The 56116-nt window shown below is 67.6% G+C and carries 53 protein-coding genes, 1 tRNA gene and 1 other RNA gene (2 of these 55 cut by a window edge); 28 read left to right on the top strand and 27 right to left on the bottom strand.

The window, feature by feature from the left end:
- Positions 1–419, top strand: the 3' end of a protein-coding gene (locus ABD197_RS13490) for an SDR family oxidoreductase (RefSeq protein ID WP_344055373.1). Its footprint begins 1162 nt before the window's first position; the window shows 419 of its 1581 coding nt (coding positions 1163–1581); the start codon falls outside the window, past its left edge; the stop codon is at positions 417–419.
- Positions 420–422: 3 nt separating this feature from the next.
- Here the strand turns inward: ABD197_RS13490 and cydC are convergent, their stop codons facing one another.
- The 6 genes from cydC to ABD197_RS13460 all read right to left on the bottom strand — a co-directional run bounded on the left by cydC (position 423) and on the right by ABD197_RS13460 (position 7713).
- Complete coding sequence (gene cydC, locus ABD197_RS13485) at positions 423–2132, bottom strand: thiol reductant ABC exporter subunit CydC (protein ID WP_344055371.1); 1710 nt, start codon at positions 2130–2132, stop codon at positions 423–425.
- On the bottom strand, positions 2129–3829 hold the full coding sequence (gene cydD, locus ABD197_RS13480; protein WP_344055369.1) for a thiol reductant ABC exporter subunit CydD: 1701 nt from the start codon (positions 3827–3829) through the stop codon (positions 2129–2131). Before cydD ends, cydC begins: the two co-directional genes overlap by 4 nt.
- Positions 3830–3870: 41 nt before the next feature.
- Entirely contained in the window at positions 3871–4902 is a 1032-nt protein-coding gene (cydB, locus tag ABD197_RS13475; protein WP_344055367.1) for a cytochrome d ubiquinol oxidase subunit II, read from the bottom strand.
- A 9-nt stretch (positions 4903–4911) separates the two neighbouring features.
- Positions 4912–6357 (bottom strand): cytochrome ubiquinol oxidase subunit I, encoded by a 1446-nt coding sequence (locus ABD197_RS13470; protein WP_344055365.1) that lies wholly within the window; start codon positions 6355–6357, stop codon positions 4912–4914.
- Positions 6358–6507: 150 nt separating this feature from the next.
- Complete coding sequence (locus ABD197_RS13465) at positions 6508–7128, bottom strand: winged helix-turn-helix transcriptional regulator (RefSeq protein ID WP_344055363.1); 621 nt, start codon at positions 7126–7128, stop codon at positions 6508–6510.
- 48 nt (positions 7129–7176) lie between these two features.
- Positions 7177–7713 (bottom strand): GNAT family N-acetyltransferase, encoded by a 537-nt coding sequence (locus ABD197_RS13460; RefSeq protein WP_344055361.1) that lies wholly within the window; start codon positions 7711–7713, stop codon positions 7177–7179.
- A 59-nt stretch (positions 7714–7772) separates the two neighbouring features.
- Here ABD197_RS13460 and ABD197_RS13455 point away from each other — a divergent pair, with 59 nt between their 5' ends.
- Entirely contained in the window at positions 7773–9338 is a 1566-nt protein-coding gene (locus tag ABD197_RS13455; RefSeq protein WP_344055359.1) for a molybdopterin-dependent oxidoreductase, read from the top strand.
- 80 nt (positions 9339–9418) lie between these two features.
- Positions 9419–10792 carry a serine/threonine-protein kinase gene (locus tag ABD197_RS13450; RefSeq protein WP_344055357.1) on the top strand — a complete coding sequence of 458 codons (1374 nt, stop codon included), beginning with the start codon at positions 9419–9421 and terminating at the stop codon, positions 10790–10792.
- 7 nt (positions 10793–10799) lie between these two features.
- On the opposite strand, the gene ABD197_RS13445 is transcribed toward ABD197_RS13450, so the two are convergent.
- Together ABD197_RS13445 and ABD197_RS13440 are read right to left on the bottom strand one after the other, a co-directional pair.
- Positions 10800–12083 (bottom strand): ion channel protein, encoded by a 1284-nt coding sequence (locus ABD197_RS13445; protein WP_344055355.1) that lies wholly within the window; start codon positions 12081–12083, stop codon positions 10800–10802.
- Between the two features lie 54 nt (positions 12084–12137).
- Positions 12138–12527, bottom strand: a complete 390-nt coding sequence (locus ABD197_RS13440) for a pyridoxamine 5'-phosphate oxidase family protein (RefSeq protein WP_344055353.1) — start codon at positions 12525–12527, stop codon at positions 12138–12140.
- Between the two features lie 52 nt (positions 12528–12579).
- On the opposite strand from ABD197_RS13440, the gene ABD197_RS13435 reads away from it, so the two are divergent.
- Positions 12580–12984 carry a glucose-6-phosphate dehydrogenase gene (locus tag ABD197_RS13435; RefSeq protein ID WP_344055351.1) on the top strand — a complete coding sequence of 135 codons (405 nt, stop codon included), beginning with the start codon at positions 12580–12582 and terminating at the stop codon, positions 12982–12984.
- Between the two features lie 3 nt (positions 12985–12987).
- Here ABD197_RS13435 and ABD197_RS13430 read toward each other — a convergent pair whose 3' ends face one another.
- From ABD197_RS13430 to ABD197_RS13415, 4 genes are all read right to left on the bottom strand, one after another.
- Complete coding sequence (locus ABD197_RS13430; protein WP_344055349.1) at positions 12988–13440, bottom strand: hypothetical protein; 453 nt, start codon at positions 13438–13440, stop codon at positions 12988–12990.
- A 234-nt stretch (positions 13441–13674) separates the two neighbouring features.
- Entirely contained in the window at positions 13675–14454 is a 780-nt protein-coding gene (locus ABD197_RS13425; protein ID WP_344055347.1) for an HNH endonuclease signature motif containing protein, read from the bottom strand.
- A 23-nt stretch (positions 14455–14477) separates the two neighbouring features.
- Positions 14478–15014, bottom strand: a complete 537-nt coding sequence (locus ABD197_RS13420; RefSeq protein WP_344055345.1) for a DUF222 domain-containing protein — start codon at positions 15012–15014, stop codon at positions 14478–14480.
- Between the two features lie 251 nt (positions 15015–15265).
- Complete coding sequence (locus ABD197_RS13415) at positions 15266–15616, bottom strand: metalloregulator ArsR/SmtB family transcription factor (RefSeq protein WP_344055343.1); 351 nt, start codon at positions 15614–15616, stop codon at positions 15266–15268.
- 95 nt (positions 15617–15711) lie between these two features.
- On the opposite strand from ABD197_RS13415, the gene ABD197_RS13410 reads away from it, so the two are divergent.
- The 6 genes from ABD197_RS13410 to ABD197_RS13385 all read left to right on the top strand — a co-directional run bounded on the left by ABD197_RS13410 (position 15712) and on the right by ABD197_RS13385 (position 20400).
- Positions 15712–17034 (top strand): NAD(P)-binding domain-containing protein, encoded by a 1323-nt coding sequence (locus ABD197_RS13410; RefSeq protein ID WP_344055341.1) that lies wholly within the window; start codon positions 15712–15714, stop codon positions 17032–17034.
- On the top strand, positions 17031–17540 hold the full coding sequence (locus tag ABD197_RS13405) for a GNAT family N-acetyltransferase (RefSeq protein ID WP_344055339.1): 510 nt from the start codon (positions 17031–17033) through the stop codon (positions 17538–17540). Before ABD197_RS13410 ends, ABD197_RS13405 begins: the two co-directional genes overlap by 4 nt.
- A gap of 111 nt (positions 17541–17651) precedes the next feature.
- Positions 17652–18563, top strand: coding sequence for a metalloregulator ArsR/SmtB family transcription factor (locus tag ABD197_RS13400; protein WP_344055337.1), 912 nt, complete (start codon positions 17652–17654; stop codon positions 18561–18563).
- Positions 18564–18605: 42 nt separating this feature from the next.
- Complete coding sequence (locus ABD197_RS13395) at positions 18606–19019, top strand: arsenate reductase ArsC (RefSeq protein ID WP_344055335.1); 414 nt, start codon at positions 18606–18608, stop codon at positions 19017–19019.
- The gene (locus ABD197_RS13390) at positions 19016–19678 is read left to right on the top strand and encodes an arsenate reductase ArsC (RefSeq protein WP_344055333.1); all 663 of its coding nucleotides are present in this window, start codon (positions 19016–19018) and stop codon (positions 19676–19678) included. Before ABD197_RS13395 ends, ABD197_RS13390 begins: the two co-directional genes overlap by 4 nt.
- The gene (locus ABD197_RS13385; RefSeq protein WP_344055331.1) at positions 19675–20400 is read left to right on the top strand and encodes an aquaporin; all 726 of its coding nucleotides are present in this window, start codon (positions 19675–19677) and stop codon (positions 20398–20400) included. The genes ABD197_RS13390 and ABD197_RS13385 overlap by 4 nt, the downstream gene beginning before the upstream one ends.
- 515 nt (positions 20401–20915) lie before the next feature.
- Here the strand turns inward: ABD197_RS13385 and ABD197_RS13380 are convergent.
- Positions 20916–21452, bottom strand: a complete 537-nt coding sequence (locus ABD197_RS13380) for a hypothetical protein (protein ID WP_344055329.1) — start codon at positions 21450–21452, stop codon at positions 20916–20918.
- 237 nt (positions 21453–21689) lie between these two features.
- Complete coding sequence (locus ABD197_RS13375; RefSeq protein ID WP_344055327.1) at positions 21690–22145, bottom strand: VOC family protein; 456 nt, start codon at positions 22143–22145, stop codon at positions 21690–21692.
- Positions 22146–22244: 99 nt separating this feature from the next.
- Between ABD197_RS13375 and ABD197_RS13370 the strand changes: the two genes are divergently transcribed.
- Positions 22245–23246, top strand: coding sequence for a helix-turn-helix transcriptional regulator (locus ABD197_RS13370; RefSeq protein WP_344055325.1), 1002 nt, complete (start codon positions 22245–22247; stop codon positions 23244–23246).
- 148 nt (positions 23247–23394) lie between these two features.
- Here ABD197_RS13370 and ABD197_RS13365 read toward each other — a convergent pair whose 3' ends face one another.
- Positions 23395–24120, bottom strand: coding sequence for an HIRAN domain-containing protein (locus ABD197_RS13365; RefSeq protein WP_344055323.1), 726 nt, complete (start codon positions 24118–24120; stop codon positions 23395–23397).
- Complete coding sequence (locus ABD197_RS13360) at positions 24101–25012, bottom strand: HipA domain-containing protein (RefSeq protein ID WP_344055321.1); 912 nt, start codon at positions 25010–25012, stop codon at positions 24101–24103. Before ABD197_RS13360 ends, ABD197_RS13365 begins: the two co-directional genes overlap by 20 nt.
- A 333-nt stretch (positions 25013–25345) precedes the next feature.
- Between ABD197_RS13360 and ABD197_RS13355 the strand changes: the two genes are divergently transcribed.
- The 3 genes from ABD197_RS13355 (at position 25346) to ABD197_RS13345 (ending at position 27296) form a co-directional block, all read left to right on the top strand.
- Entirely contained in the window at positions 25346–26170 is an 825-nt protein-coding gene (locus ABD197_RS13355) for a hypothetical protein (protein WP_344055319.1), read from the top strand.
- A 122-nt stretch (positions 26171–26292) separates the two neighbouring features.
- Entirely contained in the window at positions 26293–26991 is a 699-nt protein-coding gene (locus tag ABD197_RS13350) for a hypothetical protein (RefSeq protein WP_344055317.1), read from the top strand.
- A 119-nt stretch (positions 26992–27110) separates the two neighbouring features.
- Positions 27111–27296 carry a hypothetical protein gene (locus tag ABD197_RS13345; RefSeq protein WP_344055315.1) on the top strand — a complete coding sequence of 62 codons (186 nt, stop codon included), beginning with the start codon at positions 27111–27113 and terminating at the stop codon, positions 27294–27296.
- Positions 27297–27526: 230 nt separating this feature from the next.
- Here the strand turns inward: ABD197_RS13345 and ABD197_RS13340 are convergent, their stop codons facing one another.
- Positions 27527–32383: a hypothetical protein gene (locus ABD197_RS13340; RefSeq protein ID WP_344055313.1), complete on the bottom strand. Its 4857-nt coding sequence runs from the start codon at positions 32381–32383 to the stop codon at positions 27527–27529.
- 1233 nt (positions 32384–33616) lie between these two features.
- Between ABD197_RS13340 and ABD197_RS13335 the strand changes: the two genes are divergently transcribed.
- From ABD197_RS13335 to ABD197_RS13320, 4 genes are all read left to right on the top strand, one after another.
- A complete protein-coding gene (locus ABD197_RS13335) occupies positions 33617–33946 on the top strand; it encodes a rhodanese-like domain-containing protein (RefSeq protein WP_344055311.1) in 330 nt (109 codons plus the stop codon).
- A gap of 70 nt (positions 33947–34016) precedes the next feature.
- Positions 34017–34397 carry a thioredoxin family protein gene (locus ABD197_RS13330; RefSeq protein WP_344055309.1) on the top strand — a complete coding sequence of 127 codons (381 nt, stop codon included), beginning with the start codon at positions 34017–34019 and terminating at the stop codon, positions 34395–34397.
- Complete coding sequence (locus ABD197_RS13325; RefSeq protein ID WP_344055307.1) at positions 34394–36085, top strand: FAD-dependent oxidoreductase; 1692 nt, start codon at positions 34394–34396, stop codon at positions 36083–36085. The genes ABD197_RS13330 and ABD197_RS13325 overlap by 4 nt, the downstream gene beginning before the upstream one ends.
- Complete coding sequence (locus ABD197_RS13320; protein WP_344055305.1) at positions 36078–36341, top strand: metal-sensitive transcriptional regulator; 264 nt, start codon at positions 36078–36080, stop codon at positions 36339–36341. Before ABD197_RS13325 ends, ABD197_RS13320 begins: the two co-directional genes overlap by 8 nt.
- A gap of 206 nt (positions 36342–36547) precedes the next feature.
- Here ABD197_RS13320 and ABD197_RS13315 read toward each other — a convergent pair whose 3' ends face one another.
- On the bottom strand, positions 36548–36847 hold the full coding sequence (locus tag ABD197_RS13315; protein ID WP_344055303.1) for a metal-sensitive transcriptional regulator: 300 nt from the start codon (positions 36845–36847) through the stop codon (positions 36548–36550).
- Between the two features lie 81 nt (positions 36848–36928).
- Positions 36929–37321 (bottom strand): DUF302 domain-containing protein, encoded by a 393-nt coding sequence (locus ABD197_RS13310; protein WP_344055302.1) that lies wholly within the window; start codon positions 37319–37321, stop codon positions 36929–36931.
- Positions 37322–37475: 154 nt separating this feature from the next.
- On the opposite strand from ABD197_RS13310, the gene lgt reads away from it, so the two are divergent.
- From lgt to ABD197_RS13295, 3 genes are read left to right on the top strand one after another with little or no spacing between them, the layout of a single operon-like run.
- A complete protein-coding gene (gene lgt, locus ABD197_RS13305) occupies positions 37476–38417 on the top strand; it encodes a prolipoprotein diacylglyceryl transferase (protein ID WP_344055301.1) in 942 nt (313 codons plus the stop codon).
- An 8-nt stretch (positions 38418–38425) separates the two neighbouring features.
- Positions 38426–38782, top strand: a complete 357-nt coding sequence (locus ABD197_RS13300; RefSeq protein WP_344055299.1) for a YidH family protein — start codon at positions 38426–38428, stop codon at positions 38780–38782.
- Positions 38779–39141 carry a DUF202 domain-containing protein gene (locus ABD197_RS13295; RefSeq protein WP_344055297.1) on the top strand — a complete coding sequence of 121 codons (363 nt, stop codon included), beginning with the start codon at positions 38779–38781 and terminating at the stop codon, positions 39139–39141. Before ABD197_RS13300 ends, ABD197_RS13295 begins: the two co-directional genes overlap by 4 nt.
- 37 nt (positions 39142–39178) lie before the next feature.
- On the opposite strand, the gene ABD197_RS13290 is transcribed toward ABD197_RS13295, so the two are convergent.
- Positions 39179–40678, bottom strand: a complete 1500-nt coding sequence (locus ABD197_RS13290; RefSeq protein ID WP_344055296.1) for a multicopper oxidase family protein — start codon at positions 40676–40678, stop codon at positions 39179–39181.
- Positions 40679–40897: 219 nt separating this feature from the next.
- On the opposite strand from ABD197_RS13290, the gene ABD197_RS13285 reads away from it, so the two are divergent.
- A complete protein-coding gene (locus ABD197_RS13285) occupies positions 40898–43378 on the top strand; it encodes an FAD-dependent oxidoreductase (RefSeq protein ID WP_344055294.1) in 2481 nt (826 codons plus the stop codon).
- A 68-nt stretch (positions 43379–43446) separates the two neighbouring features.
- Here the strand turns inward: ABD197_RS13285 and ABD197_RS13280 are convergent, their stop codons facing one another.
- A complete protein-coding gene (locus ABD197_RS13280) occupies positions 43447–44151 on the bottom strand; it encodes a hypothetical protein (RefSeq protein WP_344055292.1) in 705 nt (234 codons plus the stop codon).
- Positions 44152–44170: 19 nt separating this feature from the next.
- The gene (locus tag ABD197_RS13275; protein WP_344055290.1) at positions 44171–44350 is read right to left on the bottom strand and encodes a helix-turn-helix domain-containing protein; all 180 of its coding nucleotides are present in this window, start codon (positions 44348–44350) and stop codon (positions 44171–44173) included.
- 128 nt (positions 44351–44478) lie between these two features.
- Between ABD197_RS13275 and ABD197_RS13270 the strand changes: the two genes are divergently transcribed.
- Both ABD197_RS13270 and ABD197_RS13265 read left to right on the top strand, forming a co-directional pair.
- Positions 44479–45063, top strand: coding sequence for a hypothetical protein (locus ABD197_RS13270; RefSeq protein WP_344055288.1), 585 nt, complete (start codon positions 44479–44481; stop codon positions 45061–45063).
- 8 nt (positions 45064–45071) lie between these two features.
- Positions 45072–46307: a tyrosine-type recombinase/integrase gene (locus ABD197_RS13265; RefSeq protein WP_344055286.1), complete on the top strand. Its 1236-nt coding sequence runs from the start codon at positions 45072–45074 to the stop codon at positions 46305–46307.
- Between the two features lie 393 nt (positions 46308–46700).
- On the opposite strand, the gene ABD197_RS13260 is transcribed toward ABD197_RS13265, so the two are convergent.
- The 4 genes from ABD197_RS13260 to ABD197_RS13245 all read right to left on the bottom strand — a co-directional run bounded on the left by ABD197_RS13260 (position 46701) and on the right by ABD197_RS13245 (position 51516).
- Positions 46701–46785 (bottom strand) — tRNA-Ser (locus ABD197_RS13260).
- 247 nt (positions 46786–47032) lie between these two features.
- Entirely contained in the window at positions 47033–49306 is a 2274-nt protein-coding gene (locus ABD197_RS13255) for a transglutaminase TgpA family protein (protein WP_344055284.1), read from the bottom strand.
- Positions 49293–50540: a DUF58 domain-containing protein gene (locus ABD197_RS13250; RefSeq protein WP_344055282.1), complete on the bottom strand. Its 1248-nt coding sequence runs from the start codon at positions 50538–50540 to the stop codon at positions 49293–49295. Before ABD197_RS13250 ends, ABD197_RS13255 begins: the two co-directional genes overlap by 14 nt.
- A gap of 7 nt (positions 50541–50547) precedes the next feature.
- A complete protein-coding gene (locus tag ABD197_RS13245) occupies positions 50548–51516 on the bottom strand; it encodes an AAA family ATPase (protein WP_344055866.1) in 969 nt (322 codons plus the stop codon).
- A gap of 183 nt (positions 51517–51699) precedes the next feature.
- On the opposite strand from ABD197_RS13245, the gene ABD197_RS13240 reads away from it, so the two are divergent.
- The 3 genes from ABD197_RS13240 to ffs all read left to right on the top strand — a co-directional run bounded on the left by ABD197_RS13240 (position 51700) and on the right by ffs (position 53913).
- Positions 51700–52173 carry an LpqB family beta-propeller domain-containing protein gene (locus tag ABD197_RS13240; protein ID WP_344055280.1) on the top strand — a complete coding sequence of 158 codons (474 nt, stop codon included), beginning with the start codon at positions 51700–51702 and terminating at the stop codon, positions 52171–52173.
- Positions 52173–53810: a DUF5671 domain-containing protein gene (locus ABD197_RS13235; protein ID WP_344055278.1), complete on the top strand. Its 1638-nt coding sequence runs from the start codon at positions 52173–52175 to the stop codon at positions 53808–53810. The genes ABD197_RS13240 and ABD197_RS13235 overlap by 1 nt, the downstream gene beginning before the upstream one ends.
- A gap of 6 nt (positions 53811–53816) precedes the next feature.
- Positions 53817–53913: signal recognition particle sRNA small type (gene ffs, locus ABD197_RS13230), an RNA gene on the top strand.
- A 17-nt stretch (positions 53914–53930) separates the two neighbouring features.
- Here the strand turns inward: ffs and ABD197_RS13225 are convergent.
- Positions 53931–54611 (bottom strand): NUDIX domain-containing protein, encoded by a 681-nt coding sequence (locus ABD197_RS13225; protein WP_344055277.1) that lies wholly within the window; start codon positions 54609–54611, stop codon positions 53931–53933.
- Positions 54612–54679: 68 nt separating this feature from the next.
- On the opposite strand from ABD197_RS13225, the gene pta reads away from it, so the two are divergent.
- Positions 54680–56116 carry the 5' portion of a phosphate acetyltransferase gene (gene pta / locus ABD197_RS13220; protein WP_344055276.1) on the top strand. It continues 732 nt past the right edge of the window, so the window shows 1437 of its 2169 coding nt (coding positions 1–1437); its start codon is at positions 54680–54682; its stop codon lies off the right edge, out of view.

Here is a 56116-nt window from a genome sequence, read left to right as displayed (position 1 = left end):
ACTCGAACCCCTTCCTGTGGGCGATCCGCGGGTGGATGGACAAGCTCGTCGGCGGTGTGGGGCTGCGTCGGGGGCGTCGTCACCGCGACCGACTGGTCGTCGGCGATGCGGTCGACTTCTGGCGGGTCGAGGCGATCGAGCCCGGCGCGCTGCTGCGGCTTCGCGCCGAGATGAAGGTTCCCGGACTCGCCTGGCTCGAGATGCGCGTCGCGCCCGAAGGCGAGGGCTCGCGCTACGACCAGCGCGCGGTCTTCTTCCCGAAAGGACTCGCCGGGCGCCTGTACTGGTTCGCCGTGCTGCCGTTCCACGGCTTCATCTTCGCCGGCATGGCGGCGCGGATCACCGCCGCGGCCGTCGCCGCCGACGAAGAGGCGAAGGCGGATGCCGGAGCCGCGGAGCGCGAGAAGCAGCCGGCCTGACCGTCAGGCCGGGACGACCCGCCCTCGCACGAGGCGCACCTCGCGGTCGATCATTCCGGCCGGCACCTCCACGTGCGAGATGAGCACGACGGCCTGATCCTCACCGACGGCCGAAAGGAGGTCGGTCAGCAGGGCATCGGAGGCGGCAGGGTCGACGCCCGCGGTCGGCTCGTCTAGCACGAGCACGGGGAAACCCCGCAGCAGTGCGCGGGCGAGCGCGAGACGCTGCGCCTGACCGCCGGAAACGAGCGCACCGCGTTCGCCGACCCGTGCATCCAGCCCGCCGCGCTCGCGCACCCATCCGCCCAGCCCCACCCTCTCGAGCACGGCCAGGAGGTCGGCATCCGTCGCCGTGTCCCGTGCGAACAGGAGATTCTGGCGGATGTCCTCGTCGAACAGCATCGGCCGCTGCTCGCACAGTCCGATCGTGAGCCGGACATCGTCGGGCACCAGGTCGGCCACGGGCACGCCGCCGATCGTGAATGATCCCCGCGCGTCGAGGAACCGCACGAGCACGTGCGCGAGTGTCGTCTTGCCCGAACCGCTCGATCCCACGACGAGCACCCGCTCGCCGGGCCGGATGTCGAGATCGACGTGGTGCAGGGAATCGTCCGAGGCGCCGGGCCAGCGCGCCGACACTGCGCGCAGCCGCACGCCCTCGCCGAGCGCCGGGGCGACACCGGTCGGCGTCGCCGTCTCGCGGACGAGGCCGTCGGGCACATCTGCGGGGACGGCGTCGGCGATGCGCTGCGCGCTCCCGCGCACCTGTCGCCAGGCAGACGCCGCGAGCGGCACCGAGCCGAACACGTCGAAGACGGCCATGGGCACCAGGACGGCGATCGCGAGTGCCGGCGCCGTGAGGTCGCCGGCGGTGAACAGCGGGGCGGTCGCGAGCAGCGCGGCGACGGAGGCGAGGCCCGCCAGGAGCGAGACGAGCGCGGTCGTCCCCGCCTGCGCCAGGGTCCGTCGCACGAGGGCGGCGCGCAAGGCGGCGTCCGCGGCGCGGATGCGCTCGCGCGCAGCCTCCTCCGCTGCGAACGCGATCAGGACGTCGAGGCTGCCGAGGTGGTCGAGCACGGCATCCGCGAGCCGCGCCCGCAGCGGCGCGAGCGCGCGTTCCGCGCGGGCGCCGGCCGCCCACCCCCACAGCGTCGAGACGAGTCCGGCGGCGATGAGGCACGCGAGCAGCGTGAGGGCAGCGGGCCAGGAGATGAAGGCCATGAAGACGACGGATGCCGCGGCCACGAGTGCCGAGGCGACGAGGGGCTGCACGACCCGCAGGGGCAGGTTCTGCAGCTCGTCGACATCGTCGACGAGCGCGCCGAGCACCGAGCCGCGGCGCGTCGTGCCGAGTCCGTCGGGGGAGAGCGGGATCAGCCGACGGACGAGCGTGGACCGCGTCTCCGCCAGTTGACGGAGCGCGGCGTCGTGCCCGGCGAGACGTTCCAGGTAGCGGAACGTCGCGCGCGTCAGGGCGAAGAGCCGCACACCGACGACCGCCGCCGACAAGTACAGCAGCAGGGGCTGTTCGCTCGCCCGGACGATGAGCCAGGCGCTCACCGCGAGGAGCGCGACGGCTGACGCCTCGGACAGGAGTCCCGACGCGGCCGCCGGCCAGAAGCGACGAGGGGGCGGCATCGCGCCGCGGAGGACGGCCGACGCGGATGCGGCGCGTCCGTCTCCGACGCGCTCGCGCCCGTCGATCCGGGTCATCGGCTCGCCTCCTGTCCCTCGAGCACGACGACGTCATCGGCGATCGCGTGGGCCGTCCTCCGGTGGGAGATGAGGAGCACCGCCGCGCCGTCGTCCGCGAGCTCTCGGAGCGATCGCCACACGCGCTCCTCGGTCTGCGCATCCAGGGCGGCGCTCGGTTCGTCGAGGGCGATCACGCCGGCCCTGCCACAAAGGTGCCGATACAAGGCGCGCGCGACCGCGACGCGCTGCGCCTGCCCGCCGGACAGGCCCGCGCCCTGCACGCCGAGCACGAGGTCGGGCGGGAGGTCGTCGGCCGCGGCCAGGTCGAGAGCGCGCAGCACCCGATCGGCGTCCGGAGCGGGATCCCCCAGCGCGATGTTCTCGGCGATCGAGCCCGTGATGAGGCCCGGCTGCTGACCCGCCCAGGCGAGCCACTCCGACGGGGCGAGCCCCGCGATGTCCGCCTCGCCGTAGGTCGCGGTCCCGGTCCACTCCGCAGCGCCGCGGAGTGCCGCGAACACGCTGGTCTTGCCCGATCCGCTCGGCCCCTCCAGCACGGTCACGGTTCCCGGACGCACGTCCAGGTCGACCGGTGGCAGCATCCGCTCGCCGTACCGAACGCGCAACCCCCGCACGACCAGCGGTCTCGTCGGTCGAGTGTCCAGAACGCGCCGTGCGTCGCCCGAGGGACGCGGCGTGTCGTGGACACTCGGCGGGAGCGCTTGCGCGGCGTCCAGGACGGCGAACACGTCATCGGTCGCGGCGACCCCCTCGGCCGCGGCGTGGAACTGCACGCCCACCTGACGCAGCGGCAGATACGCCTCCGGGGCAAGCAGCAGGACGAAGAGTCCGACCGCCAAGGTGAGAGCGCCGTCGAGCAGCCGGAAGCCGATCGAGACCGCGACGATCGCGACCGCGATGCTCGCCAGGAACTCGAGCGCGAAACCCGACACGAACGAGATCCGCAGCACCCGCATCGTCTCGCGACGATAGTCGTCCGTCACGCGTTCGATGGATGCCGCAGCCCGGTGCTGCCGGCCGAACACCTTCAGGGTGCTGAGCCCCTGCACGGTGTCCGAGAACCGGGCGGCGAGGTGCTTCAGCGTCGCCCACTGGCGCTTCTGGACGCTGCGCGTCGCGAGGCCGATCAGCACCATGAAGATCGGGATCAGGGGGAGGGTGAGCAGGACCGTCAGGCCGCTGATCCAGTCCGCCCACCACATCACCGCGAGGATCACCGGCGTCGCGATCACCGTGAGGACGAGCTGCGGGAGGTAGCGACCGAAGTACGCGTCGAGCGCTTCCAGCCCGCGCCCGGCCGTCACCGCGAGCTGTGCCGAATTGCGGGTGGAGAGCCATCCGGGGCCGAGGCGCCCGACGGCGTCGGTGAGCGCCGCCCTCAGCTGCGTCTGCACCCGGGCGGACGCGCGCGCGCTCGCCGCGTCGCGCAGCCACAGCAGTGCGGCCCGCGCGACGACCGCGGCGACCAGCCACCCGAGCGTCCCCATGAGCTCGGGCGTCGGCATCCCGTCGATCACGCCGGTGATCGCCCGCGTGAGCAGCCACGCGATCGCGATGATCACGAGCGTCTGCGCAGCGCCGAGGAGCGCGATCAGGACGAAGAAGGCGCGGGACGCGCGCGCGTAGCGCAGCAGTCGCGGGTCGACGGGGCGCGTGCGTTCGCGCGCGGGCGCGTCCATCGTGCTCTGGCTCATCACAACGCTTCGACCCTAGCGGGGGTGGGTCGCGCCCCCGCTCAGTGGGTCGTGACCGCCGCCTTCTCGATGCGCGACCGGGTGACGCGCTTGCGGAACACCCAGTACGTCCACGCCTGGTACGCGAGCACGAGAGGCAGGAAGATGACCGCCGCCCACGTCATGATCGTCAGCGTGTAGTCGGTGCTCGAGGCGTTCTCGATCGTCAGGCTGTTCGCGATGTCGTTCGAGGCCGGCATGACGTACGGAAAGAGCGTGAACCACAGCGTCAGGACCGCCGTGACGATCGTGGCGGCCCCGAAGCCGAACGCCCACCCCTCGCGGTCGCGCATGTTGAACACGAGCGACATGACGAGCGTCACCGCGGCGATCGCGGCGCACGCGATCGCGAACTCCGTCAGCGGCGCGCCCCGGCCTGCGGCGATGAAGATCGTCCAGATCAGGAAGGCGGCGGCGACGACGACCGTGAGCAGACCCGAGCGGCGGGCGAGGCGTCGCGCGTCCTGGTGCACCTGACCGTCGGTCTTCAGCGCCACGAAGTACACGCCGTGCGTGAAGAACAGCAGGAGAGTGGTCAGTCCACCGAGAAGACCGTACGGGTTGAGCAAGGTCAGGAAGGATCCGATGAACTCGTGATCGGCATCCAGCGGCACACCCTGCACGATGTTGGCGACCGCGACTCCCCACAGCAGCGCCGGCACGGCGGAGCCCACGATGATCATCGTGTCGAAGGCCTTCTTCCACTTCAGGCCCTCCCGCTGGTGTCGGTACTCGAACGAGACGCCGCGGGCGATGAGCGCCAGCAGGATCAGCAGGAGGGCGAGGTAGAAGCCGCTGAACAAGGTGGCGTACCACTCCGGGAAGGCCGCGAACAGGCACGCGCCGGCGACGATGACCCACGTCTCGTTGAGATCCCAGACGGGGCCGATCGTGTTGATGATCTGCCTGCGGCTGATGTCGTTCTTGCCGAGGAACGGCAGCGACATGCCGACGCCGAAGTCGAAGCCGTCCAGGACGAAGTAGCCGACGAACAGGAATCCGACGATGAAGAACCAGATGTATGCGAGATCCATGGCGCTCTCCTAGTAGACCGTCGTGGGGGTGTCTTCGAGCGCCGTCTCGGCGGGGGGCGGGTCGTCCGGCCCCGGCAGCGGCTCGGGACCCTTCTGTGCGGTCTTCAGGATCAGGCCGACTTCGACCACGGCGAGGATCGCGTAGATCAGGGTGAACGCCACGAGCGAGATCAGTACGCTCCAGCCGGGCACGCTCGGCGAGACGCCGTCCTCGGTGAGCATGAGCCCGAACACGATCCACGGCTGGCGGCCCATCTCGGTGAACACCCAGCCCACGAGGATCGCGAACAGGGATGCCGGCCACGCCCAGATCGCGAGGCGCCACGCCCAGGTCGGGACCGGGCGCTTCGCGCTCTTGCGGGTGAGCCACAGCCCCACCACCGCGGTGAGCGCAGCGACGCCGCCGAGACCGATCATCCAGCGGAACGCCCAGTACGTGACCCAGAGGACCGGGGCGAAGTTGCCGTCGACCTGGTCGGCGAACTGCGGGAACATCTCGGTGGTGTACATCGCGTTCAGGTCGTTGATGCCCTCGACGCAGCCGTCCAGCGAGTGGGTGGACAGCAGGGCGAGAAGGTAGGGCACGCGGATCGAGAAGAGCTCGCTCGTCCCGTCGGGCGTGCCGAGCGTGAAGATCGAGAACGACGCGTCCGCGCCGCACGCGCTGTCGAACATGGCCTCGGCCGCGGCCATCTTCATCGGCTGCGTCTGCACCATCACGAGGCTCAGCTGGTCGCCCGAGAGCGCGACGCCGGCGAACGCGATGATCATGCCCCACAGGCCGTACTTGAGCGAGGTCCGCATCATCTCGACGTTCTGCTTGCGCACCAGGTGCCAGGCGGAGATGGAGATGATGACGCCCGCGGTCATCATGAACGCCGCGAACAGGGTGTGCGGCAGTGCGGCGAGGGCGACGGGGTTGGTCAGAACGGCGAAGAAGTCGTTCATCTCCGCGCGGCCGCCGTCCTGCGACATCTGGTAGCCGACCGGGTTCTGCATGAAGGCGTTCGCGGCGAGGATGAAGTATGCCGAGAACCAGGCGCCGATCGTCGCGATCCAGATGCTCGCGAGGTGCAGGCCCTTGGGCAGCTTGTCCCACCCGAAGATCCAGAGCCCGATGAAGGTGGCTTCGAAGAAGAACGCCATCAGCCCCTCGAACGCCAGCGGTGCGCCGAAGACGTCGCCGACGAAGCGGGAGTAGGACGACCAGTTCATTCCGAACTGGAACTCCTGCACGATTCCGGTCACGACGCCCATCGCGAAGTTGATCAGGAAGATCTTGCCGAAGAAGCGCGTGAGGTGCAGCCACTTGAGGTTGCCGGTGCGGTACCACGCACTCTGGAAGATCGCGACGGTCAGTGCCATCCCGAGCGTGAGCGGCACGAACAGGAAGTGGTAGAGCGTCGTCAGACCGAACTGCCAGCGCGCGAGAAGCAGTGGATCGAACAGGTCCATGGATTCCCCTTCAGGTCCGCATCAGTAGGCGAGTGCTGCGGCGACACTGGTCACGGTACACAGACCGGGCGTGCCCAGGCGATGTCGAAACCGTGCAAAATACCTCGACGTCGAACGACCCGCGCTCAGCGGAATCCCCGGCCGACGCGCTCATGAGCGCACGAGTTCGACGGTGCAATCGGTGGGGCGCACCGACGTGCGGATGCAGCCGGCCTGGAGGGGACCCCCCGCTTCGGTAAGCACGGCTTGCATGAGTCCCAGGTGCACCGCGCAGAGCGTCTCGCGATGGTCGGCCTGGCTCGCGGCGTGCGGACACGGTGACAGCTCGATCGTGAGCCTCTCCTCGTCGACCGCGGGATCGAATCCGGATTCGGCGAGGTGCTCGACGATCGCGTCCAGCTGGTGGGTGGCGGCCTCTCCGAGCCGGGCGACACCGCGTCCGGTCCAGGGCATCACCCGGCGCATGACGTCACCGCGATCGGCGGCCTCCTTCACCTTGCGGCGGGCGATCGGGCTGGAGGCGCGACCCGTACCGGTCGCGGCGGAGTACAGCGTGCGCGGGCGCCCGCGCCGCGTGCGGTGTTCGATGCTCGGCAGGACATGACCCGCCTCGATGAGTCGCTGCAGATGCTCGCGCACCGTGTTCGGATGAAGTCTCGTGAGCTCGGCGAGCTCGGCGATCGTACGCTCGGGGCGGGCCTGGACGAGTGCGAGGATCTCGACGCGCGAGTAGCTGGAGATCGCACTGTATCCGGCGCGGGGCATCGACATGCCCCCGATTATTCAAGGCGCGGAATGCGTCGCTCAGGGTCGAAGGTCCTACCGGAGCCGCTTCACGCGTCGGCGCTCGTGCAGCGTCTGCGGATTCGCCCCGCCGATCAGTCTGTCGTCGTGTTTTTCCGCGCCGTCCTCCCGCCAGCCGTGTCTCTCGTAGAAGGATGCCGCCCGCGTGTTCCCGTCGAGTACCCAGAGGTGCGCGAGATCGAAGCCCGCCTCGGCCAACCGTCGCTCGGCATCCGTCAGCAGTGCGTGCCCGATGCCCGACGACCACTCCTCCGGCAGGGCGTAGATCGCGTAGAGCTGGCCGTTCGCCAGCAGATCGTCATCGAGGGATCTTCCGTACGCCGCCCAGCCGACCACGGCGCCCTCTCCCTCGGCGACGAGATCGCCGCCGCGCGGGTCCGCGTGGTATTCCTCCCACAGTTCGGCGCGGCGTGCGGCCTCGCGGTCGATGTCCATGCGATCCAGGACCGCCTGGTCGATGAGGCCTTCGTAAGCCGCGCGCCACGAGCGCACCCGCACCGTCGCGATCGCGCGCGCATCCGCGATGGTCGCTGGTCTCACCGTCACCGTCATGGCTCGACCGTAGCGGCGGGCGGCGCAATCCGAATGCGCGCCGGCGGCGAACAACAGGCATGGTCAGCGAGAAGAGCGGTCGTCTGCGGTTCTGGGTGTGGGCTGCAGTGTCCGGAGTCGTCAGCGCCGCGGTCTTCCTCGCCGCGGCTGAGTTGATGGCGCTTCTGGTCGCGCGGGAGGGCAGCCCGATCCTCGCCGTCGGCTCGTTCGTGATCGACATCGTGCCGCAGCCGTTCAAGGAGTTCGCAATCGCGACCTTCGGCGAGTACGACAAGATCGCGCTCCTGGTCGGGCTCGCGCTCGCCGTGCTGATCGCGTCGGCGATCGCGGGGGTGCTCGAGTACGTGCGACCTCCACTCGGCGTCATCGCGCTCGGCGTCGCGGGCGCGCTGTCCGTCGCGGCGATCCTCACGCGGGCCGGTGCCGGTCCGCTCGCCGCGATCCCCCCGATCTTCGGTGCGCTCGCCGGGGGCACACTCTTGTGGTTCCTGTCCGCACGGCTCCGCCGGTGGGCTGGGGGCGCGGCGGGCGCTCGTGCCGAGGGCCCGGCATCCGTCGATCGGCGTCTGTTCTTCCGGGTGTCCGCGATCGCCGGAGCGGCAGCGGTCGTCGTGGGTGTCGGAGCGCGAGCGCTCATCAACGCGACGGCGTCGTCGATCACCGCGGTGCGATCGGCGCTCAACCTGCCCGCGCCGCGCAGCACTGTGACCGTGCCGGCCGGGGCGGAACTCGACATCCCCGGGATCTCGCCCCTGTTCACGCCGAACGAGGACTTCTACCGCGTCGACACCGCCCTGACCGTTCCCTCGATCGACCCGAACACCTGGCGACTCGTGATCGACGGGATGGTCGACACGCGGGTCGAGTTGAGCTTCGACGATCTCGTCGGCATGGGGCTGGACGAATACGCGATCACCCTGACGTGCGTATCCAACGAAGTCGGAGGTCCGCTGCTCGGTACCGCGAAGTGGCATGGCGTCCCGGTGCGCGACGTCCTGGCACGTGCGGGAGTGCAGAGCGGAGCTGACATGGTGCTCTCGCGCAGCATCGACGGGTTCACCGCCAGCACGCCGCTCGAGTCGCTCACCGACGACGGTCTGGATGCGATCCTCGCGGTCGCGATGAACGGAGAGCCCCTGCCGCTCGAGCATGGCTTCCCGGTGCGCATGGTCGTCCCCGGGTTGTACGGCTACGTGTCGGCGACCAAGTGGCTCACCGAGCTCAAGGTCACGACGTTCGACGCCGACGAGGCCTACTGGACACCGCGCGGGTACAGCGCGAAGGCACCTATCAAGTTCTCCTCGCGCCTGGACACCCCGCGCACCGGTACGCCCGTGACCGTGGGCCGTACCCCGCTTGCGGGTGTTGCCTGGGCGCAGACCGTCGGGATCGAGCGCGTCGAGGTCAGCATCGACGACGGCGACTGGCAGGCCGCGACCCTCTCGACGCCGATCAACGACGACACCTGGGTGCAGTGGTACCTCGACTGGGACGCCACGGCGGGCACCCATTACGTCACCGTCCGAGCCGTGAACAAGGCCGGTGAGACCCAGATCGAGGAGCGCGCACCCATCGCTCCGGACGGCTCGACCGGCTGGCAGCGCAGCCTGATCACGGTCCGCTGACGCGGACGACGACACCGCACGATCGGGGCCCCGTGTCAAGCCTCCTTCGCGGCGTCGATCCTCCTGCGATCATCGATTCGATGACGGAGACGGTCGTCGCCGGGCCTACCCGACCCGGCGATCTGCTCGGCGGACGCTATCGGCTGGAACAGCCGATCGGCGAAGGCGGAATGGGGTCGGTCTGGCGCGCCGTCGACACCGCACTCGGGCGGACGGTGGCCGTCAAAGTGTTCTGGGGCAGCACCGGGGGAGAGGGCGACGCGACCCGGCGAGAGTCCGAGAAGCGGCTGCTCGCCGCGGTGAGTCACCCGTCGCTCGTGACCCTGTTCGACGCACACATCGCGGCATCCGGTCCGTCGTACCTCGTCATGGAGTACGTCGACGGCGGAACGCTCGCGTCGCTCATCGAGAAGGGGCCGATCGGGCTGCGGGATGCCGCGTCCCTCGCGACCGACCTCGGCGAGGCCCTGCACGTCGTGCACGCGGCGGGCATCATCCATCGCGATGTGAAGCCGGCCAACATCCTCCTGCGTCCCCCGCTCACACCCGATCACACGTTCCGAGCGGTGCTCGCGGACTTCGGCATCGCGTATGTCGCCGATGCCGCCCGGGTGACGGCCCCGGGAACCGCGATCGGAACGGCCGCGTACATCTCGCCCGAGCAGGTCCGAGGTCACGAGCCGACGCACGCCTCCGACATCTACAGTCTCGGACTGGTGCTGCTCGAGGCGCTGTCGGGGCGGCGCGCGTACGCGACGCAGACTCCGGTAGAGGCGATCGCCGTCCGTCTGACCGCATCGCCCGTGATCCCCGGCGACTGGGGGTACGGGTGGCGGTCACTTCTCACGGCGATGACGGCTCTGGACCCCGCCGATCGTCCCGATGCACTCGAGGTCGCTCGTCGGGGTCGCGACCTGGACACCGCGGACACCGCTCCGGCGCTCACCCTGCCGGTCGGCGTCGTGGTGCCGCCGAAACCGGCGGTCCTGCCGCCGCTCGCCGCGCCCGCTGTCCCCCCGGTCTCAGCCGAGATGACCCAGGTGCTCGCGGCGGAACCGCCGTCGCCCGCGGTGACGGCACCCGGTCTGCGAACCCGGCATCGCCCCATCCGTCGCACGCGCCCCAAGGCACTCGGCCTCGTGCTCGCCGCCGGTGCCGCCGCGGCAGTGGTCATCGCGATCGGGTCCTGGCTCGGTGTCACGGCGTCGGATCCGTCGCCCACGTTCCGCCCCGAGGTCGTGAACCCCGCACCGTCGGAGCCTCAGCCGATCTCGGAGACGACCGATCAGCCCGAGGAGCCGGCGACCGTCGATCCGAGTACGGTCGACCCGGCACCGGTCGAGCCCGCCGCGCCGGTCGAGAACAACTCGGGGAACGAGAACGCCGGCCCGGGTAACAACAACGGCAACGGCGACGGCAACAGCGGCAAGGGTGGCGGCAAGGGCAAGCCCTGACGGTGGCTCAGGCGGTGACGCGCGGTTCCGTCGTCGCGGCAGGCAGGATACGGAACTGCGGCACCTGCGAGACCAGGAGCCACGCCGGGAGCACGACGAGGCACAGCACCGGCAGCAGAGCGATATCGCCCGGGATCGCCACTGCGACGAACAGCGCGAGCCATCCGTCCCGGGCGACGACGAGCACCATGCCGAGCACGGCGCAAGCGACGACCAGGCTGATCGAGAGTCCGGGGAACAGCGCGCTGACGAGCAGGCCGAGCGCCACTCCGATGAATGCCGCGGGGAAGACCCGTCCTCCGCGGAACAGCGCGGACGCGGCGACCAGCAGCGCGACGATTTTGATGCCCGCGATGATCGCGAGCTGACCGGCGTCGTACTGCGTCGGGTCCTTCAGCAACTCGCCCATCTGCGTGAGCCCCTTGAACATCGTGATGGGCCCGCCGATGAATCCCAGGATGCCGAGGATCAGACCGCCGACCGTCGTGATGATGATCGGGTGGCGAAGGGCGTGCATCGTCTTGTACACGAGCGGGAAGAGGTACAGCGCGATCAGTCCGACGACGGTCACGGCGCACGCGACGAGCGCGCCGATCAGGATGTCACCGGCCTGCGGCGGTCCGTAGGCCGGCATGTCGAAGTCGAACGGGGGCGCACCCAGCAGATGCATCGTGATGGATGCCGCTCCCGCGGCCGCGAGCGGGAGGAAGAGCTTGTCCCAGAGCGAGCCTCCCGCGCGGACCGCCGCCACGAGACCGGTGAAAACCAGCGCCGCCGCCACCGGCGTACCGAACAGCGCGCCGATCGTGGCTGAGGCGGCGAGGAGCGTCGACACCTGTGGCGTCACCGCGGGTAGGAACCGCGCGAAAACCGCGACCATGATCGCGGTGTTGATCGCGATGATCGGGTTCTCCGGCCCGAGGCTCACGCCACCCGCGAGTCCGAGCAGGGTCACCAGTGCCAGGCCGGGCAGGGTCTTCAGTGGCAGGGGAGGGGCGACGAGCTCCGTCGTCGCCGAATCTGCGCCGCCGTGTCCGGGGAGCACCTGCAGGGCGATGCCGACGGCGAGTCCGGTGACGGTCAGCACCAGGATGATCCACCACCCGTTCGGATCCACGCCCAGCGCCGTGGGAGCGGCATCCCAGATGACGTTCGACAGCGCGTCGGCCGCCCTGTCGAGCGTCCAGAGGATCAGTGCCGAGACGATGCCGACGAGCAGGGCGGGAATCGCGAGCAGCAGAAGTCGCCGCGGCGTCACGTTCGGATCGGTTTCGGTGGGCGCGAGGGTCATGAGCGGAAAGTACCACCAGCCCCGCGGTTCGCGCCCGCAGTCTGTGCGGCGTCCTCAGACCCAGACGCCGGCGGATCCCAGCATGCGCTCCGGCGTGATCCGGATCACGACGCGCCGGGGGTTCGGTCGAGGCTGTCGATAGCGCCGCGCGTACAGCTCGACCGCGCGTGCGACCGCGTCCGGTTCGCGCTCGATCACGGCGTGCCCCGAGATGCTCAGCCATTGCGGCCCCGAGACCTGGCCGACGCTCGCGCGAGGATCGCGCTCGATGTTGCGCACCTTCTGGCTGCCGTCGCTCGTGATGATGCGCACGACGCCGTCCTCGAACGTGAAACCGACCGCGACGACGTGGATGCTCGCATCCCGCGCGAAGGTGGAGAGGGTCGCCAGGTGGTAGTCGCTCAGAAGGCGCGCACCGTCGGCGGTCGGCTGGAGTACGGGCATGGTTCCATCATGGACGGGTCAGGACGGTCGCGGCGCCGATTACTCTGGAGGGATGAAGGTCACCGCCTCCTCCGACTGGCGCGACGACATCCCCTTCGAGACTCCCACGCTCGTGGCTGATCTCGTTCCGGGCGAACCGGCGCGCTGCTCGGTGTGCGGCGCGGCCTCCGCGCCGCTGGCGCGCACCGAGCTGTGGGCCGTGAAGCATCGTCACCCGAATCAGCACGCGGGCTACATCCGGTTCTACTGCCTCCTGCACCGGCCCGAGCCGCGACGTGCGCCCGTGGAGCCGGTCGCCGCTCCCGTACGCCGCGCGCCGCGGGCCCGTGCGGAGAGCACGGCGCCGGTGCGTCGACCGGTGTCCCTGGATGCCGCTCCCCGCGCCATGTGCCCGGATTGCTTCGTCGAGGTCTCGGCGACGGGGGAATGCGGGATGTGCGGCCGGCAGGTCGCCTGAGCCTCAGCCGGCCGCGCGCCGGACGATGTCGCGGAGCGCCGCCTCGACGGCATCCGTCACCTCGATCACGGCGTAGGCCGTGGGCCACATGACGCCGTCGTCCAGCAGGGCGTCCTCGTTGAAGCCCACCGTGCCGTAGCGCGTGTCGAACTTCGAGGCGGGCTGGTAGAAGACGACGACCTTGCCGTCACGAGCGTAGGACGGGAATCCGTACCAGGTCTTCGGGTCCAAGTGCGGAGCCTCTTCGAGGACGATGCGGTGCAGGGCCTCGGCGACATCCCGGTCGGTGCCGCTGAGCGCGTGAACGGCATCCACGCACGCTTGAGCTTCGCGTTCCTTCTTCGCCGATCCGGTCCCGCCCTTGCTCTGCTCGCGCAGCTCGGCGGCGCGCTGCTTCATCGCGTCTCGCTCGGCGTCGCTGAAGCCCGTGGATCCTCCGTCGCGCTTGTCGGCCATGTGCTCATTCCCTCCTCGATCGGTCTGTGTTGTCACGATACGGCGGGGCCGCGGACATCGCTTCTCCGATCCTGCTCGGTCAACATCCGACGCGTGCGGTCGTCCCGCGGACGTCGCCAGCGTCGGCGTCGGCGTCGGCGTCGCGGAGTCGGCATCGCGGAGTCGGCGTCGCGGAGTCGGAGCACCAAAAGACGCCGTTCGACGGCGAGGAATCGTCGAGTCCCGGCGATGAGTTCAGAAAGGCGCATCGGCGGCGCTGTCGATGGAGGGTGCGAAGGCGACGGCGGGCGGGTACGCGGTGGGAATGTCGACGTAGACGGTCCCGGTGGGGGAGGTCCACTCGAGGACTCCGTCGGGGAGCTGCCGAACTCTCCACGGGGTGAATTGCTTCATGGTGTGGTGCCGTTGGCACAAGTGCGCGAGGTTGCGGGTCTCGGTGGGTCCGCCGTGCGCCCAGTCGATGGTGTGGTCGACCTCGCATCTGACGGCGGGGATGCGGCATCCGGGGAATCGGCAGTGTCGGTCTCTTGCTCGGAGGTGTCTGTCGATGGCGGCGGGTCGTTGGTAGGTGTCGGTATGGAGGACGGCGCCGGTGATGGGGTGGGTGAGGATCCTCTCCCAGGGGGACCGAGTGGTGCGGGCGAGGCGGCGGGCGGTGGTGGCGTCGATGGGTCCGTTGCCTTCGAGGGTGGCGGGTTCGTCGGTGACGCCGAGGAGGGCGAGGACGGGGATCACGATCTGCACTTTCGCGTGGATCGCACCGAGTACCGCGGTCCCGTCGGTGTCCCGGGTGGGATCGGTGGTGGGGTGGCCGGTGAGGAGCATGTCCACGGCGAGGTCTGCGCGGAGCTGGTCCACCGTCCGGGTGTCCGTCGTCACGACCGCGAGGTCGGCGTCATCGAGCCCGGCGGGTGGCGTTCGCCTCGTGTCGACGATGACGCGGGCTTGCTGGGTCAGCCGGTCGTAGACCGCGTCGGCGGAGAGTGACGGGACGGCCAGCATGATGGTGGACATGCCCTCGGTGCCGCGGAGGACTTTCACGCATCGGGTCGCGTGGGCGGCATCGTGGCGTTCCGCATGCTGATCGGGTGGACCTGCTCGGCGAGGACCCGCAGCCGGGGGCCGACTCGGCCGGCGGTGTCCTCCGCACAGATCTCGGCGGCTGAGCGGTCGAACTCGTGTCGGTTCGCCGCGGGCAGGATCGCCCCGGCGTCCTGCACGGCGCGGACGTGCCCTCTCCTGATCCGCCCTTCTTCCCACGACGCCAGTGTCTCCGGGTAGTCCCCGACGAGCGTCGCGGCCTCGCCGATCTGGCGTTGCAGGGACCGGTCCGACAGCCGTGCGGCGACCGCGATCTCGGACGCGACCGTCCGCAGCACCATGTCCGCCTGCCGCTCCCGGGCAGAGACACCGGTCAGCACATCGTCGACGAGGTCCGCCGCCTGCGCGAGCACCCGCATCCGCGCCGCTTCTGCCGCGGCGATCGCCTGGTCGAACGCGGCGACCTGGTCGCGCAGACTGCGCAACGTGTCGGTCTGCGAGTCGGTGAATCCGACCACCGTGTTCGAATGCATGTTCTAAAGTTATCGCCACTCACCGACATCGCATCGCGATGCGGCGACCTCCCCGCGAGGTGGTGCATCTTCCGCCGAGGTGGTGGGTTTTGCACCCAGGTGGTGGGGACCATCTCGGCGAAGGATGCACCATCTCGGCGGGGAATGCACCATCTCGGCGAAGGATGCACCCTCTCGGCGGGGAATGCACCATCTCGGCGGAGGATGCACCATCTCGGCGAAGAGGGAGGCAGCCGGGCTTCGCAGCGGGTTCAGGCGGTGAGGAAGGCTGCCACCGTGCTGAGCGCGTCTGCCTCGAGGCGGTAGTAGGCCCATGTGCCCCGCTTGGACCGGGACAGGAACCCGGCCTCGGTGAGGATCTTCAAATGATGCGACACCGTCGGCTGAGAGAGTCCGACGGGTTCGATCAGGTCGCACACGCATGCCTCCTGGCCCGCGGAGGAGGCGACGATCGACAAGAGACGCAGTCGTGCGGGATCGGCGAGGGCCTTCAGCGTCACGGCGACGCGCTCCGCTTCGGGCTGCGAGATCGGTTCGCGTACGAGCGGAGCGCAGCAGGTCGCGCCCGGGGAGACATCGGTGACGGCGAGCATCGTAGCCATGCATCGACAATAGTCGATATTGACAGTGATCGATATAGCGCCGGATACTGGTCATCGACATTCATCGACATTCATCGATTCTCAGGAGGTCTTCCATGACCCTGCTCGACCTCACGCCGCGTGCGGTGGTCGCCGACCGCCTGTCGACACTGCCCGTGGTGATCATCGGCGCCGGGCCCATCGGTCTGGCGGCGGCTGCGAATCTGATCGAGCGGGGTATCGATTTCATCGTGCTCGAGGCGGGCGAGGTGGCCGGCGCGGCGATCAGGCTGTGGGGTCACACCCGGCTTTTCTCCCCGTGGCGGCACCTGATCGATCCGGCGTCCCGTCGTCTGCTGGAAAAGGGGGGTCGCTGGGTCGAGCCTCAGGATGAGGGCCGCGCACCGAGCGGTCAGCAGCTGGTGGACGACTACCTCGTCCCGCTGTCGGAGCTGGACGCGGTCCGCTCCCACATCCGCTACGGCGTACGGGTGATCGCGGTGTCCCGTGAGGGAATGGATCGGACCCGCACTGCCGGGCGTGCGCAGAAGCCGTTCCTGGTCCGCCTTCGGACGGCGGACGGCCGCACGGAGGAGCTGACCGGGCGGGCCGTGATCGATGCGTCCGGGACCTACACCACTCCCAATCCCCTGAGCTCGTCCGGCCTGGACCCGATCGGACTGGGGGAGGTGGCGGATCTGGTGATCCACGCCCTTCCGGACGTGCGGGGAGTGGATCGGACGCAGTTCGCCGGCCGCCACACCACAGTGGTCGGCGCGGGGCATTCCGCGGCGAACACACTGATCGGTCTGGCCGAGCTTGCGCAGTCGGCACCGGGGACGCGAGTGACATGGTTGATCCGGAACGCCTCGGCGGTCCGGGTGTCCTCCTCGGCTGAGGATGAGCTCGCCGACCGTGCCCGACTCGGATCCCGCGTGGACCGGCTCGTTCAGGCCGGCGTGATCGAGAAGATCGATTCCTTTGAGATCTCCGCCATGAGCCGCCTGGGCGATGGTGTTCAACTGATCGGGTCGAGGCGTGGGGAACCGGCCGCGCATGACACGGACCTGGTGGTGAACGCGACCGGATTCCGTCCGGATCTGGGGATGCTGCGGGAGGTTCGCTTGCAGCTGGATGACATCGTGGAAGCGCCGGTGAGGCTGGCGCCGCTGATCGACCCGAACCTGCACTCGTGCGGAACCGTCGCGCCGCACGGGTTCGATGAGCTTCGTCACCCGGAATCCGGGTTCTTCCTGGTGGGCATGAAGTCGTACGGTCGCGCCCCGACGTTCCTCCTCGCGACGGGGTATGAGCAGGTTCGCTCCGTGGTCGCCTGGCTCGACGGCGACATGCGCTCCGCCAGCAGTGTTCAGCTCACCCTGCCCGCGACCGGGGTCTGTTCCACCGGTGACGGCGGGGGAGGCTCCTGCTGCTCATGACTCGTCTGCGGCCGATGACGGCAGGGGACTGGCCCGACGTCGAGGCGATCTTCGCAGCCGGCATCGCGGGCGGAGAGGCGACGTTCGAAACGGATACTCCGTCCTGGCGCCGATTCGATGCCGGCAGGATCCGGGAGGCCCGTCTGGTCGCCGTCGACGACATGGACACGGTTCTCGGCTGGGCCGCTGCCTCCCCCGTGTCCACTCGAGACGCCTACCGCGGGGTCATCGAACACTCCGTCTATGTCGCCCCCGCGCATCAGGGCAGAGGAATCGGCAGGGCGCTTCTGACCGGACTCGTCCAGTCGGCCGATGATGCGGGGTACTGGATGATCCAGTCGAGCATCTTCGCCGAGAACACCTCGAGCCTCCGCCTGCACGAGTCGGCCGGCTTCCGGACCGTCGGACGCAGGGAGAAGATCGCCCGCTCCCTCCGTGGTCCGCGCGCCGGGCAGTGGCGCGACACCCTCCTCGTCGAGCGGCGCAGCCTGCGCAACGGAAGGTGATGCGCGGCATCCTCTGCCCGTCGATGACGCGATGCCCCTCTCGCGCCACCCGGCGAGAGCCCGGGAGCGATCGCCCCCAGCTGTCGGGGGCCGAGTCATAGACTCGGGTCTATGAGTTCGCAGGCCGAAGTGCCGGAGTTGGCTGTGCTCGCCGACCCGACGCGGGCGCGCATCGTGCAGCTGATCGTGGCCGCCCCCGACGGTCGCGCGCTGGTCGGCCAGCTGGCTGAACGCCTCTCCTTGCGACAGCCCACGGTGAGCCATCACGTGGCCGCTCTCCTCGCGGCCGGGATCGTGATCCGCGAGCCGGAGGGTCGTCGGGTCTGGTACTCGCTGCATCCCGACCGGAAGCCTCGGGTCACCGCCTTCCTCGGTGAGGCAGCCGAGCCCGCGGAAGAGCCTGACTGGAGTCGAGTGGTCGATGATCTCGCCGCCCGCTACCGAGGTACCTTCAACCGGGAGACGGTGGCTCGCTATGTCGCCGACAGCCGAGACCACCTCGCTGCGAGCGGGCCGGCTCCGCTCATCGCGTCGCGGACGGCCATGTTCGCAGCGGCCCGGCTTGATGATCTCCGCCGCGCCGGCCACCCCGGTGCGAAGACCCCCGCTGTGCTCTTCGTCTGTGTTCAGAACGCCGGTCGCTCACAGCTCGCCGCGGGGATCCTCCGTCAGCTCGCCGGTGACCGAGTCATCGTCCGCACGGCAGGCTCGGCACCGGCCGGGAACGTCCGCCCGGCCATCGTCGCCGCGCTCGACGAGATCGGCGTCGCGATCGGCGCCGAATTCCCGAAGCCCCTCACCGATGACACGGTGCGGGCGGCCGATGTCGTCGTGACGATGGGATGCGGCGACGCATGCCCCGTCTACCCCGGCCGTCGCTACCTCGACTGGGACCTCGAGGACCCCGTCGACAAGCCGTTGGAGACGGTCCGGCGCATCCGCGACGACATCGACGCCCGTGTCCGGGTGCTCCTTTCCGAATTGTTCACCTCCGCGTCAGGGGAGACATTCCAAAACAGATAGACAGTTATCTATGCTTTCATTTGAGAGGGAGTGAGATCATCCATGAGCAAGCCCACCGTCCTGTTCGTCTGTGTCCACAACGCCGGGCGCTCGCAGATGGCCGCCGGCTATCTGCGCGCATTAGCCGGTGATCGCGTGGAAGTGCTGTCGGCCGGTTCCGCGCCGAAGGACGAGATCAACCCCGTCGCCGTGGCGGCGATGGCCGAGGAGGGCATCGATATCGCCGGAAACACTCCGAAGGTGCTGACCGTCGACGCCGTCCGGGAATCCGACGTGGTCATCACGATGGGATGCGGCGACGCGTGCCCGATCTTCCCCGGCAAGCGCTACGAGGACTGGGAGTTGGACGACCCGGCGGGGCAGGGCATCGAGGCGGTTCGTCCGATCCGCGACGAGATCCGCCGACGGATCCAGGCGCTGATCGGCGAGTTGGTACCGGCCGGAGACCCGTCATGATCGTCACTCGCGGGCAGGACGGTCTGCGGTCAGCGGAACAGGTCCTGCATCGGGCAGCGGATCGGCTCGCGCAGCAGTTCACCGGGATGGTGAACGCGGAAACCGTCGAGCGGGTCGTGTTCGAGTCCTACACGGCGCTGGCCCGCACCGCGAGCGTCTCCACGCACCTCGCATCGGTCGCCGAGAAATTCTCCCGCGACCGACTCACCGCCCTCGCTCAGTCTCGCGGACTGATCGCCAAACCCGTGCCGGAGATCCTCTACGTCTGCGTGCAGAACTCCGGGCGCTCCCAAATGGCCGCCGCCATCACCCGCCACCTCGCAGGGAGCCGAGTCCATGTCCGCTCCGCCGGATCGCAGCCCGGCACCGGCATCCTCCCCGACGTCATCGCGGTGCTCGCAGAAGCCGGCCTCGACGTGGGAGAGGAGTTTCCGAAGCCCCTCACCGACGACGTGGTCCGAGCCGCGGACGCCGTGGTGACCATGGGTTGCGGAGACGCCTGCCCGTTCTATCCCGGGAAGCGCTACCTCGACTGGGACTTGGCGGATCCCGCAGGACTCGACCTGGACGGCATCCGCGCAGTCCGCGACGAGATCCGCCGTCGGGTCGAAGACCTGCTCTCTGAGCTCGCCCCCGCCGCAACGGCCGCAGAACGGTGACGATCGACGGCCCCGCCCTCGCGAAGGCGCCCCTCTGGCGTCGCTGTGTCGCTGAATTCCTGGGAACCGGGCTGCTCGTCGGGATCGTCGTCGGTTCCGGCATCGCCGCTCAGCGGCTCTCCGCCGACCCCGGCCTGCAGCTGCTGGAGAACTCGCTCGCCACCGCGCTCGGCCTCGGCGTCCTCATCCTGCTGCTGGCGCCCGTGTCGGAGGCGCACTTCAACCCTGTCGTCTCGCTCGCGGACGCAGTCCTCGGTCGCCGCTCTCGTGCGGGACTCCCCGCGGGAGCGCTGGTCGCCTACATCGTCGCGCAGATCCTGGGCGCGATCGGCGGAGCGATCCTCGCCAACGCGATGTTCGACACGCCGACCGCGGTCTCGAGCACTGATCGCGCGACCCCGGCCACTTTCCTCGCCGAGATCGTCGCGACCGCGGGGCTCGTCCTGCTGATCGTCGGGCTGACCCGCACACGACGCTCCGTGCCGGTGATCGCCGCGGCCGTCGGTGCCTACATCGGCGCGGCGTACTGGTTCACCAGCTCCACCTCGTTCGCCAACCCCGCCGTCACGATCGGTCGTATCTTCACGGACACCTTCGCCGGCATCGCGCCGGCCTCGGTCCTTCCCTTCCTCGCGGCTCAGCTCATCGGGGGAGGCATCGCCCTCGGACTCGCCGCCTTCTTGTTCCCCACCGTGGCGCACGGGCCAAACACCGCCGGCTGACCGTCGAACCGTCTCGACGTCGGCGGATGCTCAACGGCATCGTGCGAAGGAGGCGGGAGAGTCGGAGAACGGCGGGAGGACGCGTCGAGAGGTCGTGTCGAGATCCTGACGGCGTGCAGATCCCGCATGAGCACGAGGATCGAGAGAGCGGAGGATAGGGGATTCGAACTCCGATTTTCTGGGGCGCAAATACCGCGTTTTGCCGCGTAATTACGCGGTTTTCGTGAGACCGAAATCGTGGCACAACAGCATCCCCCTGCCTTTGAATGCACGGCGTGTCGCGCTTAACTGTGCCACAACTGTGCCACGGGGGGCCGACACTGAGCCAGTGGCGCAAGCCTGGCTCTCTTTGTGGCCTCGGTCCTCCGAAGCGCGGTTCGAGTGTCGGTTGAATTCGGCGAATCGGCCGATCAGGATCCCTAGCCGGACACTGGTCGCATAATCGTCGTCAATCGTCCCGTAGAGCCGGCGTCAAACGATCGATGATGGGCAACGCCGACCCTCGTGTCGGTCGGTTACGCGCCAAGCTTCGATCGAGCTCGGTTGAATCCGTCGACGAATTCGGCGCGTGTGTTGCCGAGGGGAAATGCGATCGGGCCGTCTTGCAGAAGCGGGAGGTCGGCTTTGCGGAGCGGACCCGCGAGCATGGGATAAAGATCGGCCTTAACTACGACTACACCATCGGGCGCCACCTCCGCCGCGCGGGACACGCACCCGGGGACGGCGTCGAGCAGCGAACGCCGACGTGCCGCGCTGCCAAGTGCGTTGACGGGGTATGGAGCCAAATCGATCAGGAAGAACCCGTCAGTTTGAAGCCGCTCCAGCCATGGGCGCTTTCCTGTTCGCTTCAGATCATCCTTCGTGCTCCCGTACATCGCCTCGACGACGCCACGGAACAGGTTGTCAGCACCGAGTCTGTCCGCGTAGAAGAATCGGCGACGCGAGACGTCCCCACCATCGTCGGGCGCACTCTCGGCGATCATGAGCAGCCTGACATGCTGCGGCCTCCATTGCTCACGCAACTGCGAATACCACGGCTCCTCAGCGGTCACAGGCGCACCGGTACGAGTGGAGCTATCACGTTCGCGACTCTATCCGGGACCCAACTCTCTTGGGATCCGTTAGCGGGCCGAAGTGTTGCCGGGGTGAGGTAGATGCCCTTTGACGGGGCGGTCAAGCGATGAGACGCGGGGCGGGCCGCGCGGGATTGCACGTCGTGGGGTGAAGAGCCCGAGGACGGGAGAGATGGGCGCGGTGCGGGTCGGGCCGACCCGCACCGCAGAGGTAAGTCAGGCTCCGGCGACGCTGACGCTCCAGGTGACGCCGAAACGGTCGGTCAGCATGCCGAATCCCGCGCTCCACGCCGAGGCGGCGAGCGGCTCGACGATGATGGCGTCGCGCGCCAGGACGTCCCAGTAGCGTCGGGCCTCCTCGAGCGTGTCGGAACTGATCGAGACGAACACCGCCTGGTCGGTGATCGTGGTGTTGTCCTCGCGGCGGGTGGAGCCGCCTCCGGCGATCCAGCCCTCGGTCTGGCCGGGGATGTCGTAGCCCATCACGCGGAATCCGTTGTCCGCGGACACGAGGCCGAAGACGACCTTGTCGGCACCGGGCACATCGGCCGGCATCCCGAAATCTGCGTAGGTGTTGATGACGGTGTGTCCGCCGAACACGGACTGGTAGAACTCCAGTGCGGCCCGGGCATCGCCGCGGAAGTTCAGGTGGGTAGTGGTCTGGATGGTCATCTGTGCTCCTTGGTGAGAATCGACCCGTTCGGGTCGCTGCAACCACGCTCCCATCCGTATAGGTCAGCTTCGGTCCTACACTGCGTCTACTCTCGAGAGATGGCGACGACGACTTCCCGGCTGCTCAGCCTGCTGTCGCTCCTGCAGACGCGGCGCGACTGGCCCGGTCCGTTGCTCGCCGAAAGGCTCGAGATCAGCCCCCGCACGGTGCGCCGCGATGTCGACCGACTCCGCGAGATGGGCTACCGCATCCAGGCGACCATGGGCCCGGACGGCGGCTACCGGCTCGACGCGGGAAGCGAACTGCCACCACTCCTCTTCGACGACGATCAAACCATCGCTGTCGCCATCGCTCTGCAGGCCGCCCCCGCCATCGGCGCGGGAATCGAAGAGGCCGCGATCCGCGCTCTCGCCACCATCCGGCAAGTCATGCCCTCACGCCTCCGGCACCGTCTGGACGCGCTCAACGTCACCGTGGTCGGCCGTCCCGGCGATCCGCCGCCGATCCACATCTCACTCGACGCCCTCGTCACCCTGGCCAATGCCATCCGCGACCGCGAAACGCTTCGCTTCGACTATCCGGCGCGCGAGGCCGTCGATACCGATGCGACCCCGCTGCTCCGCCCGCGCCGAGCCGAACCTCACCATCTCGTCAGCTCACACGGGCGGTGGTATCTGCTCGGGTGGGACCTCGACCGCAAAAACTGGCGCCTCTACAGCGTGGAACGCATTCATACACGCACCCCGCACGGTCCGCGGTTCACCCCGCGCACGGTGCCCGGCGGCGACGTCGATGAATTCGTCTCGGCCCGCTTCAAGGGGTCCGACGCCAACGAATGGGCCTGCCGCGGCACGGTCATCCTCCACCTCCCAGCGCGCGACGTTCTTCCCTTCGCCGGGGACGGAACCGTCACAGTCATCGACGACCACACCTGCAGTCTCGAATCAGGCTCGTGGTCGTGGGGCGCCTTGGCCGCGTCATTCGGAAAATTCGAAGTACCGATGGACGTCGTCGGTCCCCCCGAACTCGCCGCCGCCTTCGCCACCCTCGCCAAGCGATACCAAGACACAGGCAGAACAGGCCCGGCACACAACGACTGACTAACCAGTCTTGGCAAGGATCCCTCAGCGGGCATGGCGGGCGGATTGTTGACGATCGTCTCGCTTAGCGGACACCGAATGTCGACTCTTGATTGCGCAGCCCGAGGCCGCCCCGTCTGCGAGATCGATTCAGAACGCCAGCGTGCAGTCAGCCCCGGCGTGCTTCGAGTCGGCAGAGCACACGTACGTGAGCTGGGGCGTCCGGATTCACGCGCTCGGCCACCGCGGTGACCGACCAACCGTCCTTGGCGCGCGCGTGAACGTCGCTGCAGAGCCAGTCCGGAACGTAGCCAAACTTTTGACCATCGATGGTGTTGACGAGGACCGCCTTCGGGTTCACCTCGTTACCCTCGTCTAGCTCAAGTCGAAGCGTCGCCCCGTTCTTCAGCGTGGCGATAGCGGCATCCGAATCGGCGAAGTAGCGAACACCAGAAACGAAGAACCGGCTCGTGAACCGATCTGCTTTGGCGAGCGGGAGCTCGACTACGTGGAAAGTGTCTGTTGCTCGACCTCCGCCGGTGCGAGCCAAGACCTCGAACGGGACCTCGTCCGGGCTGAGATCCTCAATGCCAAGCCAGCTGAGGTAACGGTCGTAGTGAGGGCGGTCGACAGAAAGGATGCGGTTCGCGAAGAACGCCGGCACCTCGTCCGAGACGTAGGCGGTGTCGCGGTCAGGATATTCGAGTAGCGGAACGAACGCGGGGTCGTTCCACGCCCCCGGGAGGTATTGGAAGGCAAACCTCCCCCCAGGCAGGGCGTCGAGTTGGCCCACCTTGACGAAGAGCCTGGTGACCGGGTTCTGCCAAACGAGGATCAGGGTCTTGCGGCTCGCGGTGAGGTCGAGCTGGTCACGGTCAAGTGCTTGAGTAGCCATCGAGCAACCTCCTCCGATTCGTCACCAATAGTTGAACCACAAATCTATGGGTGACTTCCGACATTATCCCGCGCGGGACTTGTGAGACGACGGAACGAACTGCATCTTCGGAGATCTCGTCGAGTCGTTCGACCCAGAACCGCCGGGCCTGCCGTGATGCGAGGTTCAGTGCACTCCATGCGAGGTCGGTGAGCTTGGGCTGTCCGACAAAGTGCCGGCTGGCCCCGCGCTCCGCCCACCGCATTAGGTGCGCTTCATCGGCCAACATCCGGACGCGACGCTCGTCTCGCTCTTGGAACCCGAGCGCATTCCCGTGGTCGAACGAGGGCGCCAGTCGGCGTTCGTCGGCACGAAGCACGACTGCCCAGTTCTCATGGTGTCGGTCGCGTCCCGCAGTCCACGCATCCATGAGCAGGTAGCCAGCCCAAACATCAAACGCAGTGAAGCCAGCCGGCCAATCATTGTCTGCGGGTGGGGCAACCTCTGCGAGGGCGTGTCGAACCGCGAACGGTGTGTAGCCCGGGTTCTCGCCTTGGACCGACTGGTCATAGCCTGGAAATCGGGCGGACAGGACGCTATTGCCGTGGTCGAGATACTCGAAATCATCACGCAGCACGGATCTCGAAATAATTGCCCGGCGATTCTCCAGCATTGCGGGACGAATGGTTGCGCTGGGGACGCCGAGCTGTTCAGCGAGCTGGTGGACGGTCCACTCGGCCCAGTCCTCTCCGCTGACGGTCCCATCGCGCTCGTCGAGTCGCGCCAATTTGAGCAGCCAGGGCCTCTCGCCGAGCATTGGCAGTTCAACCCACCACTTTTCCTTCGATCCCATCGGTTCGTCGGCCTCTGCGGCGCCGCGCATGAAGTGTAGGGACTCCCAGGCAGTCGGCATGCTGTCGACGTTATCTCCGACGCCCCCAGTCCGCTGACACCCGAGCCGGAGTACCCCGCGAAACTCTCCCTGGTACTCCGGCTCGGCATCCTTGGGGATCCAGCACTCAGGAATTCCACAGAACGATCAGGATCCTCATGCGGGCGTTGCGCGGTGAACGGGCCCCTTCGTGCAAGCCAAGTCAAGATGTCACCCGTCAGTACCAGTCTCGCGTGACAGCGCCGACGTCGCCGTCGTAGTCGAAGCGATCGCCCGATGCGGCCACGCCGCCATCGCGAACACTCCGCCCGTGCTTCGGAAAAGCACCGGGGACATCCGACATAGCCTGAACCTGTGGAGATGGATGAACACGAACTCAGACGCATGTCGGAGTTCCTTGACGCGCGAGTACCGAGACCGGATCCACAAGCACACCTTCATGCCAGCCGCGCCCGCCTGGAATCGATCGGCGGGCTACTTAGCAGTGTGATTATCGTGCCCGGAGGGCGGGCGTTCGCGGTTGATCGGCATTTCGAGGGAACTTTCCTCCCCTCGGACTTGGTGCGGACTCAACTTCGCCTGGCACAGCACTACATCGAATCTGCCTGCGGCGGTGGCGCGCCGGCCCTTGCTTCATTCGTTGTGCTCAGAGTCGCGATCGAGTGCATGGCGACAGCGCACTGGCTCATCGCGGACCGCTCTCTCCGTGGCAGGGTCGAACGATTCCTCAAACGGATGTGGTGGGACACTGAGAGCGCCGTTGATATGGCGGTTGTCGCGGACGCGGATCCCGATCTCAGCGCGGTGTACGACCTCGAGGAAACGATTCACGAGATCGCTCAGCCGATCAAAGGACTTGACCCGGAGAAGGTGACGACGTCCAAGAGAGTGGCGCTGAGCAGCATCGTTCAGGAGGCAAGCCGCGCTGTGCGACCGAGCTATCCGACTTTGATGCAATCATGCTGGATGGCGTGCGCAGGTGTGTCCCACGGGAACATCTCGATCTCAGCTGGGATCGGTGTTGAGCCGCGTGCGGTTCGGAACCCTGCTGAGCATCCGATCAGCATGAATGTCTACGCGAACTTCCTTGAGATCGCCGTCACCGACTTGCAAACCACAGTCGAGTTGTTCATGCTCTACGCGACGGAGGAGCACAAGAACCGGCGCCCCGTGAGCTGATGGCGGCAGCGGTAGAAGACCGTCCCGCGAACGGCGGATCATAGGTTCAAGAATGATCCCCATTCGGGCATCGCCCGGTGGAGCGGCGTCGGCGAGCTTCATGAATGTGCGATGCTCCCGGAGTGAAGGAAGAGGAGAGCGAGGAACTGCCCTCGAGTTCGCCAGCGTCGCGTGGGATGCACGATCTTGAGTCCGCGATTGCAATCGCGCGAGCGAAGTTTGCCAGATTCGGACGATCGCTCGATCGTGTCGTCCAGGCGGACCTAACGATCGAGGTAATGGGACTTCTCGCGCTCATAACGCGAGCCCAGGGCTTCCACAACGGGGCGTTGCAGGCAGTCGAGTCCGACAACCCCTACGCTGCATTTCCCCTCGTCCGCTGTTATGCCGAGAACGCGGCCGTGTTGCTGTGGGTGCTCGAGCACCCACACGACATCGGTCGCGTGTCGGCTATCGCGCAGCAGGATCAGCGGTTCGCAGTTGGTCGACTTATCGCAAACGCCGCAAAGCGTGCGCCGGGCTTCAAGGACGTGTATGAGCAGCTGTCCGAGTTCACTCACCCCGTCGCCTCGGGTTTCACCCAACCTTTTCGAGCCGCGTCGGACGCGGACGGCGGCTTCAGCTGGTCCTCGATTCCGTCGTTCGGCAGTGACGACGACAAGATTCTCGCGTGTTTCTGGCTTGTCGAGCTGACGGAGATGCATGCGAACGTCTGGCCGAGGGCCTATCGGGGCGCCATGAAAACTGGAGAGATCGTGGGTGCGCTGAGCTCGCCGCTAATGCAGGTGCCCGCACGCGAGAAGGACGAATCGAGCCGGTAGGTGTCAGAGCGTGGCTCGACCGTCCCTATCCGGCCGGCTGTGCCCAAACGCGCCACCCAGTGCGCGCGCGGATCAGCATCCGGCGTGCTCTCGGAGCGAGCATTTGGATAGCATGCCGCATGACGGATAGCCATTACGCGCGGCTCAAGGCCTATGTCGTTGCGAACCCCAACGCGGCGGGGTTCCTGGTCGAGGTCGACGCGATCAAGGCATCGGGACGCACCGGCGAGGATCTGGAGGACGCGATCGTCGATCTCGCGATCAAGACGATCACGATGATCCAGGGTCGTCGCAATGAGCCGTGACGTTCCTAGACGGCCTCAAACTGTCGAGAGTGAAGCGACATGCGGAAGTAGCGGCGGCTGTTGTCAGCAACGTTGATCGGCCGGTGATCGGATCCTGATCCATGCGATTGGCCAGGCGGGAGGCGAGCTGTCGCAGGACATGGACTTCTCGTCGGACACGTCGGTGGTTCTCGCGTGGATTCTCGCGGCAGCTTAGTCGCGAGCAGTCGGCGGCGGATGGCGTGAGGAGATTATCGGCTGTAGGGGGCGAGACCCTCGTTACCGGCGACAACCATTGCGTCAACCAACATTTGCCATTGGTCGAGCAGTCCGTGTTCTTCGGCCGCGCTTCTAACTTCTTTCAGCCATTCGTCCGAAGTCCAGGTCTGCTTCACGGTCGCTCGGTTGTCTTGAACGCAGAGTTCGCTCATCCACGCAAGGCCGCGGACTACCTGATCGGGCATGGGCATCCGGCGAAGGATGCGGATCAAGGCGTCAACGCACTTTATGCTCCCGCGGCCGGCGGGAATCCACCCGTCGATCAGGTTCGAGAGATCGTCAGCCCGAACCCAATCGATCGCCGTCCCGACAACCTCGTTGTAGAGGCCCTGCGTCCACGTCAGTGGGTCCGGTAGCAACGCGGCCGCCGCCCAGTCACCCCAGTGTCTGTCTCGGAAGGTGTCCGTGCCGTCGTTGATGTAGCCCGACGCGTGAGCCAACAGCGGCGGCCACAGTTCACGAATGATGTCAGCGCGAGCCTGGGTTTCCGCGCCGGCCGCTGCGAGACCGTGAAGGAAGTTAGTCATGAGCCCCGCGTCAACGCGAAGCGTGTCGAGGTAGTCGAGAACCGCACTTGAATCGGCTATTGCGGACGTGGTGTCGAGCAGGGCGCGCGCGGCGATCAGGGTGTGACTGCCCCGGTCGTCGGCGGTCCAGCCCTTTTCTTCGTGAACGACCATCGCGTGCCGCTGGATGTGAAGGAGCGTGCTCAGCGCAGCTGCGGCCTCATCGGATCGGCAGTGCTGCCATCGAGAGGCAGCGCCGAGGCCTCGGATTGCCGGGTCGAGTGCTTCGATGCGTATGGAATCGCCCGGGATGCGCTGCAGGCGGGCGATCACATCGCCCTTGATGCGCTTACGGGTGGGGCGTTGCTTTTTTTGACTCCACGGTCCGATCTCCGCGTCGCGGGCGCTCTCCAGAAGCCAGCCCACCGCTATCTCGTGGGCGCAGGGGCTACCCGCGCACGGCGCCGTCCAGACGATGTCGCATCCTCGGGCAAGGTAGAGGCGGGTTTCCGATGTTGCACGTGACGCCATCGCCATTCCCCCCGCGGCGACGTCCCTGTCGGTTGCCCCGACCTCGTGAAGAAGTGGTCTGAGCAGGGTGGTGAGGTACGCCGGAAGACATCGTGCGACAGCGCGGTCGGCGCCTAAGTCGAAGTACTGCCCTTCGTGGCGCTGGCTGTGCGCCTTCCGAAACGACAGCGCCACATCGAGCACGAGACGGGTGGCGAACTGCTCTTCATCTCCGAAAGCCTCTGGCTCGCCGTCCGCGGCGCGAGAGACGGCGGCGCCCACCACCTGTGCGACGACGTCGATGCGGTCGCTTGGCAGTTGTTGTCCGTCGGACTCCAGCAGCTCTTTGGCCGCCTTGAGGTCAGCAGCGATCTCCGCGACGGTCGGGAATTGATAGTCGGGGTCGTGTTTCGCGGAACCCCAGTAACGATTCTGGAGTCGGAGCGTCGTCTGTACCTCCTCCTGGTAGGAAGCCATCTCCCGCTGTGCCGCGATGACTTCCGGTGGCGGCACGACCTCCAGATAGTACTGATCCCCCTGCTGGGTGATCTGATAGCGGGACGCATCGAGGCTGGCGGCCCAGCCTTTCGCACGCTCGTCCGTGAGACCGAGCCGCTCGCCGTTTCGAATTAGCGTCTCTCCGACCGTTCTGAGGGAGGCTATGCGCTCTTCCTCACCGTGGGTGATGAGCCAGGCGCTGACGTCTCGGGGCGACCATTGACGGCGGTCATTGTTCGCGAGGTCATCGGTGTTTGCGCGCAGTCCCGAATACTCGCTGGTGACTCGGCCAAACTCGAGTTCCCACACCGCCGGCTCGGCTAGGAAGAAGTCGAGTTCGGGACCGACCTTCTCGATATGCCGCACGAGGAGCCCGTAGAGCATTCCGGGGACGGCGAGGTTTTCGCACCCCGCGAGCAGCACATCGACTACTCTGCCGGGTGGTATCCCCTGATCGAGCCACCCTTCGGCGACCCGTTCCATTGCCAGGAGCGCGCTCATCCCCGGATACGGGCCGACCGAGGTGCCGCGATACCAACTCCAGACGTGGCTATCTCCCACGTAGGTTCGCTCGACGCCGTCAAGGGTCATGACCACGCCGCGGTCGTCCTCGTCGATCTCGCCTTGCCTACGGTGACGTGCGAGGGTCTGGACGCGAGTGGCCGCGCCGTGGTTCAGGATCTTGTTGAGCACGCGAATCGAGGTCGTGAAGGGGGCTGTTTGGAACAGTGGCCAGAACCCTCCGAAGTAATAGGCGAACAGGGGAACCCCGAACCCTGTCCATCGGCTCTGATGGCGTCGTACGCCGTGGTCGAGGTGCCAATCCTCTGTGTCGTCGTCGATGTAATAGGCCTCGATCAGGTCGGCGAGCAACTCGGGGTCATGCAGGGCAAGAGCCCTCGCGCTCAATGGTTCGTCGACCGCTGGAGCAAGGAATGCGGGAGCGTCAGCTGCGATCGCCCGCAGGCATGCCTCCACGCGTTCGTTCAGGTCCGGGCCGAGAAGGGCTAACGACTCGACAAACTCCTCGGAGGTGACGTGGTAGTCCAGTGCGCGCCGTCGGCGGCGTCGATGTCCACCAAGGTAGCTGCTGGGATCGATGGCGGAGACCTGCCGCGATGGATGAAGTTCCCAGAAGGTGAGGAGTCGGTCGCGCAGTGTCGTGCGGAGAAGGTTCCCGGCCGGGAGCTGCGCGAGGACCAGTGCTTGCAGCCAGCTGACGAGAAGCTGGAACGAGTCCTTCGAGACATCCCAGGGTTGCTCCTCGTCCAGGAGGACCCTGATCACAGGCGTCGATGCGACAGCGTCGAGCCGCCCAGCGACTTGATGGCGTTGCTGCGTTACTCGCACGACGTCCTTAAGCGTCAAGAGGGGGTGGTCGGCGGTGAGGGCGGCCCTGAGGCAGTCGTACGCCTGTGGAGTCTCTGTGACAGCTTCGATGGGCACGTCCGCCCATCGTGCACCGTGGCGGTCGGCAAAGCCATGGAAGCTGCGCAGCGCTTCGGCAAAGACTCGGGGCGGCTGAGCGCCGGGCGCCAGGAGCTGCCCCTTGAGAGCCAGTGTGGCCGCGGACAGCGCCCATCTCGGCGCCTCTGCCGATTCAAGGGTCTCGGTGGGCGTGTGGGCACGAACGAGGAGGATCGCGGTGGCGTAGCGGCGTATCTCGTCGTGCGCGAACTCCGGTCGATGTCGATACGGGCTGGCTGGGGATAGGAGGTGGTCTCGGCGAAGTTGATCTACAGCGGCTGAATCGAAACCGAGCTCCGGGCGCGACTGGATCGGCAGGTTGAGTGCGGCAGCGGCGGTCGCGAGTAAGGTCTGTTCGCGCGCCTCTGAAGAGCCCGCCCCAGTACGCCCCTCTGCGCGCACGATCTTGCGCCACACAAGTTCAAGGCATTCCCATTCCCCCAGCGAGCGTTCAACCTGCAGTTCGGTTCGCGCGAGGAGATCAAGGACCACCGGCCGTCGCAGCAACGAGGACGCTGGCAGGTCGCGCAGGACATTCCGTAGCAGCGGAAAGTGCTCGGACACTTCTCGCACGTCCTCGTCACTGAGCGGCGCCACTTCGAACGTGTCAACTTCGGATGAGTAAGCAGCGGCGAGCTGTTCCTGCACGTAGTCGGCGGCGGATGCCGAGGTGACCGCGACAGCCCCGATGCCTGCGGATCGGGCGGCGTGGACAAGCTCGTTCAGGAGCCCCGAAGATCTCTCTAGCGCGGCGTCTGCAGCGTCGATGACGACGAGTCGGCCCGCTGCGGATAGCTCGCCGAGTAGGTCCTGAACGGACATGCCGAGGGCGGCGCGAAGTTCCATCCCCGTATCGGGCAAGTTGCGAAAGTTGATGACTAAAGCCTCGAACTCGTCGGCGTTCGCCTCCTCTAGGTCGGCGACCGTTGACAACACCAACGCGCTCTTGCCGGCGCCTGACTCTCCGACGACCAGCAGGGCACCGCCAGACGTGGCGCTCGCCTCCAGCCGCTCGGCTAGCTGGACACGACGATCGGAAAAACCCAACGTCAACGGCCCATTCGAAGAGGCGTCATCTCCAATGGTGAGTCGCACGCTGGCGGTGGCTACTTTTCGATGTTCGGCCAGCACACCCCACGCGACGGTGCTTCGGGTAAGCGGCGAGTCCAAGACAGAATGAAGGTCGCGTCGGAGAAGGTTCCGGTCTACAGTCGCGCCAGTCGCGTCGTACCGGGTGGCCTCAACTTCGAGCCGGTCCCTGACAGCGATACCGTCGCCCTGTGGCGATGCCACAGTATCCAGAGATGTCGCGAGAGACACCCGATCTGTGTCGTCGTGACCCTGAACCCTAATTGAGAGAACATGCAATCGCGAAAGCAAGTGCCACGCACGCTGCGCGATCGAAGGGTCGGACGGTGGGGCTCCCACAGCCAGCTCGACCATGTCCAAGAACTGCGAGTAGCGACGTCTGACCGGCGCGGACCACCGTCCGTCGACGTCAAAAGACGCATGGAACGCATCCGCGTCGGCGTGCGCGCGAGCGATATCGCACACCCTCGCGAGTTGATCGCTCTGGCTCGAACGTCCGGACACCGCGACGGCGACCCGATGAGTCTCACGATCATGAGTCGCGAGCTCGGACAGCAACGATTTCACGAGGTCAACGGTGCTCTGGTGGCTTCGAACCCAGTTCGGCGTCGCCCGGCAGGCAATGGCCAGCGTGCCGTCGACAGTCCCGCTCGAGTACGCGACCAGCAGATCGTCGACCGGGTGCGTCGGCCCGGTTTGAAATGAGATGCGGTGGACCGACTGCTCTTCCAGTTCCGCCCGTCGACTGCGCGTGAGCATACTTGCGAGATACACGGCAGCGACCCGGTGAGCAAACGAGGTCCCCCCGCCGCCCGTCGCATACGGGCTAGATCCAGCCTGACCCACATTCAAATCGCCCATTTGCAAAGGCGGAACAGCGTCGCGACCATTGACGCTCTCTGACATCCGTCTGTCCCCTTGATTCTCCGGATCCCATATCCGACGCGCAGGCTGACGACCAGGCTAGCCACCCCCGCCCGGTCGGGAGCGCTACGACACCACAACCCATGTCGGGCGCGGCACTGCGTCGTTCGCGCAGTGCCCGTAGGCCGGTCCTTGAGTGCAACGATCACACTCTGTGTTCGGATGGTCTGCCCTGACACAAGCACGTGGCGTTGGACCTGCCCGATCTTTGGCCCAGCCGCGGTAACTCATGCGGACGACGGTCGGCTCGCCTTCGGTCGCTTGCTGAGCGCTTGGCGGCTCAGGCCGGACCATGTGGATAGCAGCGACCACGAGACGTCCACTCGTCGGAGGACATGGACTAGCTCATCTCGTTCGTGAAGCAGGGCGCGTTCCGCTCGATGTAGCTTTTCCAGCTGGCGTGAAATGTCGCGAAGCCGTGCGAGTCCGTCTTCGCGGCCACCCCAAACGAGTTGCAGATCTCGATTCGCCGCGGTCGAGCGTTCCGCTTCCGCCACCATTCTTGCTCGCTCACGTGCCACCGCGGCGGCCGCGTCGTTCGCCTCTCGCTGCCGGCGATACGCTTCTTCGCGACGGAAGATTGGCTTCGTTTTCCTGCTCCGTGCCATGCAACCTGGTTTACACGGCATCCCAGACATTGCATGGGATCGCGAGCCGTCCACTTAAAGTGCCTGCGTGCATTGCACTCCTGTCGTCAGTGATGTGTGCGCGATCGGAGCGACTTCGTCGTCGGGCTCATTCGTTGCGGTGGTCCTCGATCCGTGCGGGTAGCGGATCGCGCTGCGGCGGCTGTCTCGCTAGGTGGCTTCGACGTTCGTGCGTCGGACCTTGCTGACTCACCATCCGCCCTGGATACCCCCCGGGGTATGCTAGAGTACGAATCAACGAACCGGAAAGAAGAGATCATGTGCAGTCGAGTGACCTGCGAAGTGTGCGGCAAGGCGACCTGGGAGGGTTGCGGTCAGCATGTCGAGGAGGCTCTTCGGGGCGTTCCCGACGAGCAGCGCTGCGCGGGGCACGCGGATGTCGCGGCATAGTCGCCTGCGGTCTCTCAGTCTCGGTGCCGCCGTGCTCACGCTTGCCCTCGGTGTAAGCGGCTGCGCTGGTTCGCCCGCGTCCATCGAGCTGAGTGCGGACACCGTCATCGTCGATGTCCGGACGCCCGCCGAGTATGCGACCGGTCATCTCGATGGGGCCGTCAACATCGACTTGCAGTCACCGACGTTCGACGACGTCGTGGCCGACCTCGACTCGGATACGGACTACGTCGTCTACTGCCAGTCCGGAAACCGTTCAGCTCAGGCCGTCTCCGTTATGGAGGATGCCGATCTCGCCGTGCAGGACGCCGGCGGCATCGACGAGGCCGCGAAAGCCACGGGCCTGCCCGTCGTTCCCTAAAGCCACCCACAATCGCCAGAAGTCGCAGGCGGAAGTCTGCCCAAAATATACCCTGGGGGGTAATTCCATCATGACAACACGTGAGATCAGCGAAGCCGGCCTGCCGGCCGTGATCGCTGAAAACGACATCGTCTTCCTCGACTTCTGGGCGGCGTGGTGCGGTCCGTGCCGCGCCTTCGCGCCGGTGTTCGAGCGCGCGTCGGAAGCGCACCCCGACATCGTGTTCGGAAAGGTCGACACCGACATCGAGCGAGCCCTCGCTGCGGCGTTCCAGATCCGCTCCATCCCGACACTCATGATCTTCCGTGCGGGGATTCTGGTCTTCTCCCAGCCGGGGGCCCTCAACGCTCCCCAGTTGGATCAGCTCATCGACGCGGTGCGGGCGCTGGACATGGACGTCGTCCGTGCCGAGATCGCCCGCGCCGATCAGGAAGCGGAGGTCGTGCGATGAGGATCGTGATCGTCGGCGGAGTCGCTGGAGGAATGAGCTGCGCGGCACGCGCCCGTCGTCTTGACGAATCAGCGGAGATCATCGTGCTCGAGCGGGGCGCGCACGTCTCGTTCGCGAACTGCGGACTGCCCTATTTCGTCGGCGGCGAGATCACCGACCCGCGCGCACTCCTCGTGCAGACGCCGGCATCACTGCGCGCAGCGCTGGCGCTGGATGTTCGACCGGGCAACGAAGTGATCTCGGTCGACGCGGATGCGCACACGGTCACCGTCCGCTCGGCGGACGGTGTCGAGCAGATTGCCTATGACGCCCTCGTGCTCTCGCCGGGTGCCTCGGCGTTCGTTCCGCCGATCCCCGGCGTGGATTCGCCCAGGGTGCGCACCCTGCGAACCGTCGAGGATGCCCTCGCCCTTCGTGTCAAGGTCACCGCAGGTGCTCGCCGCGCGGTCGTCCTCGGTGCGGGATTCATCGGGATCGAAGCGGCCGAAGCTCTCGCCGCCCAGGGCCTCGATGTCTCGGTCGTCGAGCTGGCCCCGCAGCCACTGCCGCCGGTCGAGCCGGAACTTGCCTGGCTGGTGTCCGAAGAACTGCGCGCACTCGGCATCGATCTGCGAGTCGGGGTCGCGGCGACGTCCATCCACCACGGACCGGACGCCGACACCGTAGTCCTGGCCGACGGCACGGAGCTCAGGGCAGATCTGATCGTGATGTCCGTCGGCGTCCGCCCCGACACCAAGATCTTCGAGGAAGCCGGGGTCGCCTGCGAACGCGGAGCGATGATCGTCGACACTCACGGTCGCACGAACGTCCCGGACGTGTGGGCCGTAGGCGACGCGACGCTGAGCATCGACGCCGTCACCGGCACCCGACGACCCGTCGCCCTCGCCGGTCCCGCGAACCGTGCCGGCCGCCTGGTCGCCGACGACATCATCCGACCCGAGACCGCGCGCGAGATCCCGCAGCCCGTCGGAACCGCCATCGTACGAGTCGGGTCGCTGACGGCCGCGCTGACCGGCGCGAACCGGATGGCGCTCGACGGGGCAGGTATCGGCTGCCGCACTCTGCATCTGCACGCGAACCAGCACGCCGGGTACTTCCCCGGAGCTAGCCAGATTCACCTGGTTGTGCACATCGATCCCGGCACCGGTCGGCTGCTCGGCGCACAGGCTGTCGGCACGGAGGGCGTAGACAAGCGCATCGACGTACTGGCCACGGCCATCCGCGCAGGCATGTCCGTCGACGAGCTCATCGACCTCGACCTCGCCTACTCCCCGCCCTACGGACAGGCCAAGGATGCCGTCAACCTCACCGGCATGGTCGGCGAGAACGTTCTGAACGGCACGCTGAAGCTCTGGTACGCCGAGGACCTCGACGACGTGCTCGACGACGCGCTGATCCTCGATGTGCGCCGCCATGACGAGTGGGTGACCGGACACGTGCCCGGCGCCCTGCACATCCCTCACACCGAACTGCGGGGACGCATCGACGAAGTGCGCGAGCAGGCGGCGGGACGTCCGGTCCGGGTGATGTGCGCATCGGGAGTTCGGTCCGCGATCGCCCACCGCGTGGTCACTCAGGCAGGGATGGACTCCGCGTCGCTCTCCGGCGGCATCCTCACGCTGCGCGCCACGCTCGGCGGACGAGCCTCGGACGTACTCGACACCGAAAGCGTGCTGCAAGGTGCCTGACGCGCAGAAGCTCATCTCGAACCGGCTGCGTCGCGCCCGGGGACAACTCGATGCGGTCATCGCAGCGGTCGACGCCAACGACCCTTGCCGGGACATCGTCACCCAGCTCGCCGCCGTCTCCAGCGCTCTGAACCGCGCCGGCTTCGTCATCATCTCGACGGCGATGAAGGAATGCGTCTCCACACCCGACGCCGAACGCGGCGACAACGACCTGACCACCGAAGAACTCGAGAAGCTCTTCCTCACGCTCGCCTGATCAACACCACAGAAGGAGACAGCACATGTGCTACGCAGTGAATTGCAAGAAGTGCGGAAAGACGACATGGTCCGGATGCGGACAGCACGTCGACCAGGTGATGCGCGGAGTTCCCAGAAATCAGCGGTGTGAAGGTCACGCCCACGAGCCGTCGACGGGATTCTTTGCCCGGCTGTTCGGTCAGTGAGCGGCGCGGGCGGTGGGCCCTACGCGAGAGTCAGGAACAGCTTTTCGAGCTCTTCAGGCGTCATCGACGTGTCCTCGGGATCGGCGATGCAATTGCGCATCGCCGACGCCACGATCGCGTAGCCCGCGCGATCCAGAGCTTTCGAGACCGCTGACAGCTGAATGACGATGTCGCGACAATCCGCTCCGGAGTCCACCGCCTTGATGACCGCGCTCAACTGACCTTCCGCGCGCCGCAGCCTGTTCACGATCTTGCGCTGCTGTACAAGGAGGTCGGCCGCGCGATCCACGTCGGAGACGGCCGCATCGATGCTGTTCATGGGAGTTCCTCCGCTCCTCGGTTCTTTCCGCAGGCTCCCAGGATACCTACCCGGGTATGACTTCTGGGTTGGACCGGCGAGTCATTCGTGGAGGCTGTTGAGGGCGGCTTGGAGCAGTCCTCCGATCTGCTGAGCGACCGGCCGCATCGCATCGTTGCCGGTGAGCTGATGCATCGTTTCCGGGTCGATGGCTTCGATGGTGGTCGTCTCGTCGTCGACAGATCGCACCACCACGTTGCACGGCAGGAGCAGCCCGATCGACTCCTCTGCCTGAAGGGCCTGGTACGCAGCGGGCGGGTTGCACGCGCCAAGGATCACTTGCGGCGCGATGTCGACGCCGAGCTTCTTCTTCAACGTGGCGGCCATGTCGATTTCGGTCAGTACTCCGAATCCGTGAGCACCTAACGCCGCACGCGTCGCGGCGAGGCTCTCATCGAACGGCTTGTGGATGGTCGTGCTGAGCGCGTAGCTCATTTTCCTCCTACGTTCGCGGAGCGGGCCCGGGATCTGTCGCCAGCCTATGGCGCAGCGCTCGTCTCATGGGGGGACGCACGCGTTCGCAGAGGGGAGGCCGATCCCGGCGGGGAGAGGCATGATTGTCGGGGCGATGAAGAAGGACGGCTATCTAATGACAGTAATGAGCATCCCGAGCCCACCTCCGGAGTGGGGGCAGTTCCAGCTCGGTCCGCTGACGATCCACACGTACGCCCTGTGCCTCATCGCAGGGATGATCGCGGCGACGATATACACGCAACGTCGCCTGTCCACCCGGGGAGCAGAGAACGGCGTCGTACTCGACATCGTGCTGTGGGCGATCCCGCTCGGCATCGTCGGGGCCCGGTTCTATCACGTGCTCACCCACGGCGAGGACTACTTCTACCCGGGTGCCAACCTCTGGGACGTATTCGCGATCTGGGACGGTGGCAACGCGCTGTACGGATCGTTGATCGGGGGCGCGGTCGGGGCGTTCATCGGATGCCGCCGCACCGGCATCCGGCTCTGGTCCTTCGCCGACGCCCTCGCCCCGGCGATGCTCGTCGCCCAGGCGATCGGCCGACTGGGCAACTACTTCAACCACGAGCTGTTCGGACTGCCCACCACGTTGCCGTGGGGGTTGGAAATCCTTCCGACCGACACGATGTTCCCCCAGAACCTGCCCGCCGGAACGCTCTTTCACCCCCTGTTCCTGTACGAGATCATCTGGAACGTGGTCGGTGTGGCGATCATCCTTCTTCTCGAGCGACGCTTCAACCTCCGCTGGGGGCGCGCCTTCGGCGTCTACCTGATTTGGTACGGGCTCGGCCGAAGCTGGCTCGAGGCGATCAGAATCGACCCCAGCAGCGACGCGCCGCTCGGGATCCCCGCGAACGTGTGGGCTTCCTTCGTCGCCATCGGCCTCGGCGTTCTGCTCATCGTCGTACAGAGCAGACGGCACCCCGAACCAGAGGCATCTGTCTACCAAACCGGACGCGAACCCAAGCCGACAGAGGCCCCCGCAGCCGAGGCAGGTCCGGCTATGCGGCCCGCGGACTCGCTGGCTGGCGAGTCGGACCGTTCGACCGCGCCATAGTCGGAGACATGCCGAAACGATTCCCCGGTTCGCTGTACTCACGCGGATCCGAGCCTGACCCCCGGTTCAGCCTCGCCAACGAGCGCACCTTCCTGGCGTGGGTGCGGACGTCTCTGGCGTTGCTGGCGGCGGGTGTCGCCTTGGAAGCGCTTCAGGTGCCGGTCTCGCCCGGCTTTCGCCTGGCTGCCTCAGTGGTCTTCGTGGTCCTCGGTGTTCTCGCGGCGGTTCAAGCGTGGGTCGGCTGGTTGCGCACCGAGCGTGCGCTTCGCGAGAACAGGGCTCTTCCCGCGCCAAGCTCCGGCTTCGTCATCATCATCGGCGTCGTGCTGGGCGTCGTGCTGCTCACACTGGGATACCTCTGGTGACTGCATCGAGCGAAGCACCGTTCGACCCGGGCTTGCAACCTGAGCGGACGCTGCTCGCGTGGCGACGAACCTGTCTGGCTCTCGCCGTAGCCAGTGCAGTCGTCGTGAGGTTCGCCGGAGAGGCCATCGGCGTGGCTGCCGCAGTCCTGGGCATCGTCGGCGTCGCCACCGCTGCGACCGCATATCTGCGCGCGTCCGTGCGATACCGACGAGCACACGAGGGCCTGACGAATTCCGGAGAGCTTCCCATCGATGGGCTCGCACTAGGACTCGTCGCACTGACGCTGCTTCTGATCGCAGGGGGAGCGGCGATCTATGTGATCGGAGTCAGAGTGCAGGCGCTCTCAGGCGCAGATTAGGGACGCGGCGGCACCATGATCGTGAAGCAATCGAACCTCATGCCGTGTTGATGACACCCATCATTCCGAGGTCTTCGTGGTCGAGGATGTGGCAGTGATAGACGGTCTTTCCTCGGAGGCCTGAGAAGGCGATCCGAACAATCGTGCTTGCGCCCGCGGGGACGGGGACGACATCGCGGTAGTCCGTATGCGTGACGGGGACGCCAGCGACCTCGAGGAGCTGCATCGGCCACACGTGCAGATGGAAAGGATGATCCATCGTGCTGGTGTTGACGAGTGTCCATTCCTCGAGTGAGTCGTACGACACCTCAGTGTCAATGCGGCCCTCGTCGAACTGCTTGCCGTCGATCGTGAACGCAATCCCGCCCATGCCACCACCACCCATCTCGAGCGTCAGGGTTCGCCTGCCGCTCATCGTCTCGAGCCGAAGATCGCGTTGAGGAGGCAGCGACGCCATCGGAGGAGCGCTGGATGCGACAGCACCGCTCACCACGAATTCCGCCAGGTCGGCACCTGTCGTCGCACTGCTCGGCGATCCGGGACCACCCATGCCGCCTGCCCCGCCCATGCCGCCGCGGTCGAAGGGAAGAGTCCGAAGCACGGATGTTCCCGCGGTGGCGGTCACCAGGATGTCGGCCCGGTTGCCAGGCATGAGCTCGACCTCCTGAACGTCTTGGGGCGCTTCGTAGTGACCGGAATCCATGCCGAGCAGCTGCAGCTTCTGACCGTCCAGTCGAAGTCGGAGGTAGCGCGAACTGCAGGCGTTGACGATCCGCCAACGCTCCGGGTCTCCGGGCTGTGCGCTCATCGTGCCGCCGGCCTGTCCGTTGACCATGACGATGTCACCCTCGCGTCCCAGCATCCGCTCCATCTGCGATGCCCCACGCACGTTCCCCGCGGCGTCGAACGCGATGTCAGAGATCACCAGAAGCCGTTCTCGAGAGGGCTCGACGACAGGGTCGCCCTCGACGATGATCGCGCCGTAGAAGCCCGCGAACAGCTGCTCGGCGACCTGGCCGTGGTGATGCGGGTGATACCAGAACACACCCGGTGGGTGATCGGCGCCGAGCTGGTAGTCGTAATCGAAGCTGTCGCCGGGTTCGATCATGACGAACACGTTGTCGCTGTTGCCTTCGGGCGAGACCACGAGCCCATGGGTGTGCAGGTTCGTCACGGCGCCCAGTTCATTGCGGACGGTGAGCGCGATGCGATCGCCGGGACGCACCCTGAGCGTCGGGCCCGGCAGAGTGCCGTTGTAGGTGAGCGCGCGGACCGTCGCACCGGCAATCGTTATGTCGGTCATCGCGGCGGTGAGGGTCAGCTCGAGCACGCCTCCTGAGCTGGCGAGGATCTCTGGCTCACGAAGGGTCCCGGTCGACTCCGATGCGGGTGGCTGGTCTGCCGGCGCGCTCGGGGGAGGCACCGGGGTGACGGGCGTTCCCTGCAGCTGACTCCACACAACGAGGCCGCCGCCCACGGCCACCACCGCACCCGTGGCGCCGAGAATCAGGACGCCCCGCCGACTCAGCGGCTCCATATCTGCTCCATAGCGTCTGTGCTTCGTGCCTCTCACTCGAAGGTATGTGGCTCGCGACGAGGTGAATCAGGACCTTCGTCCTGCGCACCGCATGGGGACGCACGGCGCAGGACCTTCGACCTGAACGAACGTGGATGCCCGACGCGAAGATCAGACCGTGGACCCGACACGTCTTTCTAATCGGGGAGGTCTTCCCTGGACCTCGGAAAGGTGAGTTCGGTGAAGATCGTCATTGTCGGAGGTGTGGCCGGCGGTGCGTCGGTCGCCGCTCGCGCACGTCGCCTGGATGAGGCGGCCGAGATCACCGTGTTCGAGCGCGGCGGTTACGTGTCGTTCGCGAATTGTGGTCTCCCGTACCACATCGGGGGAGTGATCTCCGATCGCAGCCGGCTGCTCCTGCAGACTCCGGAGAGTCTGCGGGAATCGTTGAACATCGATGTGCGCGTCGCTTCGGAGGTTGTGTCTCTGGATACCACCGCACGGACGGTGACGGTGCGCGAGCTTGACACCGGCAGAGAGTACACGGAGGCCTACGACGCGCTCGCGCTGTGCCAGGGCGCCGATCCGCTGCAGCTGCCGCTGCCCGGGGTCGACCTTCCCGGCATCCACGTGCTTCGCAACATCCACGATATGGACGAGATCAAGGCGAGCCTGGACGCGGCGCTCGACGCGGCGCACTCGCTCGCTCGCCCGACGCGGGCCGTCGTGATCGGCGCGGGCTACATTGGTGTCGAGATGGCGGAGAACCTGCGCCACCGCGGGGCCGAGGTGGCTGTGGTCGAGCTCGCCGACCAGATCCTGCCACCGCTCGATAAGGATGTCTCGTTGCCGGTCGAGCAGCACATCCGCGGACGCGGCGTCGATCTTCATCTGGGCACGGCGGCGGCGGCGTTCGCGAAGGCGCCCGGCGGCGGCCTTCGGGTCGAGTTGAACAACGGCACCACACTGGACGCCGACCTCGTCGTGCTCTCCGCGGGCGTGCGTCCCAACGTCTCACTCGCGCGCGAGGCGGGACTCGAGATCGGTCCCCGCGGGGGCATCGTGGTGGACACGCACATGCGCACGTCGGATGCCGCGATCTGGGCGGCCGGCGATGCGGTCGAGACGCCGCACACGGTGCTTCCCGGCAGCTGGCTCACCCCGTTGGCTGGACCTGCCAACCGCGAGGCGAGGGTCGCCGCGGAGAACATCTGCGGCCGCGACACCGAGTACCTCTCCACTCAGGGCACCTCGATCGTGAAGGCGTTCGAGATGGTCGCAGGCGGTACCGGAGCGACCGAGCGTCAGCTCACACAGCTCGGCGTCGAATATCGCGCCGTCCACCTGCATCCGTCCGGTCATGCGGGGTACTACCCCGGCACCGCGGCGATGCACATGAAAGTGCTGTTCGCTCCGCGGACCGGCGTCATTCTCGGCGCGCAGATCGCGGGCTTCGATGGCGTGGACAAACGACTCGACGTGCTCGCCACCTGCATCCGCCTGGGCGCGACGGTGCACGATCTCGAGTTGTTGGAGCTCGCGTATGCGCCGCCGTTCGGATCGGCGAAGGATCCCGTCAACATGGCGGGTTTCGTGGCGACGAACGTTCTGAATGGCGACCTGGTGCTGTGGTACGCCCAGGACTTTCCCCAGGCGTTGGAGGGCGCGCGCATCGTCGACGTCCGGACTCCCGAGGAGTACGCCATCTGGCACATCCCCGGCGCGGAGAACGTACCGCTGGGCACACTGCGCGCACACTGTGGCACGTGGGACACGTCGCTACCGGTGCGGCTCTACTGCGCCGTCGGCTTCCGCAGCTACCTCGCGTACCGCATCCTTGCGCAACGGGGATTCACCGATGTCGCGACCCTCTCCGGGGGCTCGACGACGTTCCGGTTCTGGCACGACCTCGAGCCGGTCGGGTTCGAGTTCAAGCCCGCCGAGATCCACTACGCCGAAGCGCTCGACCTCGTCACCGCGGCCCGCGGTACGGGCGAAGTCGTTGACCTGGACTGCACCGGCCTGGCCTGCCCGGGCCCGATCATGAAGCTCGCCCAGAAGATGGACGAGCTCACACCCGGCGACGACATCGTCGTCCACGTCTCGGACCCCGGCTTCGCGCACGACGCGCCCGCATGGGCAGGGAGCAAAGGCCACGAGCTCCTCGCAATCGAGCCCGAAGGGCCGGGATACGTGGCGACCATCCGCAAGGGCGGCGCCCAGGCGGATACCTCACGGTCGGTCGCGAAGCTCGATCAGGTGTCGTTCGTCGTGTTCTCGGGCGACATGGACAAAGTGCTCGCGGCGTTCATCATCGCCAATGGCGCGCTCGCGATGGGCCAGAAGGTGTCGATGTTCTTCACCTTCTGGGGCCTCAACGCACTTCGCCGCAATGACCCGCCCAAGCGAGAGCGCAAGGCGCTCGACCGGATGTTCGGCATGATGATGCCCTCACGCCCCGAGAAGCTTCCCCTGTCACAGATGAACATGCTGGGAATGGGCCCGGCGATGATCAAGCACGTCATGCGGCAGCACTCCGTGCAGACGGTGCCCGAACTCATGCAGGCGGCACAGGACTCGGGCGCACGGCTTATCGGCTGCACCATGACGATGGACCTGCTCGGCATCGCCGAGTCCGATCTGATCAATGGCATCGAGCTTGGCGGTGTCGCGACGTTCCTCGGCGAAGCCGAGAGGTCGGGCACGACGTTGTTCATCTAGAACGACGCCGGCCTGACGGAAGCGGATCTGCCCCGCGGCCGCGCCGTAGTCCTATCGAGCTAAGCGACTTACGCAATAGAGCGAAGCTCACACACGGCGCATGTCCCGTCGGTCACGAGCTTGTGGCCATCGATGGTGCAGTCCCAACCCTGGATTGTGAGGCGGCTCTCTTTGGCGGCGAAGGCCGTTCTGGCGCGCGCACACGCGCCGCAGGGCTCCGTCGTCCCGGTCGGATGATTGGCGCAGAACTGCGAGGGCGCGTTATGCGTTACGCCACCCGTGACGTGACGGCGTGAGTAGGCACTCTTCTCTTTGTTTCCGCTTAAGGAGCCTGAGCCTACGTTTGCCGTCACGTCACGCGTCGCGTTATGCGTTACGTCACGCATGGCCGATGAAGCACTGGGCATCGCTTCATCGGATAAGGCATTTGCACCCCTCTGGCGGTCGCGATACGCCTGCTGGCGGCGCTTGGCGGCGTCTCGATAGCGGCGGATCTCGTCGGCGGTGGACTGGTGGAGATCATCCGACCAGCCGGCCAGGAGGTAACCGTCCTCCACCCGCGACCACAGGCCGGCGGCCTCTACCTCGTCAAAGGCATCCTGGTCATCGCCGTCGGGATGCAGATACTTCGTGTACCGAGCCGGTACGGCTCCGTCTGTGCCTTGTCCGTTGCACCACATGAGCGCGCCGGCGAGGATGCGGAACGCGCGGTCGCTCAGCTTGTCGATCCGGAGGCTGCCCAGCCACTCGGCGGGCAGTCGCGCGTCGACCATGACCGTCGTGCGGTCCGGGTCAGGGCTCGACGCCGAAGATCCTCAGCAGCGCGGCGCGGGGGATCATTCGCCGGGGGCCGAGCTGGACGGTGGGGATGGTCCCGCGCTCCACTCCGAGCTTGATCGTTCGGTATTCGACGCCGACCAGCGCGGCGGCGTCCTTGTAGGTGAGGGCGAGGGAGTTCTGCGAGCGGTTCATGTTCTTCTCCTTCGTGAGCCACCTTTGTCAGCGCATGCGCACACGGTAGCACCATTGTGAGCCATATGTGTCATGAATGCGTCATGTCATACCTTGTTCGGCAAATGGGACACTGAGATACTGGGCGCATGGTTCACCTCGAGAATGTCGACGTCAGCGACGAGCGCGTCGCCGTCGGCAACGGGGTGAGTGTGCCGGCGTCATGGACGATCGTGCTCCGCGGCGAACCGGGGGTCCCCGGCGCCGTCCGCGTGCACGCCGTCTACGACTCTCGGCTGAATCGCACGGTCGCCGCCGAGGTCAGGGTTCTCCGCCAAGGCGACGGGGACGAGGTGACCAGCCTGACCCTGCGGGAGGTGCGTGTGCAGTACGCGCTCCAGGCGAGTGGATTGCAGATGTCCACAGTTGCTGAGCCCGGCCATCCGGTCGCAACAGGTGCCGAGTATCTTCGACGAATGCAGGAACGCACCGACCGCGATCTCACGGCCAGTGTTGTGGACGCGTCGACAACCTATCGGCTGGCGTCGGTCATCAATCTGCCGCCGCTGAAGGCAGTGGCCGACTGCTTGGGCGTGAGTCAGAGCACGGCCACACGATTGATGAACCGGGCGCGCCTCGAAGGTCTCGCACCCGGAGTCGATCTCCCGGATCCGTTCGCGACCGGACCTTTCACGGGCGCAGCCGCACCCGGCGGCCCCTCAATCGGCAGGTAGGTGGAGCGGTGCCGCGTCGACCCAACCAAGATGGGACCGTCTCTTCGTATGTAACGAAGACGGGGGAGACGAAGTACCGGATCGCCTATCACGTGGATCGCGCCGACGGCGATTCGGCCCGAAGGTTCCGTAGGGGTTTCGCGACGGAGCGGGAGGCGCTCAACGCGCTGACTGAAGTGCAGGTGGACATCCGTCGCGGTGATCACATCGAGGAGACGCGCGAGACGCTCAACGGTTATGCGGAGGAGTACTTCGATTCGCTGCGCGTCCGCCCAACGACCCTTGCCGGCTACCGCAAGCATTTCCGCGTCCACGTGTTTCCCTCCGCAGTGGGACGCACGCCGATCGCCGCGATCTCGAAGGACCAGCTGAACCGCTTCTACCGGCAGCTTGAGGTGAACGGCCGGAAGGACCGCGGTCACATTGGCGATCCGCTCGGCGCTGCGACTGTGCGACACATCCATGTGCTGATCTCGCAGGTGCTGCAGCATGCGCTCGAGGACGGACTAATCCGCTTCAATCCCGCGAAGCGTGCGTCCCCGCCGAGCAAGCTCGAGGCCGCACCGCCCGAAATGGCGACATGGTCCGCTGAGGATGCACGGCTGTTCCTGGACTGGTCGAAGTCATCGGGGGACTACCTCTGGCTCGCCTGGCTGACGCTGTTGGGGACCGGGATGCGCCGCGGCGAGATCCTCGGCATCCGGTGGAAGGATCTCGACCTCGAGAACAACGTGATCACGATCGCCCGCGCGATGTCATACGTGAAGGAAGCGGGAAAGAAGCCGATCATCGACTTCCGAGCCACGAAGAGCGGACGTGTCCGGAACGTCGACATCGACGTGCATCTCGCCGGTGCTTTCCGTGCGAAGCGCGACATGCTCCGCGCCGTCTCGCCGGAGCTTGCTCGCGGCGAGCACCTGATCTTCTGCAACCGCTACGGTCAGCCCCACAACCCCACGCAGTTCTCCCGCCAGTGGCGTGAACGGGTGCTGAAGGCGTGTGCGCTGCATCCAGATCTCGACGAGCTCCACCTCCATGAGCTGCGGCATACCCACGCCACGCTGCTCCTGCGGGCCGGCGTGCATCCGAAGATCGTGTCCGAGCGTCTCGGGCATGCAGACATCCAGACGACCCTCAACACCTACTCGCACGCCGTGAGGACTCTCCAACGCGGTGCAGCAGATCTTGTAGGCCAGCTTCTCTCGCCGGCGCCAACAAACCAGTCGACACTCACGACTCCTTAACCACCGCCTCAGCGCTCGCCCTCGCTCCGACAATCAGCCAACAAGCGATCGGGCGCGGCGCAGTGCCCGGTGTGAGCGGTTTGCTAAGCGCAGCTCGCAACGCAGCGGAGAGCGGAGTCTGCAAAGAGCGATCTGAGGGAACGGAGACGCGGCCGATCGCTACCATCTCGCTGTCGGAGGGATGGCCAACCATCGGCGAAATCGTGTCCGAAACCCGCCAGCGCCAGATGTGACATGGCGACGCCACGTCGTGACCGGCTCATGTCAGCGCTGGTGCGCTTCGCGGAAAATCAGGGCTCCCGGGGCGCCGAAATCGGCGCTAACTGTGCCACCAATTGTGCCACCCAGAAAAAATCGGGTCGCGATCCCTTGAAAACACTGGGATCGGGGGAGCGGAGGATAGGGGATTCGAACCCCTGAGAGCTTTCACTCAACACGCTTTCCAAGCGTGCGCCATAGGCCACTAGGCGAATCCTCCGTGGCCCTCGCGGGCCGTCGACCATCCTACCCCGAGGCCGGCGGCACTCGAGTCCGCGGGTGTCGCAACCGGTTCTCGCGGCTTCAGTGGACGATGAGATCGGCATCCGTGACCCGGTCCTCGCCGATATGGCCCACTGAATCGCGGGGCGGGCGCTTCGGTGGACGGCAGGTGAGGCCTCGCCGGGGAGTTCCCGCGAGGAGTGTCCAGCCAGGAACCCGAGCCCGTTAAGGCGAAGCCGGCACGCCTACCGTGCTCGCGCAGACCTTCCCGACCCGGCGTACACGCTGCCCGGACGCACCACGAGCGATCGGGGCGCGATCAGCGCGAGGATCCGCCGCGGAGTGTCGACGGCGGCGAAGAGCGCAATGCGCACCGATGTCGCGGCATCCGCGATCGCGTCGCCCTGCCAGAAGGCGTGCTTGCCTCCGGGCGCGTAGCTCGCCCGCTCGATCGCGCTGATCAGCACGCTCATCTCCGCGGGCGGTGCGCCGTGGTCCTGGACAAGTCGGACGCCGAGGCTCCGCGGGCTCTCGCTCGCGGGCACGTCGATCCCCAGGTCGATCGCGGCGTCCTGTACCGCGAGCCACGCTTCGGCGGCATCGCCCGTCCGTGCCGCGGCGAGCGTCTGCCGACGGCGAACTTCGCGGAGCAGGGCGGGGATCGCGAGCGCGAACAGGATGCCGAGCACGATCGACAGCGTCGGCAGGGGGTTCACGGTGGTGCCGCTGGCGTCGCTCGTGCCGACCTCCGGCGCGTTGTCCTCGCCGTCCGGAGTGAGACCGGAGTCGGTCGGCGCCGATGCCTCCGGGGCCGGGGTCGCCGCGGCGGGATCGTCCACGACGCCCGGAGCCGAGCCGGCCGAGGTGAAACTCGTCGGTACGCCGAGGCCGTTCGTCGGTTCGAACGGCACCCAGCCGAGTCCGTCGAAAAGCACCTCGGGCCAGGCGTGCAGCTGACCGCTGGAGACCGAGTACACCGTCTCGCGGTCGACGGCGTCACTGGTCGCACTCCCCGGGAGGTAGCCGACGACGATGCGCGTCGGCATCCCGAGTGTGCGGGCCATGAGCGCGAAGGCGGATGCGTAGTGGATGCAGTAGCCCTCACGCACCTCCAGGAACCTCGCCACGGCATCCGTTCCCGACCCGTCGAAGCCGTCTTCGACGGGCGCGTCGAGCGAGTAGCGGAACTCCGGGCTGCGGAACCACCCCTGCAGCGCCACGAGCGCGTCGTAGTCGTTCGTCGTCCCGGCGGTGACCTCCGCCGCGAGCTCGCCGATGATCGGGTCGATCTCGGTGGGCAGCGCGGTCGTCCCGTCGGGCGGATTGTCGGTGCCCGCCGAGAGCGCGCGGATCTGCTCGAGCGTGGGCCGCGGGACGTTCGTGATGACCTCGTAGTTCTGTCCCTGCGTGGATCCGCCCTGCGGCAGGACCGTCCGGTTGTACGGGGCGACCGCCCATGAGCCGCGCAGTCCTTCGACGTCCACCGCGGGGTACGAGACCGGCAGCCACGGCGAGGACAGGTTGGTGACTTCGACGGTCGTGACGTATTCGCTCAGCCGGATCTCGGGATCCACTTCGACCGCGCCCAGACCCTCCTCGCTCGCCAGCGGCACGGTGCGCACCTTGTCGGGCTCCCACACGGTGCCCTCCAGCTGCGAGAGCGTCGTGACCCGCAGGTAGGGGGCGCTCGGCGCGCTGCTGCGCACGAGCATGACCTCGACCTCGGTCGGGCGGCGCAGGTCGTCTCCGAGCTGGAGGGTCGCGTCGATCCCCGGACCCGTCCCGATCGTGCCCGACCCCGCGCGGGCCACGGGCTGGGGCAGGAGCGGCGCGGCGGCGACGGCGACGACGACGGCGATCGCCCCGATGCCGAGCGCCGTGGCGGGAACACCCGCCGTGCGGGTGGCCGCACGGTCCTTCGGCTCCTCGCGCGAGCGCGTGTCAGTCCGGATCAGGAACAGGATCGCCGCGGCCAGCAGCACGAACGCCATGATGTCGACCTCGCCCGGCACGGCGATCGAGGGGATCAGCCAGACGGCGATCAGTCCGATCGCGGCCAGGAGCGGCATCCGTGCGGTCAGGACGACGTGATCGATGATGATCGTGAGCAGCCCCGTCCCGCCGACGATCAGCATCGACAATGCGGTGCTGGCGTCCAGAGGCGCGGCGCCGAGGGCGATCTCCTCCCCGGCGACCTGCACGAGCCCCGGGAGCGCCCGCACCGTCTCGGGTGTCGGGATGATCCATAGCAGCGCCGTGTCCCGCAGGAACACGAACGTCATGAAGACGATCCAGACGGATGCCTCGATCAGGCTCACGGCGAGGGCGGGGAGCCGCAGCCGGCGTGCGAAGAACCCGGCGGCGAGGACGGCTGCGGCGAGGAGGATCGCGCCGACCAGCCAGCCGCTCGGCCGGACGACCCGCATGAGGGGGAGGAGGGCGGCGAAAGCCGCGACCAGGACGCCGATCGTCAGCGGCAGGTCCGCGCCGCGCCGCGCCGCTCGGTCATCGGAGGACATGACTGATCCCTCGCTGGGCGGCGCTGGACCACGCGACCGCGAGATCGCCGTCCGGGTCCACCGCGGCGGCATGCCATCCACGGTCCGCGGCACGTTCGAGCGCGTCCCCGACCGGGGCGACCGCCAGCAGCAGCGGAAGGGTGCTGTGGTGCACGACGGGCGCGACGGTGTCGGCATCCGCCGGATCGAACCGACCCACGATGAGCACGACCGGACCGGTCATCATCCCGGCGAACACCCGGGGGAGCTTGCCGAGGTGATCGTCCCGGCGTGCGGTGAGCCCGGCGAAGGAGTTCACGAGCCCCTCGACCTCGCTCATGTCGCCGCCGTCGATGCGCTCGGCGAGCGGGGTGCCGTCCGAGTCGATCACCTCGACCGCGTAGCCGTCGTGCACGAGGCGGGTGACGACCGAGACGCACGCCGACACCGCCGCCTCGAAGCCGGCGTCGGCGCCGGGAGCCTGCATCGCCTCGGGCGAGAAGCGCAGGACGCCGCGATCGATCACGACCGTGGCCTCGGGCGTGGACTCCTGCTCCTCCTGGCGCACCATGAGCTCGTCGCGGTGCGCCGTCGCACGCCAGTGGATGCGCCTCATCGAGTCCCCCGGCGCGTAGGGGCGCGCGATCAGGTTGTCCGCGCCCTGCCCGAGCTGGTTGTTCGTGGTGTGGAGTGTGCCGCCGGCTTCGCCCGCGAAGTCGCTCAGGGCCGGCAGGTCAGTTACGGCGGGGGCGACCGTGACGGGGGTGCGTTCGCCGAACACCGTGGTGCGCCGCGCGAGCCCGAACGGGTCGGACGTGGTCACCTGCAGCGGGCCGAGGGGGTGGATGCCGCGCCGCTCGCCCGTGACGACGTATGAGAACTGCACGACGCGTTCGGCACCGCGCAGCCCCGAACCGAGGGCGGGGAAGACGCCGCGCGCCTGCGCCGCCAGGCCCCGCGGGATCGTGTCGCGCCACGTGCCCGGGGCCGTCGGAAGCGCGGTGCGCACCCCGACCCGCACGGTCACGAGCGACTCGCGGCCGACAGCGGCGACGTCGGGGGAGAGCGAGCGGGTCACGGTGTCCGAGCGCCGTGTGAGGTAGAGCGAGAGGATGCTGGCCGCGAGCACCGCGACCAGCAGCAGACCGAAATACATCAGCTCGACGATGCCGACCTCGTTCGCCACGACGAAGCACGCGACGGCCAGCACGGCGGCCCCCGTCCCGCGGGCGGTCAGCGGCCAGAGGCGTCTCATCGCGATGTCACTGTCGCGCGGCGATCGGAACCCGCACGCTCGCGGCGATCCGCTCGAGGATCGAGGCGATCGCGTCGGCCGCGGTCCGGGCTCGGGCACCGCCCGCCGAGCGGGTCGGGATCAGCCGGTGGGCGAAGACCGGAACCAGCAGAGCGGTGATGTCGTCGGGGATCACGAACCCGCGGCCGTCCAGCGCGGCCCACACCTTCGCGGCGCGCACGAGCTGCAGCGTGGCGCGGGGGCTCGCGCCCAGCCGGAGATCGGAGTGGGTGCGTGTGGCCCCCGCGAGGGCGACGGCGTAATCCTCGATCGCCGGGGCGACGTGGACGGCGCGGGCCCACGCGATCAGCTGCGAGACACCCGCCGCGGTCGCCACAGGGGCGATGGATTCGAGCGGGTTGACCGTATCGCGCTGGCGGAGCATGAGTGCTTCGCTGCGCGGGTCGGGATAGCCCATCGAGATGCGCATCATGAACCGGTCGCGCTGCGCCTCGGGAAGCGCGTACGTGCCCTCCATCTCGAGCGGGTTCTGCGTGGCGACGACCAGGAACGGGTCCGGCAGCAGGTGCGTCCGTCCGTCGACCGTCACCTGGCCCTCCTCCATCGCCTCCAGCAGCGCGGACTGCGTCTTCGGCGATGAGCGGTTGATCTCGTCGGCGATCACGATGTGCGCGAAGATCGCGCCGGGCTTGAACTCGAACTCGCGGTCCACCGGGTTGAACACGCTGACCCCTGTGACGTCTCCGGGGAGCAGATCGGGGGTGAACTGGATGCGGCGCACCGTGGCGTCGATGGATGCCGCGAGCGCACGCGCCAGCATGGTCTTCCCGACGCCCGGCACGTCCTCGATGAGAAGATGCCCCTCGGCGAGGAGGCACACCAGTGCGCTGCGCACGGCTTCGGGCTTGCCGTCGATCACCCGGCCGACCGAGGCGAGGATGCCGTCGGTGGCCCGGGTGAAGCTCTCGGCCGTCATCGTGGACTCCGTCACAGCGACCCCCTCGTCCACCGTCGCCTCCGGGCGTGGGCGAACCCTTCCGATCCTAATCGCGGGTTCTCGGGGGTGGGCCTGGGAGATCCCTGCACGCGGGTCTCGGCCTCGCCGAAACGTGGGGCTTTGGTCCCGGACCGCGCACGCGCGACGGACCATGATGAACCCATGACCGACGACGCTCCCGCACCGGACCCGCGCCGCATGCGGATCCTGCTGATCAGTCTGATCGGCGCGGTCGCGCTCGTCGTGGTGATCGCGCTCGTCGCGGTCTTCGTGCAGCGCGACCCCGCGCAGTTGGACGCAACGACGCCGGAGGGTGTCGTGCAGCGCTACGTGCAGGCCGTGATCGACGGCGACACCGACACCGCCGTGTCCTATCTCGCGCCCGACGTCGCCGCGGAGTGCGAGCTCATCCCGCTCGACACCCAGGACCGGCGGGTGACGCTGACCGCGACGACGCAGCGCGCGGATTCGGCCACCGTCGAAGTCCTCATCGTCACCGTGTACGGCTCGGGTCCGCTGGGCAGTGACGAGTACGAGAGCGAGGGCGCCTTCGATCTCGTCCGCACCGACGACGCGTGGGCGATCCGAACGGCGCCGTGGGAGTTCGCCGTGTGCACCGAGACGGGCCGCGGCTGATGTCCGCTCCCGGTCGCGCCCAGACCGCAGTGCGCCGCGTCCTCGTCTACGGCATCCTGTTCGCGCTGATCATCGTCGCGGCCGTCGGACTGTCCGGCCTGCTCGAGCGGGCGGTCTCCGGCGGCGTCCTCGCCGCCGATGAAGCGGGTCTCGCGCGTTCGCTCGCTTTCACCGTCATCGGGATCCCGCTCGCGGGCGTGCTGTGGTGGTGGCAGCGCCGCCGGTTCGCCGACCCCGCGGAGAAGGATTCGCTCGTCTGGGCGCTGTACGTGGTCGCCGTCTCGACGATCGCGCTCGTCACGGCGACCGTGGCCCTCGCGTCGACGCTCACGGCGGCGATCGAGGGACGGTGGGATGCCGGCGCCTTCGCGGTCGCGCTCGTCTGGGCGGGAGTGTGGGTGTGGCACCGCGCGATGCGACGGAGCCACGTCACCGGCCCGACCCGACTGCCGACGGTCGCGGTCACGATCGGCGCGGTCTACGGACTCGCCGTCCTGACCGTCGGCGCGATCGGCGCGGTCTCGGCGCTGATCGGCGCAGCGCTCGCGGGCGCGCAGCCCGTACTGGGGGCATCGCAATCCTGGGGGATCGACGCACTGCAGGCGCTCGCCTGGGCGGCGATCGGCGGCTTCGTCTGGTGGTGGCATTGGTACCGCGACGGCGGCGCGGCGGCATCCGGCGGGTTCGCCCAGGTCGCGCTCGTGGTCGTCTTCGGCGCGGCGGCCGCGACGACACTCTTCGCCGTCGGGACGGTGCTGTTCGTCGTCCTCCGACTGCTGTTCGACGTCGACCCGCGCGCGGACGTGCTCGCCCCGCTGGACGTCGCGATCGCTGCGGCGCTGTTCGGCGGGATCGTCTGGGTCTCGCACGCGGCGGTCGTGGCTGCGCGCCCCGAGGGCGTCCGACGCGGCGCCCGCCTCCTGGTCTCCGGAATCGCGCTGATCGGCGCGGCCAGCGGATTCGGGGTCGTCGTCAATGCGCTCCTCGCGGCGCTCGCGCCGGTGATCGCGGGCGCCGACGCCCGGACTCTTCTGCTCGGCGGCCTGAGCGCGCTCGCGGTGGGCGCGCCGGTCTGGTGGGTCGCGTGGCGCCCGGCCGTCGCGGCGTCCGCCGACGGGGTTGCCGACCGCGCGCGCCGGGTGTACCTGGTCGCGATCTTCGGGGCCAGTGCGGTGGTCGCGATCGTGACACTGCTGCTGATCGGGTTCCGCGTGTTCGAGTTCACTCTGGGAGCAGCGGTGGGCGGGAGCCTTGTGGAGCGGGTCCGGGCCCCGCTCGGGCTGCTCAGCGCGACCGCGCTCGTGTTCGGGTACCACTTCGCGGTCTGGCGCCACGATCGGTCGATCGCGCGCCCCGAGACCGCGCCCGCGGTGATCCGACGGGTGCTGCTCGTCGCCTCGCCCGACGCGGCGCAGCTGCGGCTTGACGTGCGGGCTGCCACCGGAGCGGTCGTCACGATTCTTCCCACGGTGCCGGAGGACGGCGGTGACGCGCTGGGCGACGACGACGTGCCTGCGGTGGTCGCCGCGGTGGCCGGTGTCGCCGCGCCGCGGGCGCTCGTGCTGCGGGTCGACGGCGATGTCCGCGCGATCGGGCTGCAGGACGGCCCGGCACGGGAGCTCGGGCCGGCGGGTTAGACTTGTGTCAGCTCTCCGCGAGGCGGCATCCAGGCCAACTCCCCCAGGACGGAAACGTAGCAAGGGTAACCAGGCTCTGCCGGGTTCGCGGAGAGTCTTACTTTTCCCCGGGGGCTGCCGTCACCGGGCGAACGGGCCGTCGATCGCCGCCCAGTGCAGGAGCATGATCGTCTTGGCGTCCTGGATGCGCCCGTCGCGGATCATCGCGAGCGACTCGTCGAAGTCGAGCTCGAGCACGTCGATGTGCTCTCCCTCCTCCTCCAGTCCGCCGCCCGCACCGGTCCGAGTGCCGGCGTCGTACGGCGCGGCGAAGAAGTGGATGCGCTCGGTCACCGAGCCGGGGCTCATGAAGACGTCGTACACGTGCTCGATCTCGCCGATGCGCACTCCGGTCTCCTCGGAGGCCTCGCGCCGGATCGCGGTGATCGCGTCGTCATCGTCGAGGAGGCCTGCGGCCGTCTCGATCAGCATCCCGTCCGGGTGGCCGTTGACGTACACCGGATAGCGGAACTGCCGCGTCAGCAGCACCGTGCGGCGCGCGAGGTCGTAGAGCAGGACCGTCGCTCCGTTCCCCCGGTCGTACGTCTCGCGCTGCTGCCGGGTCCACTGCCCGTCCGGGCCGCGATAGTCCAGCGTCGTGCGCCGCAGCACGTGCCAGGCGGATGCGACGAGCTCGACGTCGACCACGCGCACATCGGGATTCCCGTTCAGTTCTCGACCGGTCAGGTCGAGCCCGGTCCGCCCGCGATGATCGGGCACGACAGTGCCGGGACGGGGAGCGGGGGAGGCGGCGTCGGTCACGATCCGGAGCCTAGCGGGACGGCATCCGCGCCCTGCCGCAGCCCAGGCGAGGCCCGTAGGCTGGCGGTGTGGCGCAGAGCATCTTCATCACATCGGCCGAAGGCCATTCCGGCAAATCGACCGTGGCCCTCGGAGTGCTCGACGCCCTGAGTCACGCGACACCGCGCGTGGGTGTCTTCCGGGCGATCGCCCGGTCGACCGTGCAGCGCGACTACGTCCTGGAGATGCTGCTGGACCACGACGGCGTGGACCTCGAGTACGACGAATGCGTCGGCGTCACCTACGACGACGTGCGGGCGGATCCGGATGCCGCTCTCGCGGTGATCGTCGAGAGGTACAAGGCGGTCGAGGCGCAGTGCGACGCCGTCGTGATCGTCGGCAGCGACTACACGGATGTCGGAAGCCCCGCGGAGCTCGCGTACAACGCCCGCATCGCCGCGAACCTCGGGGCGCCCGTGCTGCTCGTCCTGAGCGGGCGCTCGACGCAGGACGAGACGCAGCCCGAGCTCCTCGGCTCGTCCCTGCCGCGGACGGCCGCCGAAATGGGACAGATCGCCGATCTGGCGCTCGCCGAGCTCGCCCACGGCCGCGCCGAGCTCTTCGCGGTGATCGCGAACCGCGCCGATCCCGCGAGCGCCGCCGCGGCGACCGCGGCGATCGAGCGCTCGCTGCAGTCCTGGCTCGCATCGGCGCACGCGCGGGTGCCGGTGTGGACGATTCCGGAGGACCGGTTCCTCGTGGCGCCCTCCATGCGCGGCATCATGCGCGCCGTCGACGGCGACCTCCTCGCCGGCGACCCCGACCGGCTCACGCGCGAAGCCCTCGGCGTCGTGGTCGCCGGCATGTCGATGGTCAACGTCCTGCCGAGGCTGCTGGAGAGCTCGGTCGTGGTCATCCCCGCCGACCGCTCCGAAGTGCTGCTCGCGACCCTCCTGGCGAACGCCTCCGGCACGTTCCCCTCCATTTCGGGAATCGTCCTCAACGGAGGCTTCGAGCTGCCCGAACCGGTCATGCGGCTCCTGGACGGGCTGGGCTCGAACGTGCCGATCATCACGACGGATCTCGGCACGTACGAGACCGCCGTGCGGATCATGAGCACACGCGGGCGGCTCGCCGCCGATTCGCAGCGCCGTTACGACACCGCGCTGGCGCTCTTCGAGACGAACGTCGACACCGACGAACTCCTGCGGGCGTTCGGCGTGGCACGCGCGACGGTCGTCACGCCCCTCATGTTCGAGTTCCAGCTCATCGAGCGCGCGCGGTCCTCCCGCAAGCGCATCGTGCTGCCCGAGGGCGACGACGACCGTGTGCTGCGGGCCGCCGCGACCGTGCTCAAGCGCGGCATCGCCGACCTTGTGATCCTCGGCGAGCCGTTCGAGGTGCGGGCGCGCGCGATCGAACTCGGGATCGACATCCAGCGCGCCGAGGTGCTCTCTCCCTTCGACCCCGTGCACGTCACGAAGTTCGCCGAGGAGTACGCCCGCCTACGTGCCCACAAGGGAGTC

The organism is Microbacterium lacus, assembly GCF_039531105.1.
In the GTDB taxonomy this organism is placed as follows: Bacteria; Actinomycetota; Actinomycetes; order Actinomycetales; family Microbacteriaceae; genus Microbacterium; species Microbacterium lacus.
The sequence above is the reverse complement of the archived record's forward strand: the minus strand, read 5'-3'. Positions and strand labels throughout refer to the sequence as shown.

Bases quoted from the DNA above. Each gene is read 5' to 3' on its own strand.
- cydC (WP_344055371.1), bottom strand. From the start codon at position 2,132: ATGACCCGGATCGACGGGCGCGAGCGCGTCGGAGACGGACGCGCCGCA.
- cydD (WP_344055369.1), bottom strand. From the start codon at position 3,829: ATGAGCCAGAGCACGATGGACGCGCCCGCGCGCGAACGCACGCGCCCC.
- cydB (WP_344055367.1), bottom strand. From the start codon at position 4,902: ATGGATCTCGCATACATCTGGTTCTTCATCGTCGGATTCCTGTTCGTC.
- ABD197_RS13470 (WP_344055365.1), bottom strand. From the start codon at position 6,357: ATGGACCTGTTCGATCCACTGCTTCTCGCGCGCTGGCAGTTCGGTCTG.
- ABD197_RS13465 (WP_344055363.1), bottom strand. From the start codon at position 7,128: ATGTCGATGCCCCGCGCCGGATACAGTGCGATCTCCAGCTACTCGCGC.
- ABD197_RS13460 (WP_344055361.1), bottom strand. From the start codon at position 7,713: ATGACGGTGACGGTGAGACCAGCGACCATCGCGGATGCGCGCGCGATC.
- ABD197_RS13455 (WP_344055359.1), top strand. From the start codon at position 7,773: ATGGTCAGCGAGAAGAGCGGTCGTCTGCGGTTCTGGGTGTGGGCTGCA.
- ABD197_RS13450 (WP_344055357.1), top strand. From the start codon at position 9,419: ATGACGGAGACGGTCGTCGCCGGGCCTACCCGACCCGGCGATCTGCTC.
- ABD197_RS13445 (WP_344055355.1), bottom strand. From the start codon at position 12,083: ATGACCCTCGCGCCCACCGAAACCGATCCGAACGTGACGCCGCGGCGA.
- ABD197_RS13440 (WP_344055353.1), bottom strand. From the start codon at position 12,527: ATGCCCGTACTCCAGCCGACCGCCGACGGTGCGCGCCTTCTGAGCGAC.
- ABD197_RS13435 (WP_344055351.1), top strand. From the start codon at position 12,580: ATGAAGGTCACCGCCTCCTCCGACTGGCGCGACGACATCCCCTTCGAG.
- ABD197_RS13430 (WP_344055349.1), bottom strand. From the start codon at position 13,440: ATGGCCGACAAGCGCGACGGAGGATCCACGGGCTTCAGCGACGCCGAG.
- ABD197_RS13425 (WP_344055347.1), bottom strand. From the start codon at position 14,454: ATGTCCACCATCATGCTGGCCGTCCCGTCACTCTCCGCCGACGCGGTC.
- ABD197_RS13420 (WP_344055345.1), bottom strand. From the start codon at position 15,014: ATGCATTCGAACACGGTGGTCGGATTCACCGACTCGCAGACCGACACG.
- ABD197_RS13415 (WP_344055343.1), bottom strand. From the start codon at position 15,616: ATGGCTACGATGCTCGCCGTCACCGATGTCTCCCCGGGCGCGACCTGC.
- ABD197_RS13410 (WP_344055341.1), top strand. From the start codon at position 15,712: ATGACCCTGCTCGACCTCACGCCGCGTGCGGTGGTCGCCGACCGCCTG.
- ABD197_RS13405 (WP_344055339.1), top strand. From the start codon at position 17,031: ATGACTCGTCTGCGGCCGATGACGGCAGGGGACTGGCCCGACGTCGAG.
- ABD197_RS13400 (WP_344055337.1), top strand. From the start codon at position 17,652: ATGAGTTCGCAGGCCGAAGTGCCGGAGTTGGCTGTGCTCGCCGACCCG.
- ABD197_RS13395 (WP_344055335.1), top strand. From the start codon at position 18,606: ATGAGCAAGCCCACCGTCCTGTTCGTCTGTGTCCACAACGCCGGGCGC.
- ABD197_RS13390 (WP_344055333.1), top strand. From the start codon at position 19,016: ATGATCGTCACTCGCGGGCAGGACGGTCTGCGGTCAGCGGAACAGGTC.
- ABD197_RS13375 (WP_344055327.1), bottom strand. From the start codon at position 22,145: ATGACCATCCAGACCACTACCCACCTGAACTTCCGCGGCGATGCCCGG.
- ABD197_RS13370 (WP_344055325.1), top strand. From the start codon at position 22,245: ATGGCGACGACGACTTCCCGGCTGCTCAGCCTGCTGTCGCTCCTGCAG.
- ABD197_RS13365 (WP_344055323.1), bottom strand. From the start codon at position 24,120: ATGGCTACTCAAGCACTTGACCGTGACCAGCTCGACCTCACCGCGAGC.
- ABD197_RS13360 (WP_344055321.1), bottom strand. From the start codon at position 25,012: ATGCCGACTGCCTGGGAGTCCCTACACTTCATGCGCGGCGCCGCAGAG.
- ABD197_RS13345 (WP_344055315.1), top strand. From the start codon at position 27,111: ATGACGGATAGCCATTACGCGCGGCTCAAGGCCTATGTCGTTGCGAAC.
- ABD197_RS13340 (WP_344055313.1), bottom strand. From the start codon at position 32,383: ATGCTCACGCGCAGTCGACGGGCGGAACTGGAAGAGCAGTCGGTCCAC.
- ABD197_RS13330 (WP_344055309.1), top strand. From the start codon at position 34,017: ATGACAACACGTGAGATCAGCGAAGCCGGCCTGCCGGCCGTGATCGCT.
- ABD197_RS13325 (WP_344055307.1), top strand. From the start codon at position 34,394: ATGAGGATCGTGATCGTCGGCGGAGTCGCTGGAGGAATGAGCTGCGCG.
- ABD197_RS13315 (WP_344055303.1), bottom strand. From the start codon at position 36,847: ATGAACAGCATCGATGCGGCCGTCTCCGACGTGGATCGCGCGGCCGAC.
- ABD197_RS13310 (WP_344055302.1), bottom strand. From the start codon at position 37,321: ATGAGCTACGCGCTCAGCACGACCATCCACAAGCCGTTCGATGAGAGC.
- lgt (WP_344055301.1), top strand. From the start codon at position 37,476: ATGACAGTAATGAGCATCCCGAGCCCACCTCCGGAGTGGGGGCAGTTC.
- ABD197_RS13300 (WP_344055299.1), top strand. From the start codon at position 38,426: ATGCCGAAACGATTCCCCGGTTCGCTGTACTCACGCGGATCCGAGCCT.
- ABD197_RS13290 (WP_344055296.1), bottom strand. From the start codon at position 40,678: ATGGAGCCGCTGAGTCGGCGGGGCGTCCTGATTCTCGGCGCCACGGGT.
- ABD197_RS13280 (WP_344055292.1), bottom strand. From the start codon at position 44,151: ATGGTCGACGCGCGACTGCCCGCCGAGTGGCTGGGCAGCCTCCGGATC.
- ABD197_RS13275 (WP_344055290.1), bottom strand. From the start codon at position 44,350: ATGAACCGCTCGCAGAACTCCCTCGCCCTCACCTACAAGGACGCCGCC.
- ABD197_RS13270 (WP_344055288.1), top strand. From the start codon at position 44,479: ATGGTTCACCTCGAGAATGTCGACGTCAGCGACGAGCGCGTCGCCGTC.
- ABD197_RS13255 (WP_344055284.1), bottom strand. From the start codon at position 49,306: ATGTCCTCCGATGACCGAGCGGCGCGGCGCGGCGCGGACCTGCCGCTG.
- ABD197_RS13250 (WP_344055282.1), bottom strand. From the start codon at position 50,540: ATGAGACGCCTCTGGCCGCTGACCGCCCGCGGGACGGGGGCCGCCGTG.
- ABD197_RS13245 (WP_344055866.1), bottom strand. From the start codon at position 51,516: ATGACGGCCGAGAGCTTCACCCGGGCCACCGACGGCATCCTCGCCTCG.
- ABD197_RS13240 (WP_344055280.1), top strand. From the start codon at position 51,700: ATGACCGACGACGCTCCCGCACCGGACCCGCGCCGCATGCGGATCCTG.
- ABD197_RS13235 (WP_344055278.1), top strand. From the start codon at position 52,173: ATGTCCGCTCCCGGTCGCGCCCAGACCGCAGTGCGCCGCGTCCTCGTC.